This is a genomic window from Balneatrix alpica DSM 16621, from assembly GCF_000619885.1.
Taxonomy (GTDB): domain Bacteria; phylum Pseudomonadota; class Gammaproteobacteria; order Pseudomonadales; family Balneatricaceae; genus Balneatrix; species Balneatrix alpica.
In genome coordinates, this window is sequence record NZ_JHUZ01000011.1 from 288,358 (window position 1) to 345,505 (window position 57,148).

Consider the following 57,148-nt stretch of genomic DNA (forward strand, 5'->3'; position numbering starts at 1 on the left):
TTTGAAATATCTTTAGATGCAAAGTATTCTGCTCCATTTCTAGGATCACCTTCTTCACGAAAAGCATTTTCACATGAATTGGCAAATGCTTCCGCTTCTACAAAAACAGAAAACACTCCGATTAAAAACAAAATCCTCACCCGATCTTTACCTAATAAAAACACAGAGCTCTCCTCATGAAAACGAAGAAGACAATTCAAATACTTATAAAACAATCACATGACATATAAGCACATATCTATTTCTTTATTTTTAGCAAAGGCACAGATATTGCGTTAACATTTCCTCGCCACCATAAACACCGCTGCCCTAGGGTCATTTTCTGGCTGCCATTGGTACTGCAACACAAAGCCTGCCTGTTCAATACTCTTTAGCAATTCTGCCTGTCCAAAAAAACGCACCAATGGCAAGAGTCCCAGTGCCTGTCCCAGTGGGGCGATATAGCGGAACCAATTAAGCCAGTCGGCCAGGCAGGGAGTACTGGTAATCAGGTAACCACCCGACGTGAGCGTATCGTAGGCCTTAGCCAACACAGCCTCCTTGTCCTCCAACAAATGCAACAGGCTATGGGCCATCACCACCTCAAAGGAGGCGGGGGGCAGAATTAAATCCTCAACTGCCGCACAACGAAACTCAATATTCTGCACCTGCGCCTGAGCCGCCTTTTGCTGCGCAATAGCCAGCATCTTGGAGGAGACATCAGTCGCCAGAATGGATGCCACTCTGGGAGCATGCAGCAATGCGGTTGAACCCGTGCCACAGCCCAACTCCAGTACCCGCATCGATGGCTGCAGATAACTTGCAGTAATCTGCACCTTATGCTGATAGGCCGCCTCATTGGCGATAGGTTGGAGGGCATACTTTGCCGCTGTACGATTCCAAAATTTGGCTTTATCCGTCATATCTCCTCCTGTTTTACTGCAGCCTATCACTACATTTTTTTAGGAAAAACAGCCTAAAATGCATACAAAGCATGCATTAGTGCATAGGTTAAAAGCAGGGATCAGATGACTAACTGGACAGCCTTGAACTTTGACTGGAATCAGGCACGGGCTTTTTTGGCCACCGCTGAGCAGGGTTCCTACACCGCCGCCGCCAAAGCACTGGGGGTGTCTCAACCCACCTTGGGGCGTCAGGTAGCGGCGCTGGAACAATCCCTGGGGATATTACTGTTTGAAAAAGCCGGACGCGGGTTAACTCTGACTGCCAATGGCCAAGCCCTGCTCTGCCATGTACGTGCCATGGCAGAAGCCGCTAATGCTTTCTCCCTCGGTGCCGCCGGGCGCAGTGATACCCTGGAAGGGCGGGTCTGTATCAGCGCCACTATCATGGTCGCCACCTATGTGTTACCACCACTCTTACGCCAACTCAGACAGGAAGCACCGGGCATCAGCCTAGAAGTGCTCGCCACCGATGCCACCAGTGATTTACGCAAACGTGAGGCAGATATCGCCATTCGCCATTTTCAACCCCAGCAGGGCGAGCTGATTGCTAAGGCCCTGCCCAACGCCTATGCCCATCTTTACGCTCACCCCGACTACCTGGCCCGCCTTGCTCCCCTGCAGCAACCCAGTGACTTGGCCCAGGCTGAACTGATTGGATTTAGTGATAACACACCACTCATTGAGGCACTGAATCAACATGGCTACCCGGTTCACAGCAACCACTTCACCCTGTTTACCGATAACCATCTGGTGCACTGGCAACTGGTAAAAGAAGCCGCAGCCGTTGGCATCATGCCCAACTTTGTCGGTGACACTGAGCCCAGCGTGCAACGGCTATTTCCACAAACTGCAGGGTTTGAGTTTCCCAACTATCTGGTGGTTCATCCTGAGTTACGTACTACCCGGCGGGTGCGCCTGGTTTTCGATTTTCTTGATGCCAAGCTCAGTGCCTTTTACCGGCAGTGGCAAGTTTAACCCTCCCCACCGGTTTGTACTTGCCACTGTTTCCAATAGGCACCGCGCAGACTCAACAACTGCTGATGGCTGCCCTGCTCAATCACCCGCCCCTTATCCAACACCAAAATCTGCTCCGCATGGACGATGGTGGAAAGCCGATGGGCAATCATCAGCAAGGTGCGATCATGGGCAATGTGTCGTAGCGAACGTTGAATGGCCGCCTCGGTTTCGTTATCCACCGCACTGGTGGCTTCATCCAGAATCAAGACCGGCGGATTCTTCAACAGCGCCCGGGCAAAAGACAAACGCTGACGTTGGCCGCCAGATAGCTTGATCCCACGCTCTCCCACCTGGGTATCGAGCCCCTGCGGCAGACGCTCAATAAACTCCCAGGCTTCGGCCTGCTGCGCTGCCTGGATGATCTCTGCCTCACTGGCATCCGCCCGACCATAGGCAATATTGGCGCGAATACTGCCTTCAAACAGAAACACCTCCTGGCTGACCAGACCAATTTGCTCGCGCAAAGTACGCAGCGGCAACTGCTGAATCGGCACGTCATCCAGGCTGATCTCGCCCTGCTGCGGATTATAAAAACGCAATAGTAGTTTGATCAGGGTCGACTTGCCCGAACCGGTGGCACCCACCAAAGCCGTGGTCGTGCCTGCGGCGACCCTCAGACTGACCTCTTCTACTCCCACTCCCGATTGCGGATATTGGAAGCTCACACCCTGAAAGCGCAGTTCACCCCGTACCGGTTGTGGCAAGCTGCGCTGACCATGGTCTTCCACCTCAATCGGGGCTTCGATCAAATTGAGAATACGACGGGTACTGGCCATCGCCCGCTCGTACAGATCCACGGTTTCCGCTAAACGCACCAGCGGCCACAGCAAACGCTGGGTCAAAAACACCAGCACACCATAGGCTCCGACATTTAATTCGCCCTCCAGGGTCATCAAGCCGCCCAGCACAAAGGTGACCAAAAAGCCGGACAGAATCGCCATCCGTGTCACCGGGATGAAGGCCGAGCTCACCGCAATCGCCTGACGGTTGGCCTCTACATAGGCCTCACTGTGCTGTTTGATCAGCTCAGCCTCCCGCGCCTCCGCAGTAAAGGACTTGATGGTGGCCATACCACCGATGTTATTGGCCAAGCGGCTGGCCAACTGCCCTACCCGCTCCCGCACCTCGGCATAGAGTGGATTGGCCCGGCGCATAAAGAAGAATGCGCACCAGATAATTAGAGGAATAGGCAGGAAGGCGAAGGTGGCGATCAACGGCGAGATGGCAAAAAATACCGCCCCCACCGCAATCACCGACACCACAATATGAATCATCGCGGTGGCGCCACCATCGAGGAAGCGCTCCAACTGGTTCACGTCATCATTCAGAATCGCAATCAACTGACCCGAGCTCTGCCGCTCGAAGAACGCCATATCCTGCTGCTGCATATGACCATAGGCATCCTGACGCAGGTCAGACTGCAAACGCTGACTCAGGTTGCGCCAAGCCAGCATATAGAGGTACTGGAACAGCGACTCACCAAACCAGATACCCAAGGTGAGACCACCCAGCACATAAATTTGCTGCTCCGGGGTGACAAAACCAAAGCGGGCGACAAAGCTCTGCTCCTGATTCACCACCACATCGATGGCAATGCCGATCAAGATTTCAGGGGCAATATCGAACAGCTGATTCATCACCGTGCAAAAGCTGGCCCAGGCAATGCGGCCACGGTAACCCTTGGCATATACCAAGAGTCGCAACAGGGTTTGCCAACTGGTGGTGGAGGGAGATGAGGTCATGTGGGCTCCTTGCATTCACATCATGGTCCCTGACAAAGGAGGGCCCTTCAGCATACCCCCCTGCCTTTACCTTGGCGATGAGTGTCCGGTACTGCCTACTCAGCAAGACACGAAGTGAACTCCATAACAGGCTGATGCCTATACAAAAATTCCAGCGGTTTTGCGTTTCAAACTCTGCCTCAAGTACCAGCCCCCAGGTATAGTGACCCCTTCTTCAGGAGGATCAGCATGAACACGACCATCGGCGTCGGCGGCTCCGATGCTGCCAGCGAACTCGCTAAACTCAAGCCCATGACTGACGGCATCAGCCCCATCACCCTGGCTGAATTTCAAGCACGCATTAACAAAGCCAGCCAATTGCTGCAAAGCCAGCAGCTGGATGCGCTCTACCTGCATGCCGGCACCAATCTGTATTACTTCACTGGCACCCGCTGGTATCCGAGTGAACGGATGGTGGGGGCACTCTTACTTGCCAATGGTGAGCTGCACTACATCGCCCCTGCCTTTGAGGAGGGCACCCTGCACGACTACATGCAGGTCACAGGACAACTACATTGCTGGCAGGAGCATGAAAGCCCTTATCAGCTACTGGTGCAGGTCTTGCGCCAACAGGGTTTGACCCAGGGACGAATTGGCCTGGATGAAGCCACTCCGTTCTTCATTTTTGATGGCCTGCGTGAGCAGGGTGGCGATTTCCAGTGGCTAAGTGGTAAAGCCGTCACCGCCGGTTGCCGCATGCACAAATCCGCCGCAGAAATTGCCTTAATGCAACGGGCCAAGGATATGACCCTGGAAGTGCATAAAGCCGCTGCACGTATTCTGCGCCCCGGCATCAGCACCCTGGAGGTAGAGGAGTTTATCCACGCTGCCCATAAAAAAGTGGGGGCGCCCAAGGGCTCTTACTTCTGCATCGTGCTCTTTGGTGTCGCCACCTCTTTCCCCCATGGGGTGAAGAATCCCCAGTATCTGCAAGAGGGTGACATGGTATTGATTGATACCGGTTGCCAGCTCTATGGCTATAACTCGGACATCACCCGCAGCTATGTCTACGGCACCCCCAGCGACTACCAGCGCCATGTATGGGATAGCGAAAAACGCGCCCAGGCCGCCGCCTTTGCCGCGGCACAGTTAGGACGCCCCTGTGCGGAGGTGGATATTGCTGCCCGAGTGCAGCTTGCCGCGGATGGCTTTGCCAGCAACTATCAACTGCCTGGCCTGCCCCATCGCACCGGCCATGGTATCGGCCTGGATATCCATGAGTGGCCTTATCTGGTGCAAAGTGATCAGACCCCGCTGGCCGTCGGTATGTGCTTTAGCAACGAACCAATGATCTGCGTACCAGATCAGTTTGGTATTCGTCTGGAAGATCATTTCTATATGACTGAGCAAGGGCCGCGCTGGTTTACCCAGCCCTCTCACTCTATTGATGATCCCTTTGGATATCAGGGGTAAAAACAGACACTAGGCTCAGGGATGAGCGTCTATACTGGGTTTTTCTTCACCTCGCAGGATGCAACCATGACTCAACTCGAACGCCACGCCCACCCCGCCCAGTGTTACCTCGCCCTGGGGGCCCGCCTGCGGATTCAGGATATTCCGCACTTTGGCGAACAGAAGGTTCCCGTACTTTTCGCCGAACTGGAGCGCTTACAGCTCACCCCCCTTGCCCCCCTGACGTTTATTTATCAGTGCGGCAGTGATGACAGCCAAGATATGCAGCTCTGGCTGGCATTGGCGGTGGCTCAGGCCACAGGGGAACCCCAGCAGGGGTGCTGCTTTATTGATTTTCCCGCCTATGAGTATGTCAGCCTGGAGCACCCCGGCTCGATGCTGGAGATTCGCGCAAGCTGGCAAAAGCTGGTGAGTCAGGCCCGGCAACAGGGCTTGGCGTTAACCCCCTACTCGCGGGAGATTTATCACCACTGGGTAGACTTCGATAGCCCCGACAATCGTACCGAACTGCAATTACAGCTCGGCTGAAGGAACAATCCGATAGACACAACGCTGGCCCCCACCGAGCAGGTGCTGAGTACGCTCTACCTGAGCAGGGGCCAGTAGTTGTTGAAAGAGTGTCAGTTCACTGCGGCAAAAACCCTGGCATTGGCGGGCCGCTGAACAGATCGGGCAATGGTGCTCAAACAATAACCAACTGCCATCACTCTGTGGCTGCAGATCCGCCATATAGCCTTCCCGGCAACGTAATTCCATTAACACCTGCAGTTTATCCGCCAGGCTGGTGTGCTCCTGCATTTTCGTCTGATACAGCGCCAGACTATCAGCCTCACGTTTACTGATCAGTTGCTCCAAGCCTGTCGCGCCGAAGAGCTGCTGCACGGAGTCCAGCATCACCACCATTAGCTCGGCATGAGCATCGGGAAAGCGGCTCCAGGCTTTTTCACTCAGTTGCCATAAGCGATTGGGACGACCCCGGCCACGGGCCTCGGAGTATGATTCCAGCCAACCATCCTGCTCCAGCTGTTGCAGATGCTGACGTGCCCCCATCGCCGTCATCTGCAGGCGCTCGGCTAACTCCGCTGCGCTCTGTGGGCCCTGGGTCTTGAGAAGAAACAGAATTTTATCGGTACTGGTCTGGGTTTCCATGGCAAGCATTATCGACCTCCCCACAAATAAATCAACTTTTTACTTTATTTATTCAAAAGGCAGGATTATGCTCAGCAAATAAATAAACAAATTACTTTATTTAAAGGAGTCATCATGGCTAGGGACCGCACTCTTTTTCTCCTTACCTTTACGGTAACCCTTGGGGTGGCGGGCTTTAGCCTACCCTCTCCAATCCTCGCCCCTATGCTGCTTGATCCTACCAGCCAGCTGTTACCCGCCAGCAGCAGTGAATGGGCCAGACAGGTGTGGTTAGGAGTGGTGATGGCGTTGTACCCGTTGTTCCAACTACTCGGTGCTCCCTGGTTGGGTCGTCTGTCCGATCGCCATGGCCGCAAGCCCGTGATGTTGTTGAGCCTGCTCGGCGTGGCCGCAGGCTTTGCCCTAATGGGGATAGGCATTGCCCAAGAGTCACTGATATTGATTTTGTTAAGCCGGGTGATGGAAGGCTGGTTTAACGGCAATATTGCCATCGCCCAAGCGATGGTGGCGGATCAAACCCAAACGGGCGGCAAGGCCCGTGCCTTTGCCTTACTCACCGCGGGGATGAATCTAGGTTGGATCATTGGCCCCTTGCTCGGCGGCTATGGGGCAGAGCTTAGCGGCAGCTATGCCACCCCAGCCTGGCTGGCACTGGGTTTAACCCTGTTTAACTTCAGTTTGTTGCTGTGGGGATTGCCAGCTCAGTCCGCAGCCAGCCAGCAACCGCTAGAACAGCGCAACAGTGAGTCGCTATGGCGCTCAAACCTCGCTCTACTGTTACTGCCCCGTTTACTGCCTTACTTTGTCCTGACCCTGTTGTGCTATCTGGCGGTACAGCTGTATTTCACCTACTTCAATCTATGGCTGGTACAGGAGCTTAACTTTAGCCCGGTTGATCTGGCCTATGCCGCCGTCTGGGTCAGTTTACCGATGATGCTGGGTTCCTGGATCAGCCACCGCCTGGCACAACACTTTCGTAACTCCAGCCTGGGTATCGCAGGGCATCTGCTGATGATGGTCGGCATGGCCACCTTTATCCTGCCGGATACCCAGCTCGGCCTGTTCTGGACCTTTATTCCAGCGGGAATCGGCATGACGTTGGGAGAGCTGGCCACTTCAGTGGTGCTGTCCAACCGAGCTCCGGCAGACCGTCAAGGACAGGTGATGGGGCTATATCGCAGTGTCAGCCTGGGCAGTGAATTACTGGTGGTGGCGCTTGGCAGCCTGTTATTACTCTGGGGAGGGGCCTGGGTGTTTATCGCTGCGGCAGTCTTTGCCCTGGCTGGTGCCTTGGGCTTTGCCTACCTGCGTTTGCGACGCCAGTCTCAAGCGCTGGTGATTGAGACTGGCGAGGCTGCACTCTAGGCTCAGCTAGGGTTAAACCGACTTCTGCTGCACCGGTGTCAGCGGATCCGCCTCAAGCAGTGCCTCCTGCAGATGTTCTTCATCCAAGGAGGCCAAACGCCGGGCCTGCAGCACATTGTGGCGACCGACTGCCACCACCGCCAACAAGATCACCGCACTACCAATCAGGGTCGACAGCTGTGGCACCTCAGCAAACAACCACCAGCCCACGGCAAAAGCCAACGGCAGGCTGAGGTAACTCAGATTGGCGATGGTCGCCATGCTGCCGCAGCGCAGCGCCATCAACCACAACAGGTTATAGGCACAACCCGCCAGGGTTAATAACCAGATCAGCCCCCACTGCTCGTTACTCAGCGGTTGCCAGCTATGCCAGGCCATCGGCGCAGTGGCAGCTGCAGTGAGCACACTCAACCAGAAAATCAGCCCCAGAGTCGATTCCTGTTGGCCGTACCCTTTAGTAATCACCTGACTGGCAGCAAAGCCGATTGCCCCCATGACCGATAGCAAGGTAAACCAGTTCACCCCTTTGGCCATATCGGCAAAGGGGTTGGCCACCAGCAAAACCCCGCTAAACCCCACCAGCGCCGCCAGCCAATTGGCCATACCAACCCGTTCCCGGAGCAACAGAGCTGCCATGGGCAAGACGAACAGAGGTTCGGTAAAAAACAAACTAATCGTCAGTCCCAGTGGCTGATGGGCCAGGGCATAAAACAACAAAAAGGAACCAAACACAGTGAGTAGAGCCCGAATCAAATGCACACCTGGCTTATGCCAGCGCACCGCCTCCCAGCCTTGATACAGCACAAAAGGCATTAGCAGCACCCCATTAAAGGCCCAACGCAAAAACAGCAGCTGCCAGGTTGGTACCTCTCCGCCCACCAGCTTGATCAACACATCCATGAGTGTGCCAGTCACAATGGCAACACAGATCAACAGTACCGCGCGGGACTCCCCCACACTCCTGAGCTTGATAGAGGTCATAACTCACCCGAAAAACTGGGTGCCAGGATGGGCAAAACGGTGATTTAGCCGCCGTTGGGATGCAAAAACCGTGATACCTACATACACTTAGGCACTAACTATGAGAAAAAGTCGAACGACCAGGCAACATTGGCTAGAAAGTAAACACTCTCTAGCTAGTCAGCCGGGTCTGGACTTAGCATAGTGAGGCCCCCTATGTGGGGTAACTGAAATCTTCTCCCTAAGTCATGAGATAATTTCGCCACCCAAGAGATCACACGATGAGATCGAACGCCCTGCCCTCTCTCAAGGCCCTACAAGTGCTGGAAGCCGTAGCCCGACTGGGAAGTTTCTCCAAGGCGGCCGAAGAGCTCTGCGTCAGCCAGGGTGCCATTAGTAAACAAATCAAGGCACTGGAAGCTCACTTTCAAACCGGCTTACTGCACCGCGGCAAGCAGGTTCACCTGACCCAGGCCGGCGAGCGTCTGTATCAGCAGCTATCCGAAGCCTTTACCCTGATCAATCAGGCCTGCGGCAATATTCGCCCGCTAGACAAGATTTCGATCAAGGTTCCCATGACCTTTGCCGACCGTTGGTTTATTCCACACCTGCGCGAGTGTGAACAGCAAACCGGGCTGAAATTAAAGGTCGCCTCCGCCTTTTCCTACCATGTCGATTTCCGCCACGATGAGTACGACCTGGCCATTGGCTTTAGTGAACAACCAGGCCCCTGGAGCCTCTATCAGGAAACCCTGATCTGTGTCAAAAGCCCCGATTATCCTGGCCCCGCCGCTAATCAAAGCCTGAGCGCCTGGTTGGCAGAAGCTCAGTTAATTGAGCCCTCCCATGTCTACGAAGACTGGCAGCGTTATCTCAAAGCCGCCGGATTAGACCCACAGCTGTACCAGCGTGCCTCCATTCTCACCACTGAATCCATGCAGTCTGCAATTTATGCCGCCTGTGCAGGTCAGGGCATTACCCTGGTGGACAAACTGTTGGTGCAGGATGAGCTAAGCAATGGTCGCCTGGTGTTAGCCCATGATTTGCAGTTGCGCTGGGGGGGTAACTACGAGTTTCAGTTTGCTCCGCACATGAAGGGCTCGCGGGAACTGCAGGTGCTGTTTGACTGGTGCAAAGAGCGACTGGCCAAGGATCTGGCCCGGATCTGAGCTCACTCTTCCAATAAACGCTGACGTAACTCCAGGAATTCCTGACGGAATGGCGGTAACTCCAAACTCGGTTGCAGTGCCGCCGCCGTCAGTAACTGCATACGTTCAACTTCGCGGTAACTCATCCAGTACATGCCATCCGCCGGGGCGGCCTGCAGGGTAAACCAATAGAACTCCTCACTACCCAGCATGGCCTGAATGTAGTCCGCATTCAGCCGGTGCTCCTCTGACTCACGCGGGTAATCACGCCCGTCCTTACTACCGTCAGACCAGGAGTGCACCCCCAGACGCGCGCCCTTTTCCAGGGTTCGGCGGTTGCCGGCTAAAAATAAATCCACCGCCCCTGAGGCAATCACACTGGTATTAAGCAAATGCGTGTCTAGGCCACGCCGACGAATTTCCCGGCCCAGCTTAAAGGTCGTCTCATCATCCAACGAACCCGGGTTAGCGGTGAGTACCAAGGTTTTCACCTGGGGGTGCCGCTCCAAAACCTCCACTACCTGTTGATAGGATTGGGAGTTAAACTCGCCTAGCAGGTATAGACGTTCCCCCACCACTTCCGCGCGGGTCAGATTAAATTGATTCATCAGTGTCACCGCTGCCCCAGTACAGCCTACCAGCAACAACATAATGGCCGCCCACAGCAGTAAAAAACGCCAGGCTACTTGCCAGGTTCGGGGGTTAATCAGGTGTGAAGGGATGGCAGTCATGGGTCTCTCCTGTTGATAGGAGCATTCAACCCTAATCCGCCGACAGACATTAGCCGGGAAATGTATGGAATTGTCGGTATGTTGCTATGAGTTGAGATCCGCCGCCAAAGCCGCCAAGATGCAGCCTTATTGATTCAATAAGGATAGGCGTATGACCACCTCCGCCAGTGGCTTTGACTTAACCCCTCTGAGTGATGAAGAACGTCAGGCCCGTGCCGCCAGCCTCAGCGCCGAAGAGCGCCATGTGATCCTTAACCAGGGCACCGAGCGCCCTTTCTGTGGCCAATTTTATGATCACCAGCAAAGCGGCACCTATCACTGCCGACTCTGCACCCTGCCATTGTTCCAGGCGGCGGCCAAGTTTGACTCCGGCAGCGGTTGGCCAAGCTTTTTCCAGCCCATCGATCCGGATCATATCCGCTATCTGGAAGATCGCAGTCACGGCATGCTGCGTACCGAAATACGCTGTCGCCGCTGCGATGGCCATCTCGGCCATGTGTTTGCGGATGGCCCGCCCCCCAGCGGTCAGCGCTACTGTCTGAACTCCCTGTCCCTCAGTTTTATTCCCGATGAGACAACCTGGTAATGCCCTAGCGCGTTAACATCCAGGCATGGGCCGGATCGTTATGAAACTGCCACTGGCGACTCGGCCCCGCCATCACATTCAGATAGTAAAGATCATAGCCATGGGGAGCTCCCACCGGATGGTAGCCCCTGGGCACCAGCACCACCTGACCATCCTCAACACTGAGGGTTTCATCCAGACTGCGGTCATCGGTATAGACCCGCTGGAAAGCAAAGCCCTGCGCGGGGTTTAAGCGATGGTAGTAAGTCTCCTCCAAATACGACTCTGCCGGCAGGTTATCCGTGTCATGCTTATGCGGCGGATAACTCGACCAATGGCCGGCGGGGGTATAGACCTCGGTGATCAATAGAGATTCGGCGGGGTGCTCCCCCATCAGAATATTATGGATATGGCGCAGATTGCTGCCTTGCCCCCGCACCATAACCGGCACCTGCGCAGGGGTGATCAGCCGCAGCGGCATACCTTGCTGTGCCGGCGCCTTACAAACCGCCAACTCCAATGCCGTACTGGCTTGCAGGCGGACGGGGGTGCCAGGGGGCAAATAAAGTGCATAAGGGGGGGTCTGCTCAAAAAGACTCATGCGCTGCCCCAGTTCCCCCAGCGCTTGTCCCCCAGCCTCCACCTCAGCCTTGCCACTGAGCCACACCAGGCACACTTCCTCATGCTCATACTGGCAATCGAGCTGTTGCCCGGCAGCCAGGTGGTAAACCTCAAAGCCAACATAACGCCAGCCGGCACTGGCGGGGGTGATATTGAGCACCCGGCCACGCTCATCGGCTGGCTGGGGTTTGACAAGTAACTTGGACATCTCCTTCTCCCGCCTGTCTCTTTACAAGGGAATAAATATTCCACAATGAAAACAAAATAGAACAAATAAATCAAACCCTCTCTAGCACTACCATGTCCGTTTTTCACAGACAGCCAAGCTATCCCCTTGCCATAATAGCCCCATCGTTTAAACCACTGGTGCTAAGTATGACCCCCCTTGACCCTCAAGCCTGTTACCGCGCCCTACAAAGCCGCGATGCCCGCTTTGATGGCCATTTCTATGTTGGGGTGCACAGCACCGGCATTTACTGCCGGCCAATTTGTCCGGCCCGTACCCCCCAAGCCCAGGGCTGCAGTTTTTTCCACCACGCGGCGGCGGCCGAAGCGGCGGGTTTTCGTCCCTGTTTACGCTGTCGTCCTGAGTTGGCTCCGGGTTTGGCGCAGGTGGATAGCCGCAGCGAGCTGGCCCAGGCAGCACTGCGCCTCATGGAGCGACACCTGGCGGAGCTGCCAGACCTACACTGGCTAGCCGCACGTTTGGGGGTCAGTGATCGCCATTTACGCCGTCTGTTTCAAAGCTGCTGGGGAATGTCCGCCAATGCCATGCTGCAGCACCGCCGCCTGTGGTTAGCCAAGCAATTGCTCACCGATACCGATCTGGATCAGGCCGATATCGCCGTCGCGGTGGGTTTGGGCAGTAGCCGTCGCCTCTATGATTTATTCCAGCGTCACTACCGCCTGTCACCCTCACAGTTGCGCCGCCAACGTAGCCCTCAGCGCAGTGCCCTCTGCTTGCCACTGGGGGTACGCCCTCCCTATGACTTTGCCGCCTTAATCCACTTTTTCAGTAAGCGCAGCGTCAACGGCATTGAGCAGGTCAGCCAACAGTCAGGCGAGCAGTGCTATCGCCGCACCCTGCGCCTCTATCAGCAACAGCAGGCAATCGATGGCTGGCTGGAAGTACGTTTCCAACCCCAGTCCCAACGTCTGCTGCTGCAATTGGCGCCCCAGTGTGCGCCGGTATTGGCCGATGTGCTCACCCGCGTCCGTCATCTGTTTGATGTCGATGCTGACCCGGCCCCCGTACAGCACTGCCTGGGTGAACTGGCCAGGGCACGCCCGGGGCTGCGGGTGCCCGGTTGTTTCGACAGTTTTGAGAGTTGTTGCTACGCCATTCTCGGCCAACAAGTCAGTGTCCAGGCCGCTCGTACCCTGATGGCTCGCCTGAGCCAGGCCTTTGGGGAGCCCTGTGCCAGCCCCTGGCCCGAGTTAAATCGCCACTTCCCCCGCCCAGAGCGCCTGGCCCAATTGAGCGTGGCGGAACTGGCCAGCCAGGGCATGCCAGGCAAACGAGCCGCTACCCTGCTTGCCCTGGCGCGAAATTGGCAGCAGCTGAATCTCTACCCTGGCGCGCCGGTGGAGCCAGCCCTGCAAAGCCTGCAAGCCTTGCCCGGGATTGGCCCCTGGACAGCCCATTACATTGCCCTGCGGGTACTGGGTTGGCCCGATGCCTTCCCCCATAGTGATCACGGTTTAAAACTGGCCCTACAAGCCAGCCCCACCGAGATTTTGCGCCAGGCAGAAGCCTGGCGTCCCTGGCGTGGTTATGCCCTGATGCACCTCTGGCAACAATTGGAGCCTAACGAATGATTGTTTATCGCTGGTTCGCTACCCCCCTTGGTGGCATGCTCGCCCTCGCTAATCCCCAGGGTTTGCAAGGGTTGTATTTTGAAGGGCAGCAATACTTTCCGGCTCTCGATAACCACTGGCAAGAGCAACCACTGCCTCTTTTCCAAGAGCTTGAGCAGCAACTACAGGCTTATTTCGCCGGTCAGCTGCGTCAGTTTGACTTACCCCTGGCCCCCCAGGGCACCGCCTTCCAGCAACAGGTCTGGCAAGCCATCGCCACCATTCCCTACGGCCATAGCCGTCGTTATGGTGAGTTGGCCCATGCCCTCAATAAGCCCACCGCCAGCCGTGCCGTGGGGGCCGCTACCGGACGCAACCCCCTCAGTTTGATCGTTCCCTGTCACCGGGTATTGGGCAGCCAGGGCAAACTCACCGGTTATGCCGGGGGACTGGAGCGCAAACGCGCCCTGTTGCAACTGGAAGGCTTGTTATGAGCAAGCCGAGCGACTCACGCATGACGCCCTTGCTAAATCTGGAGCTTCTGACCCTGGCCGCACTGTGGGGCGCCTCCTTTCTGTTTATGCGTCAAGCCGTGCCAGAGTTTGGCCCCTTCGCCCTGATCTTTTTACGGGTTGCCATCGCCGGTGTCGCCTTGCTGCCCCTATTACTGTGGCGCCGGCAGGGACGCAGGATGGTGCAGCATTGGCGGCCATTATTAGTGGTAGGTGTCTTTAATTCCGCCCTGCCCTTTACCCTGATCAGTTACGCCTTGCTGAGTCTCGCGGCAGGAATGGGGGCCATCCTCAACGCCAGCGCGCCGCTCTGGAGCCTGCTGCTGGCTCTGTTGCTGCTGGGTCAACCCGCCAGCCGCAGCAGTGTGCTAGGACTGGTAGCAGGGCTGGCAGGGGTGATCATGCTGGTATGGCATAAGGTACAGATGGGGGAAGTGCCTTGGCTGGCCTTGCTCGCCGCCTTAGCCGCCACCCTCAGTTATGCGTTGGCCGCACTCTACTCCAAGGCCAAACTGGCGGGGGTGGCAGCCCTGGTGACTGCCACCGGCAGCCAGCTGTTGGCCGCGTTACTGCTGTTCCCCCTGGCCGTCGCCTTCTGGCCCGAACAACAGCCCTCCTGGCCCGCTTGGCAAGCCGTTATTCTGCTTGCACTAGGCTGCACAGCACTGGCCTACCTGCTCTATTTCCATCTGATTGAAGCCGCCGGGGCGCAAAAAGCGATCAGTGTCACCCTGCTGATCCCACTGTTCGGCATGTTGTGGGGCGCCTGGATTCTGGATGAAGCAATCAGTCTAAGCATGCTGATCGGCGCAGGCTTAGTGTTGCTCGGCACCGCGCTGGCCAACGGCTTATTACGCCTGCCGCGTTAAAACAGGGATGCAAAGTCAGGAAGGCTCTGCTATAGCTATGCCCCTGCCAAAAAGGACGACAGGAAGCATCATGCCCCACATCAGTGCCCTCTATTACTATCCGATTAAATCCTCTGCCCCCGTGCTGACGGATGCACTCGCAATCGGCGAAGAGGGCCCGGTGGGGGATCGCCGCTATCTGCTCATCGACCTCAAGGGGCAGATGCTCACCGCCCGTACCCATCCGCAACTGCAACGGCTCAAGGCCCGCTATCTGGCCCCCCTGGCAGAGGCCAATCAACAGGCGGACATGGATTTAAGCTACCCCGGCCTTCCGCCGCTGGAAGTGCGTCAGGCCCACTTCAGCCTGCAACCGCAGCCTGCTCAAGTCTGGTCTGATCAATTTAACGCCCTGCGCACCCACCCGGACTACGATGCCTGGCTCAGCCAGGTGGTGGGTCAGCCGGTGCAATTGCTGTGGCTTGGGCCACGCTCCGACCGGTTGCGGGTCAAGCTTGGCAAACGGGTCAGCTTTGCCGATGGTTACCCGCTGCTGCTAATCAGCCAGGCCTCACTGGATGACCTGAATCTGCGCGCCAATGCACGCATGCAGATGAGCCAGTTCCGCCCCAATCTGGTGGTGGAGGGCACCCTGGCGTTTGGTGAGGATGGCTGGCGCAAGATTCGCATCGGCCAGGTGGAATTCCTGGTCGCCAAACCCTGCTCCCGCTGCATTATGACGACCGTCAGCGCCGAGGATCAGCGTTTTCATCCCCAGCAGGAGCCACTGCATACCCTCAAGCAATACCGCCAGGAAGCCAGTAGCGGTGAGCTGATGTTTGGGCAAAATCTGATTGCCCTGAACGAGGGTGAAATCCGTCTGGGGGATACAGTCGAGGTGATCGAAACCCAGGCTCCGGCAGCCTATGTCGATAATGCCCCACGCCGCCGCGTTTTACGCTGCGTGGAACGCCAAGCAATCGCCCGCGACTTTGTCACCTTCTGGTTAGAAGCCGAAGATGGCGCCCCCTTAGCGGACTACCGCCCAGGCCAGCACCTGCCACTGGCATTCGATACCACCAAGGGCCGCTTGCTGCGTTATTACACCCTTAGCTCCAGCCCCAGCCGCCCTGGTCGTTATGCCATCAGCGTCAAACGCATTACCGATGGCGAGGCATCCAATGCCCTGCATGATCAGTTACAACCAGGACAAACCCTGCTCGCCCATGCCCCTAATGGACACTTTTACTGGCAGGGCAAACAGCCCGCACTGCTGCTCAGTGCCGGCTCCGGGGTGACGCCGATGCTGAGCATCCTGCGCTATCTGGCTGATCAGGGTGAAATTAACGACCTACTATTCTTCCATCAGGCCCGCAGCCAGGCAGACCTGCCCGCCTGGGATGAACTCAGTACTCTGGCGGCTGAGCATCCTGGCCTGCAGCTCACCGCACTGCTCAGTCAACCTGAGGGCGATTGGCAGGGCCTGAGCGGACGCCTCAGCCGTGAACACCTGCAAAATCTCCCGCAGTTGCCACAGCGGGATGTTTACCTCTGCGGCCCTCAGGGCTTTATGCAACACGCCGAACAAATGCTGTTGGAACTGGGGCTCAGCAAGACGCAAATCTATAAAGAAAGCTTCAGCGCGCCCTTGCCCAGTACCGAGCAACAGGCTCCCTGTGAGGTACGTATTGAAGTGGAAGGTTGGGGCGACTTTGTCGGCGATAACCAGAGTACCCTGCTGGAGCAAGCCGAACTGGCGGGATTTGATTTACCCTGGTCATGCCGCGCCGGTGTCTGTGGCAGCTGTAAGCAGCGCCTGCTCAGTGGCAAGGTGGCCATGCCCGACGCTCCCGGTGGCCTCAGTGAAGTGGAACAGGAGCATGGCTATATTCTTACCTGCTGTGCCATTCCCCTGACGGATGTGGTCATCAGTGAAGACTAGCTTGGGCGATGCCTAGTCACCTCCTGAGTTCGCTCTCATCGCTGCCAGTTGCATGCGCAGTTTCATCGGTCGGATAGGCTTATGCAGGAGTTGGTAGCCCAATAAGGCGCACTGCTGCTTCAGTTCGCTGCTGTGATTGGCGGTCAAAATCAGAATCGGCAGTGCAGGCCAGCGCTGCCGTATCCGCGCCGCCAGGGTGATGCCATCTAACCCAGCCTCGTTATCACGGCTATCCAGGTGGTAGTCGAGAATCGCCAAGCTGGGCCGCTGCTGTTGGTTATCCCGTTGCCAGGCCAAACCACTGGCATAACTCTGCAACTGGCAGCCCCAACTGCCAAGCAGAGCCTCCATCCCCTGCACAATACTGGCATCGTTATCCACCAGTAGAATGTCACAGCCTTGCAAATCCACCCCCGGTAACATCGCGGGTGCAGGGACACTTTGAGGTGGATCGGTAAAGGGTAACCACAGGCTAAAACAACTGCCTTTCCCCAGACGGGAGCGAACCTGCAGAGGGTGGCCCAGTAAACGGGCGCTACGTTCGACGATGGCCAAACCCAGCCCCAGCCCCTTATCACCCTGCTCAGCGCGGGGTAAGTGCCCTGGCTCATGCACCCGACTGAACTCCTTAAAGATCTGCGGCAATTTGCCCTCGGCAATGCCAATGCCAGTATCCCAGACCTGTAACCAGCAACCTGCCTGCCCCTGCCAGTGGGCCGGGCGACAGGCCAACAGTACCTGGCCACCCACCGGGGTATAGCGCAGGGCGTTGGTTAGCAGGTTACGTAATATCCGACTGAGTAACTGCGGGTCGGTCTGCACCCAGGCCGGGCGCAAGCGTACCCGCCAGCGGATCGCCTGTTGCTGACTCAGGGCAGCAAACTCCTGGCTTAATGCCGCTAACCATGGCTGTAACTGCAAGGGGCCTGGCTGAGCCACCAGGACTCCGGCCTCCAGCTTGGCCATGTCCACCAGGGTCAGCAGCAGCGCCTCCACATCCTCCAGCGCCCGTTGTCCAGCCTGGACTTGCTTCAGTGCTGCTTCAGGTAGCGGCTGCTCCAACAGGCTGGCATTAAACAGACGGGCAGCATTGAGGGGTTGCAACAGGTCATGGCTGACCGCCGCCAGAAAACGACTTTTCGATTGATTGGCGAGATCAGCCTGGGACTTAGCTTCACGCAGTTGCTGATTCAGGGCTGAGAGTTCAGCGGTGCGCTCCCGCACCCGCTCCGCCAGCATCGCCGCATGTTCGAAGGCGGCATAGGCACTGGAATCATGACTGGCCTCCACCCGCTCCATCAGGGCCTGATTGATTTTCTTCAGGCGCTGATTATCGCGTCTTAGCTGGGCCAACTCGGCTAAATGTTCGGCCTCAGCCGTCATGGCCACCCCCGGCCTGACCGATCACCACCCCGGTCAGAGTATGGTTGAGATGCACCCCTTCAATGTGCTCACCATAGGTACTAAAGCCGACCGCCTGATGGGCCTGTAACAGGACCTCCGCTTCGGTCTTGCGACCATTGGCCTCCAGCTCCAGTCGACGAAAAATACAGTCAAAAGCCAATAACAGTTGCGGTGCCCCCAGGCGTTGATCCAGCTCGGCCAACAGATTGTGCAGGCATTCCAACATGTCGGCGTAATGATTACGGCGCAGCACAATGCCACGCTCCACTGCACAGTAAAAGGTCAGGCTGCCATCGGCATTGGCCTGCTGAATCGCCCGCACAAATCCCTCCTCGCCAATGCGCACGCTCAGGGTGTTACAGGCAAACAGGGTAGGACAGAGCTCAGCGGGGCTCACCCCTAACATGCGCGCATAGACCTCTGCGGCGGGCTCGGCATCCAGCTCCAGCACTCGCCGATGGGCGCTGTCTGCCTCCGTCACCACCAGCATTTCATCGCTTTCCTGCACGTGACGCTGGCTGAAAATCGCAAAGGGCAAGCTGGTATTCACCAGTGCCACCACCGCCGCGTCGGTATAGGCCCGGCCCCGGTAAATCACCTGAGTATGGGTAAAGTGCAGATCATCACCGGCGGAGCCTCCAAGCACCGGGGTAGCACCAAAGGCCGTATTTAACCGGCTGACCAACAGCTCGCCATGCTCACAGAGGCCATCCAACCAGGCCAAGGCAAAGCTATGCCCCACCACCGGTGCCTTGGCGCGACTCTGCACTTGCTCAATCAGGCTGGCCGCCAGATGTTCGGCCCGTTGCCAGTCAAATTGCGGCATATCCTCCACCAGCGCAGTACTGATGGTGAAATGGCTGCGGGCAAAGGCCACCCCGGTCACTGAGCCTTCCCGATAGCCTTGGGGGGTCAACTCACCGGCGGTGGTGCAAGCCAGAATATCGGTCTCGGGCAATGCCTGTTGCAACAACTCAACCAGCTGTACCAAGTCATAGTCCGGTGAGGCAAACAGCCACAGCCAACCTGGCGCCTGTTCCGCTGCAGCAGGTAAGGCACTGAGTAACTGCCTGGCACACTCGCCCAGCTCCCGCGCCTCACTCATCAACCGCCATAACCCAGGCTGGCGCGGTGCATCCGGCAAGCCCGGCTGCAGCAGCTTGATCTGCCCCCCTACCACCGTTTCAACTCCGCAAAGTTAAAAGCCCGCGCAGCCAGGGCGGCCTGCACTCGGTTAGTCAGATTGAGCTTGTGCAAAATAGCTGAAACATGGGCCTTGACCGTCGCTTCGGCAATCTCCAATTCGTAGGCGATCTGCTTATTGGCATAGCCCTCCGCCATCAGCTGCAGCACCTGCAATTGTTTACGGGTCAGGGATTGCAGCAGCTTTGGGTCCAGGCAGACCTGCGCCGCTGGGGAAGCAGGCGGCGCCTCGGCCCGCATCAGACTGGCGGGGAGGTACACCTGCCCCTCCAGCACCTGGGCCAGAGCTTCCTGGATTTGCCCCCGTGGGCTGGATTTAGGGATATAACCCACCGCCCCCAGCGACAACGCCTGCAGGGCCAGTTGGCGCTCTTCCTCAGCGGTCATCATCACCACGGGCAACAGCGGCCATTGCTCACGCAGACGCATCAAGCCCTGAAAGCCATCCATCCCTTCCATATTCAAATCCAGCAGCAGGAGGTCATAGTCCGCATCGACTTCAAGCAGCGCTTGCGTGGCCGCCACGGAAGCAGTCTCTGCCACCTCCGCCTCGGGCCAGCGGCTACGAATCACCTGGACGATGGCCTCACGAAAGATGGGATGATCATCCGCCGTGATAATTCGGTACATAGCTGCTCCTGGTTATTGTTATCAGTGGATGAGTCTTGCACCCAGCGCTTGTGTCTCGTTTGCAGGGCTCCAGAGTACGCAATCTGTGGGAGTTGTCCCAGCCTGCGGCGGAAAAACTAATACTAAAGGCGGAAAAAACAGCCGCCAAAGTTTCATAGGCCAAAACCGCCGCTTGGGCAAAGATCAAAGCGTCACAAGCACACTGCCTCATAACAACAAGTCAGAGGACCTACCATGATCTACGCCCAACCCGGCAGCGAAGGCGCTGTAGTTAACTTCAAACCCCGTTATGGCAACTTTATTGGTGGCGAGTGGGTCGCCCCAGTGAAGGGTCAATACTTCGTTAATATCACTCCTGTGAACGGTTCACCCATCTGTGAAGTGCCCCGCTCCACCGCTGAAGACGTGGAACTGGCACTGGATGCCGCTCACCGCGCCAAAGATGCCTGGGGCCGTAGCTCCGTCACCGAACGCTCCAACATTCTGCTGAAAATCGCCGACCGCATCGAGCAGAACCTGGAAAAACTGGCGGTCTCCGAGACCTGGGACAACGGTAAAGCCGTGCGTGAAACCCTGGCGGCAGACGTCCCCCTCTGCGTCGATCACTTCCGTTACTTTGCCGGCTGTATCCGCGCCCAGGAAGGCAGTGCCGCCGATATCGACGCCACCACCGCCAGCTACCATTTCCATGAGCCGCTGGGAGTAGTGGGACAGATTATCCCCTGGAACTTCCCCCTGCTGATGGCCGCCTGGAAACTGGCTCCTGCCCTGGCTGCAGGCAACTGCGTGGTGCTCAAACCCGCTGAGCAGACCCCCGTTTCCATCCTGTTATTTGCTGAACTGATTCAGGATCTGCTACCTCCCGGAGTACTGAACATCGTTAACGGTTACGGTGAAGAGGCCGGTAAAGCGCTGGCCACCAGCTCCCGCATTGCCAAGATTGCCTTCACCGGCTCCACCGCGGTGGGTAACCTGGTGCTCAAGTACGCGGCGGACAACCTGATCCCCTCCACTGTCGAGCTGGGCGGCAAGTCCCCCAATATCTACTTTGAAGACATCATGCGCGGCGAAGAGTCCTACATCAGCAAGTGCGTGGAAGGGGCCGTGCTAGCCTTCTTCAACCAGGGCGAGGTTTGCACCTGCCCCAGCCGGATGCTGGTCCAGGAAAGCATCTACTCTGACTTCGTCGGTCTGGTGGTAGAGCGTGCCAAGAAGATCAAGCAGGGCAACCCGCTGGATACCGACACCCAGGTTGGCGCCCAGGCGTCGCTGGAGCAGTACGAGCGTATCTCTGGCTACCTGGAGCTGGGCCGTAAGGAAGGCTGTGAATTCCTGCTCGGTGGCAATGTTGCCACTATCGACCAGCTGCAGAACGGCTTCTACATTCAGCCGACCCTGTGGAAAGGCAACAACAGCATGCGCGTCTTCCAGGAAGAAATCTTCGGCCCCGTTGTCGGCATCACCACCTTTAAGGATGAAGCCGAAGCCCTGGCTATTGCTAACGACACCGAATACGGCCTGGGTGCCGGGGTGTGGACCCGTGACATCAACCGTGCCTACCGTATGGGCCGTGGCATCCAGGCTGGCCGGGTGTGGACCAACTGCTACCATGCCTACCCTGCTCACGCCGCCTTCGGGGGTTACAAAAAGTCCGGTATCGGCCGCGAAACCCACAAGATGATGCTCGATCACTACCAACAGACCAAAAACCTGCTGGTCAGCTACGACATCAATCCGCTGGGCTTCTTCTAAGCCATATCGACTTGGCTCATGCATCCCCTACCCGCTGTGCGGGTGGGGGCAGTCTTATTCTCGCGATCTTGTATGGATCTATTCCCCTCCCCTGGAGGGGTGCCTGGAGGGGTGCCCGCAGGGCGGGGTGGTTAGGTTGGCATTCATACAACCACCCCGTCAGGCTACGCCTGCCACCCCTCCAAAGGAGGGGAATTTGGACTGAGGTTGCGTCCCGCCACCAAAGGTGTACCCAATATAGCGGAGCCAATCTCTTTCTCTGAGGGGGATCCGAAGCGGGATCAACTCCCCTTATCTGAAGGCGTGCCTGAAGTAGAATCCATTCCCCTCCTCTGGAGGGGTGCCCGCAGGGCGGGGTGGTTAGGTTAGCATTCAAACAACCACCCCGTCAGGCTGCGCCTGCCACCCCTCCAAAGGAGGGGAATTTGGACTGAGGTTGCGTCCCGCCATCAGAGGTGTACCCAATATAGCGGAGCCATTCTCCTACCATTGCTGATGAGCTCGATATAGCGGAGCCAATCTCTTTCTCTGAGGGGTATCCGAAGCGGGATCAACTCCCCTTATCTGAAGGAGTGCCCGATGCAGGATCCATTCCCCTCCTCTGGAGGGGTGCCCGCAGGGCGGGGTGGTCCTTCAAGAAAGCCACCACCCCCTCCATACTCTGCAGAACATCTTTCGCCAACAACCGAATCACAGTAAGCCCTAAACTTTGTAAATAGCGATCTCGCCCAGCATCTTCAGCCTGTTTGGCATCGTGCGAACTGCCATCTACCTCAATCACAACCGCCTTTTCCGCACAGTAAAAATCGACAATGTAATTGCCAATAATTTTCTGCCGATCAAAGTCTAAACCGTTTAGCTGTTTGCCTTTTAATTCAAGCCAAAGTAATGCCTCGTGCAATACACCCGCTTTGCGCAAGGCTTTCGCTTTATCACGTAGCGCAGGGTTATAGGGGAGTGACTTGTAGGTTTGTGTTTTTCGCATAAAGACCACCCCGTCAGGCTGCGCCTGCCACCCCTCCCAAGGAGGGGAATTTGGATTGAAGTTACGCATCCGCCATCGAAGATATACCCAATATGGCAGAGCTCTTCCCTTTCTCTGATGAGGTATTTTAGTTAAGACTGCAGCCTGCCACCCGAGACATCCTCGATATAGTGGAGCAGCTCTCCTCCATTACTGATGCGTTCGATGTAACAGAGCCATTCCCCTCCCCTGGAGGGGTGCCCGCAGGGCGGGGTGGTTAGGTGGGCATTCATACAACCACCCCGTCAGGCTCCGCCTGCCACCCCTCCTAAGGAGGGGAATTTGGATTGACGTTGTGCATCCACCATCGGAAACTCCCCTCGATATGGCGGAACCATTCCCCTCCTCTGGAGGGGTGCCCGCAGGGCGGGGTGGTCAGGTTAGCATTCAAACAACCACCCCATCAGGCTACGCCGCCCCCCTCCCAAGGAGGGGAATTTGGACTGACGTTGCACCACCCCATCAAGCATTCCCAACATGCTAACTGGCAAACCTACTCTGACCTGCGACAAATCGCCACAGCCGAACTTTCTCACTTTGAGTACAATGGGCGCTCCTGTCAGCACGAGGTCGCCATGCCCAGCCTGAGCCTGTCCGCCAGCCTTCACGCCAGTCTGCGTCAGCTAGCCTATATGCGCCTGCTGTTTTTTGTCGGGCAAATGGCCGCCCTGGGTTTTGCCCAGTTCAAACTCTATGTGGATTTACCCTGGGTCACACTGTCAGGCTGCCTGCTACTGTTAGCGGCCCTGACGGGTTTTACTCTGATGCGGCTGATGCACCCCTATCCGGTGCAACAGTACGAGCTGCTGCTCCATCTGCTGGCGGACTATTTGCTGGTATCCCTGGTGTTCTACCAAAGCGGAGGGGCCAGTAATCCCTTTGTCTCTTATTACCTGGTGCCGCTAGCTTACAGTGCTGCCTTGCTGTCCTGGCATTACACCCTGATCGTTGCCCTAGCAGGTGCGCTGGCCTATACCCTGCTGCTGATGTTTCCGGCACCTTTTCAGGTACATCTGGACGCACCGGAGGGTGCCCTCAATGTACACATCTGGGGGATGTGGTTTAACTTCCTCCTCAATGCCGTCTTTATCCTGGTCTTTATCAGTCGCATGGCGGAGACCCTGCGCCAGCAACAGGCTCAGCTGCGCAAAGCCAGTGAGCAGGCCCTGCGGGATGCGCAATTGCTGTCCCTGGCCAGCGAAAGCGCTGGACTGGCCCATGAACTGGGCACTCCATTAGGCAACCTGATGCTGCTCAGTGATGAGTTGAAATACCGCTATCCGGACGACCCTGATCTACAGGAAGACGTGCAACTGATGGAACAACAGTTAGTACTGTGCCGGGAGAATCTGCAGGCTATGGTGAAGCGTAGCCAACTCAGTGAGCCAGTCGCCAACCAGCCCCTCAGCCAGTGGTTGCGCCACTGGGTGCAGCGCTGGCAGTTGTTGCGCCCAGATGCACAGCTGGCTTTTTTACCCGCCAATGGTGACCCGCGCATCAATCTGCCTTCCAGCCTCGGGGTATGCCTGCTTAACCTCCTGAATAACGCCGCCGATGCAGCTCCCGGCCAACCGGTTTACCTCAGTTGGCACTGCCACCATGACTACCTGGAGCTACGCATCGACGATCGTGGGGAGGGGCCGCCCACCACTCCCATCAGCCTCGGTCAGACCAGCAAAGAACAAGGCCTGGGACTGGGGTTGTTCTTGACTCTCACCACCCTGGAACACCTGGGCGGCAGCCTGCAACTGCTGGCCAGCCCCCAAGGTGGAACCCGCTGCGAGCTGCGCCTCCCCCTGGAGTCTTTCCATGAACGAACTTGATTGGCTGATTATTGAAGATGATGAGGTGTTTGCCCGCCTGCTCAAGCGTGGTCTGGAACGTAAGGGCTATAGTGTGGCCTGTGCCGCCAGTGGCGAGCAGGCCCTGGCATTGCTGGCCCAGCAGCCGTGCCGCTACGCCACTCTGGACTTGAATCTGGATGGCGAATCCGGCCTACAACTGTTACCGCTGCTACTACAGCAGCAGGCGGATCTGCACATTCTGGTACTAACCGGTTATGCCAGCCTAGCCACCTGTGTCGATGCGATCAAACTAGGGGCCAAACACTACCTGCCCAAGCCCGCGCAGGTGGAGGATATCCTGCTGGCGCTCAATGCCAGCCCCAATCCACACCAACCCCTGCAAGAGCAGCCGATGTCACCGGCACGGCTGGAGTGGGAGCATATTCAGCAGGTACTCAGCGCCAATGATGGTAATATCTCTGCCACCGCCCGTGCCCTGGGGATGCACCGCCGCACCCTGCAGCGCAAACTACAGAAGCGCCCGGTGCAGCGTTAGCCCACAGACGAGTGCAGGCTTACTGTTCATCAATGTAGCGCTTAGCATCAAAGGTGCGGATCCAGTCCGGGTAATAGACCATCATGCCGGTCATCAAAATGCCGTTGAGCAAACCTTCGGGGAACATGATCAGCGGTAAAAACAGCAGGTATTCATTGAGAATCTTATCCAGGCTATATACCCCCGCCAGGCCCAACACCAGCATCATGCTAAGACCTGACAGGGTGGCGGCCAGGGCAGCATTGGCAAACACTCCGGCAAACAGATAAACAAAGAAGTTAGGCGGAAACAGCCGCTCCACCAGGCGCAGGCCATAGTAGGAGGCCAAGGCTGGCACCACAGCGGCGCAGAGGCCGTTAACGCTAAAGCCATCCCAGGCCTCCAGGCCAATCAACGACATCCCCGTCAAAGCCAGGGTGGCACTGATGATCGCCAGTTCCCAGCCAAACATCAGGGTCAGGGTGGTCACCCCAAGAAAATGCACCGCCATCCCCGGGGAAATCCCGGCCCGCAGTTGCCACATCAGCATAATCACCACCGTGGCCCCCAGATACAGATGCTGTAACCTCGGCTCACGCGCCAGAATACGCCAGGGTGCCCGCCATAGTGCCCAGAGCAACACCAGCCCATAGCCCAGCTGCAACCAGAATAGCCAGGCTCCCGTTAACAAACCCTGGGTAACACTCACCTTGCATGCTCTCCTTCTTGCCCTGCCATACCCGCCATGCTGAAAAGGGGCGATCTCATCTGGCCGAGCATTTTATCACCCCCTCAGCCCGACAGCTTGCTACGGATCAGGCTGCTCCCCATGGCCTCATAAGCTTTTTTTGGCGAACTGCGGAAGTTTGCTAGAATCCGCCCTTTAGACTTGGTGGAACGAGCTGCATGCTGCAGATGCTGACCCGCACAGCCTCCTTGCTTGCCTATGAGAGCACTGCAGGGTTGATGTTGTCCTTAACCCTGCTGCCAGAGGCGCTGATGCTGGCGTTTATCGCTGGCCTGGCCCCCCTCACTGGTCTTTATTCCGCTGGCTGTTTCTTGCTGCTCATTACCCTATTTGGTGGGCGACCGGCCATGGCGGCCTGCACCACCCCGGCGCTGGCGCTGGTGATGGCGGATATTCTGGTCAACTACGGCCTCGACTATGTCTTTGCGGCGGTGCTGGTGATGGGGGCGCTACAGCTACTGGCGGGCTTCTTCCGCTTAGGCAAATTTGTCCGCATGTTGCCCCCTGGCGTCTTACTGGGTTTTGTCCTGGGTTTGGGGGCACTGCTGTTCTGGCAGCAATTGCAATACTTCCGCCAAAGCCCACTCAATAATGTCGCCGCCAGCCAAAACGCCTGGCTCGCAGGTGAGCCGCTGCTGATCATGCTGGGGCTGGTACTGGGTACGCTCTTGTTGTGGCGCCTGCTGCCGCAATTTCTGCCGCGCTGGCTAAGCAATCTGGCCCTGCTTGGCACCCTGATCGGCACCAGCCTGTACTTTCCCTTTGACACCCTGCTGCTGGGCGAGCTTGGCAGCTGGAGTGGCAGCCTACCCAGCTTTAATCTGCCCAAACTCGGCATGGCGCCACTGGATTGGCTGGTGGTACTCGCTTATGGCGCCCTGTTGGCGCTACTGGGCATGAGCGAAGCTCTGCTCACCCTCAGCCTGGCCGATGAGCTGAGCAATACCCGGGGCCGCAGCAATCAGGAATGCCTGGCCCAGGGGGTCGCCAATATTACCAATGCCTGTCTCGGCGGCATGGCCGCCAGCGCTCATTTTGGCCAAACCCTGGTGAACCTCTATCTGGGCGGGCGAACTCGTCTGTCTACCTTGATTGCCGCGGCTACCCTGCTCACCCTGGCCTGGTATGGGGGCACACTGATTGCCCAGGTACCGGTCGGCATCCTGGTGGGGTTGGTACTACTGGCTAACTTATCCGTATTGGAGTGGGCGTTGATTCGGCTGGCCCGTAAGGCCCGCCATCAAGACTTGCTGATTGCCTTGATCATGGCAGGGGTGATTATCAGCACCAACCTGATCTGGGGGGTATTGGCAGGCATTATTCTGGCGGCGCTGAGCTTTGCCTGGGAGCACGCCAAGCAGATGCGCATCATCCCCCTGGATGAGGGTGAGCAGCGTATTTACCTACTGCAGGGTCCCTTGTTTTTTGCCTCGGCAAACAGCTTTTTGCAGCAGTTTGATCCCAGCCGTGACCCACAACAGGTGGTGGTGGATTTCCGCTATAGTCGGGTATACGACCACTCAGGGGTCAAGGCGATTGAGCAACTGGCGGCGCGCTACACCCAGGCCAACAAACGCCTGCAGTTACGTCATTTAAGTAGCGAGTGCCGTGCCCTGCTTAACGCCCAGGCTAACAACCTGGTGCTGGTCGACTCCTTTGCCGATCCCCGCTACCAGGTGGCCAGCGACCTGAGCTAACTCTCTATTCAGCCGGCTAAATCATCCGACTCAACAACACCGCATCCTCCTGCTGCTGCAAGGGTGGCTGCGGCGGATAATAGCCCTTGCGTCGGCCATCCTCGCTAAAGCCTAACTGCTGATAGAGCGCCAGAGCGGGCTGATTGGAAGCCCGCACCTCTAACAGCAAACGGGTGACGCCACGCTGCTGCAACCAGGGGATCGCCGTTTGCAGTAACTGACGGGCCAGGCCCTGGCGCTGAAATGCAGGGTAACTCGATAACGTCAGCAACTCCGCCTCATCCAACACCTGGGAAAAGACCGCATGGGCCGCCAATTGCCCCTGCACCTGCCAACCCAGGCAGTGGTGATGCTGCAAGGAATCCCGCCACTGCCCTTCACTCCAGGGGTGATAAAAGGTAGCCGCCATGCCCGTCATCAAGGTAGGCAAGTGACTGGCAGTTAACGCAATCAACATCAACAGACTCTCTTATGCATGGTAAATAGCGGCGCCAGTAGGCGCCAATACGGGGATCAGTTACGGGAATAAGTTACGGGGATTAATGGCTGGCTGCACTGCGCAGGGCCTGACACAGGGGTTGCAACTGCTGCCAGGCATCACGCTTGAGTGCCGACACCCGCAGCAAAGCTTCCAGACTATAGCTGCAGGCTATCGGAGGTAAGCCTGGCAACTGCTGCAACTGAGCAAAATCCGCCTCACTCACTTCCTGCTGGAGCAAATGCCAACAGGCCTGACTGCCCAGCAGGAGGATGCCTGCAGCCTGCTGTTTGCCCAACAACAAACGCAAAGTACGGGTCGCCATTGTCTGGGATTGATCCACCCCCCGTATTTTCACCTGAGGCCAGCGGAAGTACTGGAAAGGTAGCGCGTCCAAGCCCCGCCCTTGCACCGCCTGGGCAATATTACTCGCCAGACTGAGGGCATCAGGATTGAGCTGGGGCCGCTGCAAGGGCACATCCGCCACCAGCAACAAGCTACCCAAACGCACCCAGGCTAACTGGAAGCGCGGCACCGCCTCGGGATCAGCGTGAGGATGAGACTGCACCTCGGCCTGGGGCGCAGGCCGCGGCGGCGTAACTTCTGCACGGGCAGGAGGCGCCTCGCTCACTTCCGCCAGCGCGGCTAATGCCTCTGATGGCGCAGCAGTGATGGCAGGCACTGCCTGCTCCAATACCTGCATCGCCCGCTGAGGCGCCTGATCACGCAACGGCGGAGCAGGCTGGGCCTCTTTACCCGCCTGCCAGGGCCAGAAGAAATATAAAGAGGGAGCCGCCCCCGGCAAAGGCCGCTGCGGCACCCATACGTCTATCCCCATCGCCTCCAGGCAGGCAAGGCGTAGGCTTTCGTCCTGTAATGCTGTCTCGAATGCCATATCAGACCTGAGGGTGCGCCTTTTCCCGACCCGCCATCATAATATTGAGGGCGTGGATATAGGCCTTGGCCGAGGCGATGACGATATCGGTATCGGCACCGTTACCGTTGACGATGCGTCCACCTTTTTCCAGACGAACCGTTACCTCGCCCTGGGAGTCGGTGCCTGAGGTAATGGCATTAACCGAATACAGCTCCAGGCTGGCGCCAGACTGAGCCACCTGCTCAATCGCCTTAAAGGCGGCATCCACCGGGCCTGAGCCCTCGGCCTGGGTGCTGACCTCCTGACCATTGACCATCAGGCGCAGGGTAGCCAGCGGCACCTCACCGGTTTCGGAGGTCACGCTCATGTAACTCAGGCGGATATGCTCATCAATTTCTTCCGAAGCACGCTGCTCAGATACCAGCGCCTGCAGGTCTTCATCGAAAATCTCATGCTTTTTATCCGCCAGTTCTTTAAAGCGGCGGAACGCCTCGTTTAACTCGGCATCGGTGCTGAAGCTGATCCCCAGCTCCTCCAGACGGGTGCGGAAGGCATTACGACCAGAGTGTTTGCCCAGCACCATACGGTTGGTGTGCCAGCCGACATCCTGGGCGGTCATAATTTCATAGGTTTCGCGATGCTTGAGCACCCCATCCTGGTGGATGCCGGACTCATGGGCAAAGGCATTGGCGCCGACAATGGCCTTGTTGGGCTGCACCGGAAAGCCGGTAATGGTGGAGACCAAACGGGAGGTCGGCACGATGTGCTGGGTCTCAATACCGGTACTGAGGCCTAAGCGATCATGGCGAGTGCGCAGCGCCATCACAAACTCTTCCAGTGCCGCATTGCCGGCACGCTCACCCAAACCATTGATGGTGCACTCCACCTGACGGGCACCATTGGCTACCGCCGCAATAGAGTTAGAAACCGCCAGGCCCAGATCGTTATGGCAGTGGACAGAGATAATCGCCTGATCGGCATTGGGCACCCGCTCCAGCAGGCGGCGAATGGTGTCACCAAACTCTTCCGGCAGGGCATAGCCAACGGTATCGGGGATATTAATGGTACGGGCACCAGCACGAATCGCCTCCTCGACGATACGGCACATGAAATCGAACTCAGTACGGCTGGCATCCTCCAGCGAGAACTCCACATCATCAATCAGATTGCGCGCCCGCTTGACCGCATGGATGGCCTGAGCCACCACCTGATCCGGCTCCATCTTCAGTTTGTACTTCATGTGAATCGGCGAGGTGGCGATAAAGGTGTGAATCCGCCCGGCATTGGCAACCTGTAGCGCCTCACCCGCACGGTCGATATCCGCGTCCAGCGCCCGCGCCAGGGAGCATACCCGGCTTTCTTTGACTGCTTCCGCCACCGCCCTGACCGCTTCAAAGTCACCGACACTGGCCATGGCAAAGCCTGCTTCAATCACGTCAACCCGCATCCGCTCCAGGTGCTTGGCAATCCGTACCTTCTCGTCCCGGGTCATGGAGGCTCCGGGGCTCTGTTCACCATCACGAAGGGTGGTATCAAAAATAATGACGCGATCGTTGGCGCTCATGCTCTGTACTCCAGCTAACCACTGTTGAAGTGGTGTTCCATTTCATTATTGTGCCCTGGGGCGGGCATAGCAGGCAGGCTGTGCAAACGCCTGAGCCGCCCCTGAGGAATGGCCGCAACCCCAGACCGACAGGGTCATGTGGATAAAGGGGGAAGACGGCAGGCAAGGGATAGAAAGCTTTTCTATTCACAGGTGGGGAAACGATACTCCCGGCACCTTCCCTTGGCAACCCAAAGCCCATGCCCCCTGGCCAGCCAAAGCCCCCGTCAAGCGTGCTGGACTAGCCCTTATCCTGCGGCCCATCCACCAATAAAGGCTGGTCTGCCTCAAGCAGGTGATAGGGGAGGCTACGACTACGCAGTGGGTTACGGCTGCAATGGGCTGCTTCCGCCGCATCCACCAGACGCCAGAGCAGATGCTCATCGCGCCCCTTAGGGATACCCAAACGGGTGGTTTGAATCACCGTCCCCGGCTGATAGTCCACCGCTTCTATCCGTAACCGCTCGGGCTCCGGACAACGCTGATCCCAGTCCACCACCTTGATCCCCAACGCACGGCAGAACAGGGTCTGGCCGCTACAAAGGCGTTGTGGCTGACGCGGCAAGCCCTGGGCAGATGGGTTCAACTGCTGCATCAGGGCCAGGCTGTCAGCGCCCGATAATTCATCCGTCCAGGGCACTCCTGACTTGATTAACACCCCTGCCCCTTCACCGCGGGCACTGATATTGAGGGAGTCCTTGCCACGGGCGTAATACAGATACAGAGTCCCTGGTGGCATAAAGAGCGCCCGGCGCTTGGCGGTATAGCCCAAGGAAGCATGGCTGCCCTTCTCACGCCGGTCATAGGCTTCGGTCTCGATAATCCGCGCCGCCAGCCACTGCCCCTGCACGCGATGACGAATCACCTTGCCCAATAGCGCCCGGGCCAATTGCAGGGGTGGTTGATCGAAGAATGACTGGGGTAAGATGCCGGACATAGGCGTTTACTCAGCTCCAGGAAAAGGATGCGAACAATGGCAGGATTTGACCACACTCCCGACCGGCGCGGAACCTCCAGCCAAAAGTGGGATAAGTATGAGCAGCAGGATGTGATCCCCATGTGGGTGGCCGATACCGACTTTCCTGCCCCTCCGGCGGTGATTCAGGCCCTGCAGGGGCGGGTCAATCATGGTGTTTTTGGTTACACCCTGGCGCCTCGCTCCCTCAGTGAAGCCATCGTGGAGCGCATGGCTCGCCTGTATGACTGGCAAATTCAGCCTGAGTGGATTGTCTACCTGCCCGGGTTAGTCTGTGGCCTGAACCTGGCTTGCCGCTCCTTTGGTGACAGTGGTAGCCCGGTATGCAGCCCCCTGCCGGTGTATCCGAAGTTCACCACCGCGCCACGCCAGAGTGATCGTCAGTTACTCAGCGTGCCCATGCAGTTGCAGGAAGGCCGCTGGCTGCTGGACTTAGCAGCCTTGGAACAGCAACTGGCCCAGCATGCGCCAGCCCTGTTGCTGCTGTGTAATCCACACAACCCCGGTGGCACCGTTTATCGTCGCGAGGAGCTGCAGGCCCTGGCGGCACTGTGCCAACGCTATAACACCCTGATCTGCAGCGATGAAGTGCACTGTGATCTACTCCTGGAGCCGGGCCTGTGCCATACCCCGATTGCCAGTCTGAGTGAAGATGCCAACCAACGCACCCTGACCCTGATGGCACCGAGCAAGGCCTTTAATGTCGCCGGTCTGGCCTGTTCCTTTGCCATTGTCGCCAACCCCGAATGGCGCCAGCGCCTGAAACGGGTGATGCGCGGTATCGTGCCGGACGTCAACCTGCTCGGTTATACCGCCGCCGAAGCCGCCTATCGCCATGGTGATGACTGGCTTAGCGCTCAAAATGACTACCTGAGGGGCAACCGTGATCTGCTCATGGAGCGGATTAACGCCATCCCCGGCCTGCGTCTGCACCCTATTGAAGCCACCTATCTGGCCTGGATCGATTGCAGTGCTTTAGCGCTTGATAACCCCCAGCAGTTTTTTGAGCGTCATGGCGTCGGCATGTCCCCTGGCAAAGACTTTGGTAACGGCAATTTTGTCCGTCTTAACTTTGGCTGCAGCCGCGCCCTGCTGGAGCAAGCGATTAATCGCATGGAACAGGCGGTTGCCAGCTTGGCTTGAGTCTAATTCTGCGGGGCGGCCCTTGCGTCGCCCCGTTATACAAACGAAGGAAACGTTTTTCCTGCTGCCATGCACCCGCTCGTCCCATCACCGACCTTTTCGTGCCGGATATATAGAGTCAGTTCAGCGTAGCGGATAATTCACTTCGCCCTGCTCAAAAACTAGGCTATGATTCGCCGCCTTTGATTGCCAAGCCCTGCTCCAGGCCCGCCTTTTTGCTTTTGAGCTTTCGCCATGCCCACACCTCTGACCGCCAGCACCAGCACCAACGCGCTCTATACTGACCTGTCCGCCTACTACGATCTCATGTGCCTGGATATCGACTACGCCAGCCAGAGTCAGTGCGTTGCCCGCCTGCATCAGCTTTTTGGCAATCAGGGTCGCCTGCACCTGGACTTAGCCTGTGGCAGTGGCCCCCATATTCGCCATTTTCTTGATCAGGGCTTCAGCAGTCGCGGCCTCGACCTTAACCAGCCGATGCTGGATCTGGCCCGCAAGCGTTGCCCCGAAGCACAGTTTGACTGCCAGGATATGTGCAGTTTCAGCCTTGATCAGGGCCAGGATCTGATCACCTGCTTCCTCTATTCACTGCACTACAGTGGCGAAACCACCAAGCTGCAGGCCTGTATCCAACAGGTGCATCAGGCCCTCAATAGCGGTGGGCTGTTTTGTTTTAACAGCGTTGATAAAGGCCAGATTGATAACCACTCCTTCGCTCGCCACAGTGTGCAACAGCCTGATAGCGAGCTGACCTTCACCTCCGGCTGGTATTACCGCGGCGAAGGGGATCGGCAAAGCCTGCGCCTCAGCATCCATAAGCAAAGCGGTGAAGAGCAGCACCACTGGCAGGATGAACACCCGATGGTGGCCACCAGCTTCACGGAAATGACCACCCTGCTCAGCCCTTACTTTGATGTTCAGCTGTTTGAGCACGACTATCAGCGCCTACTGCCCTGGCAGGGACAAACTGGCAATGCCATCTTCGTCTGTATTAAGCGCGATGCAGTGCTAAGCCCCAACGCCAGCCTGCCTTGCTAACCCACCGCCTGCACCTTTTCCTGCTCAGGCTCTAGCCCTGCCCGCAGCAGCGTAGGGGGACGATAACAGGGATCATCCTGCCAACGTTGCCAGACGCTGGGATCAATGCTGACATTAACCGCCAGCATGCCTTCATTATCCCTATCCCAACGGCGGTAAAAACGCCCCTCGTCAACCGGCTGACGGAGTTTACGCCAGGCACGGTAGATCCCTTTGAGGAACTCAGCATAGGAATCATTGGTTGTGCTCAGGTAGGCATCCGCTGCGGGGCGCAGCAGATCCAGTTTGAGCCCTGCTTGACGGGCCTTTTGCTGCATCCAGGCAAAAGGGATCAACGCCAGTGGATCTTCCCCATAGCCTCCGCCAACATTGGCATGAGCACCAATAAACCAGCGCTGCTCCACCTCCAGCTGACTGGCCTTCTTGATGCCATCTGGGTGAGTCCAGAGAGCAGCAGCATAAGCCGCTCGGTGTTCATCCAATGCCAGCGCCTGATAAGCCCGATCAACAATGGAGGACAGCTCGGTATCATGCCAGGCATAAACCCCTTTTTCGTTTAAAAAGGTACCGGGCACCCCCAGCATTCCCACCGTGTCCCATACCCCAATAAAATGCACCCGCACCTCACGGCTATAGGTGCGGCGAAATGCCTGACAGCGTTCGCCATTAGGACGAGCCTGCTTATCCCGATACAGTGCCTGGGCAGCTTTTAGCAACCCTGGGGTAGTGATATGCAATAGCCCACACTTACGCAGCATCCCTACCAAGCTACGGGCGGTATAGGCTCCGCGGCTAAAACCAAACAGGTAAATTTCATCCCCTTCACTGTAACGCCGGGCCAGCCATTCATAGCCCTGCAATAGGTTTTTGCCTAACCCTGTGCCAAACACCCCTCCCTGCAACTTATCAAAACGGTTAGTACCCACCCCTGGGTCATAGAAAAATCGCTGTTCGATAGGGCCATCGTAGTCATGCAGACTACGGGAAAGACGATAAACATTGGTTTGGTCCTGGGGATCATTCCAGGTGCCATCAAAGCAGAGGATCAAGCGTTGTTGTGCCATGGTTGGCTCCTCCCTCTTGATCATAAGCGCATGCCAGACAACCTCCCTTGGCTCCGTTGCTGTACAAAAAACAAGCAGCACCAGCAAGCCTAGTTTATCCTGCCCGATTCACCAGCGGGATAACACTCACCGCCTGCTTTGGCTATAATCTGCGCCTTCTTAAACCGGACTGCCCCAGGCCATGAGCTTACCCACCCCTGTTACTGACTACGCTGCTCTGTTTTTGCAGGATATCCCCCTGCTAGATGTGCGCGCCCCGGTGGAATTCGCCGAAGGTGCCTTCCCACTGGCCACCAATCTGCCCCTGCTGGATGACCACCAGCGCCAGGTGATCGGCACCGAATACAAGCAACAGGGACAGGATGCCGCCGTTGCCCTGGGCTATCAGCTCGCCACGCCAGAGGTCAAGCAAGCCCGCCAACAGGCCTGGCTAGACTATGGCCGCCAACACCCTGATACGGTGCTGTACTGCTTCCGTGGGGGGATGCGTTCCCATATCAGCCAGGAGTGGATGGCCGAGGCCGGACTACGTATCCCGCTCGTCAAAGGGGGCTACAAAGCCCTGCGGCGCTTTTTGCTCGACACCCTGGAACAACGTAGCCAACAGCAGCCGCTCTGGTGCCTGTCTGGCCGTACCGGCACCGGCAAAACCGATGTACTGCTCAGCCTGCCACATCAGCTTGATCTGGAGGGTCTGGCCCACCACCGCGGCTCGACCTTTGGTTACACCGTCAAGCCGCAGCCCAGCCAGATCAGTTTCGAAAACGCCCTGGCCATTGGCTTGCTCAAGCATGCACATCATGCCCCCCAGCATACCCTGGTGGTCGAAGATGAAAGCCGCCTGATTGGTCGCATTGCCTTGCCACCCTGCTGGCAGGAAGCTCAGCAGCGCGCGCCCTTGCTGGTTTTGGAAGCCTCGGTAGAGGAACGTCAGGAACGGGTCGTGCGTGACTATATCCTGCGCCAGTATCAGGACTACCAGGAGGTGTATGGCGGTGAAGCCCCCCAGCGTTTCCGTGATTATGTGCTGGGCAACCTTGACCGCATTCGGCGCCGTCTGGGGGGTGCCCGCCACCAGGCCCTGCGGACAGAATGGAGCGAGGCCCTGGATGCCTTCCTCAGCCATGGCGACTACCAGGGCTTTTTACCCGGCATCCGTGAACTGCTGGTGAACTATTACGACCCCATGTACGACTACCAACTCAGCCAGCGGCAGGAACAAATCGCCTGCCGTGGTGAGGCCGAGCAGATACGTGCCTGGGTTGCCAAGCATCAACCCCACTAACCTCATCCGGCTAAGGAGCCTGTTATGCAAAGTATTCGAAAACGTTGGACGGCGGTGAGCCGTTTGCTGACCGTCGTCGCCCTCACTGCTGTGACTGGTTTGAGCCAGGCAGCGCCCTTCGTGTTTACCGCCATTCCCGATCAGGATGAACGCCGCCTGACCGAGCGTTTTGGCCGCATTGCCGACTACCTGAGCCAAGAGCTGGGGGTCGAGGTGCAGTATATTCCCGTCAAGAGTTACCCCGCTGCCGTCAGTGCCTTTCGTAACAACCAAGTGCAACTGGCCTGGTTTGGCGGCCTGACCGGCGTACAGGCGCGCAACCTGGTGCCCGGCAGTGAAGCCATTGCCCAGGGCGCAGAAGACACCGCCTTCAAAAGCTACCTGATTGCCCATAGCAGCACCGGCCTGGAAGCCAGCACCGAGCTGAGCGACGCCCTGAAAGGTAAGACCTTTACCTTTGGCTCCAAGGGCTCCACCTCTGGCCGTTTAATGCCCGAATTTTACCTGCGCCAGCACTTTAACCAGGCGCCAGAAGACCTATTCGCCAAAGTCGGTTTTTCCGGTGATCACTCACGTACCATCGCTCTGGTGCAGTCCGGTGCCTTTGACCTGGGCGTCGTCAACTACAGTGTGTGGGAAGAAGAACTGAAAGCCGGCCAGGTTGATCCCAGCAAAGTCAAAGTGATCTGGGAAACCCCCACCTATCCCGATTACCAGTGGAGTATCCGCGCTGACGTAGACGCTAACTACGGCGAAGGTTTCAAAGAAAAAGTGCGTCAGGCCCTGCTCAACATGCAGGACCCGAAACTGCTGGAAGCCTTCCCCCGTTCCGCTTTCGTCCCTGCCAGCAATGCCGACTATGCGCCGATCGAACAAACTGCGATCAGCATCGGCATTATGGATGAGGTCAAGTAACAGGTGAGCAACCTGTACAGCACCCCCCTGGCCCGCGGCGCCCTGCGTTTGCACAGCCAGGGTCTCGGTTATGCAGAGCGCCAGGTATTGGGCGCCCTGCAGCTGGAGATTCAACCCGGTGAGCGGGTGGCCCTGCTCGGCCGCTCCGGCGCCGGTAAAACCACCCTGCTGCGGCAGTTGCGCCTGCAACATGCCGAGCAGGTGGCCTGGTGCCCGCAACAACCGGGGCTGGTGCCGATGCTGTCGGTGTTCCATAACATCTACATGGGTCGCCTCGACCAGCACAGCAGCCTCTATAACCTGCTTAATCTGCTCCGCCCCCAGGCCAAGCCCCTGGCGGCAATTAACGAGCTCAGCCACGAACTGGGACTGGCGGACTATCTGCATCATTCCTGTGATCGCCTTTCCGGCGGCCAGCAAAGCCGGGTCAACCTTGGCCGCGCCCTCTATCAGCAACGACCGATCTTTGTGGGTGATGAACCCGTCAGTGCAGTGGATGAGCTCCAGGCCGATGCCCTGCTCAGCCTGCTATGTCGGCGTCACCAGACCCTGGTGGTGGCCCTGCACGATGTGGAAATGGCGCTGCGTCACTGCACTCGCATTCTTGGCCTGCGCGATGGCCAGATTGAATTAGATGCCCCCGCCCACCAGCTCAGTATCACCGAGCTGTTGCGCCTCTATGTGGACTAAAGGGCGTGTCTGTCATTCGCGTTAACAGCACCGCCTCATCCTCCGCCCACGCCATGCGTCATACCAGTTTGGGCATTCTGCTCCTGGCCCTGCTCTGTTTACCCTGGGCAGACTTTAGCATCAGCACCCGTGACCCTTGGCTAGAGCTCGGCGCCCTGGCCCAAGGCCTGCTTAACCCTATCTGGCCCGATAGCCTGAGCCTGGCCCACGCCCTGGCCAATACCCTTGCCTTTGCCCTGCAAGGGGTAGCGCTGGGTGCCCTCGGCGGCTTAGTCCTGGCGCTAGGCTATCAGCGCCCCTGGGTACGTCGCCTGGCGGCCTTTATCCGCGCCATCCATGAGCTGTTTTGGGCCCTGCTGTTTATCCAGGTCTGGGGGCTCTCCCCCCTGGCAGGGGTGCTGGCCATTGCCATTCCCTATGCCGGCACCTTTGCCAAAATCTATGGCGAACTCTTTGAGGAGGTCGACCCGGCTCCGGCCCAGGCCTTACCCAGCGGCAGTGGACGCCTCTCCGTCCTGCTGTATACCCTGCTGCCCCAGGCGCTCAAACCGATGCTGATCTACACCAGCTACCGACTGGAGTGCGGTATTCGCTCCTCTGCGGTGCTGGGTTTTATTGGTTTGCCGACCCTGGGTTTTTATCTGGAATCCCTGCTACGTCAGGGCCACTACGGTGAGGCCGCCACCTACCTCTATGTGCTGATTGTCCTGATTGCCACCATGCGCTGGTGGCTACAGGCGAAGTTAGTCCCCGCTTACTTACTTGCGGCGGTGATTTGGCTCCCCCCTGTCGCCCCCTTGGATTGGCCTCTGTTGCTGCGTTTTGTCAGTGAAGATATCGTCCCCAGCCCCCTGCGCCAGGGGGACTGGAGCGGCCTGTGGCCCTGGCTGAATGAGCTCACCCACAGCGATATTCTGCCCGGCCTCGGCAACACCCTGGTATTGGCCCTGCTCGCCTTGGTGGTGACAGCGTTGTTCACCCTGGCACTGTTTCCCGCTATTTCCCCGCTGTTTGGCAACCGTGGCAGTCGTGCAGGCGGCCATCTGCTGCTCGTCACCCTGCGCTCCTTGCCGGAATACCTGCTGGCCTTTGTCGGCATGTTGCTGTGGGGGCCGAGTATGCTGCCTGCCATGTTGGCGCTGGCCCTGCATAATGGTGCCATCATCGCGCACCTGCTTGGGCGCTACAGCAGCACCCTGCTGCTACGTGAGGATGCCAGCACCGGCCTCAACCGCTATGCCTTTGAAGTGCTGCCACGCATCTACCGGCCCTTTTTGGCCTTTACCCTCTACCGTTTCGAGATTTTGATGCGGGAGACCGCCATGCTCGGCATTCTCGGCATTCCTACCCTGGGCTTTTTTATTGACTCCGCCTTCAGCGAGTTCCGTTTTGATCGCGCCCTGGCACTTTTACTGGTCAGCGCCGGTCTTAACATGACGGTCGATGCCCTGGCCCGCCATTTACGCCAGCGCCTGCATCTCTCCAGTCAACCGGAAAGCCTCTAACCCGCCGCCGCGATCAGCGCCAAGGAGTCCTTATGCAAACCCGTGCCAATCACCCTTTCCAGCCTCCCCAGCAGGATCTGGTACTGATTGGCGGTGGCCATAGCCATGCCCTGGTATTGCTGGACTGGGCCATGCGGCCAGTACCGGGGGTACGCCTGACTCTGATCTCCGAACAAAGTTACAGCCCTTACTCCGGCATGCTGCCGGGGCTGGTCGCCGGACACTATCAGGTTGATGACATTCACTACGATCTGCGCAACCTCTGCCGCCATGCCGGGGCACGCTTTATTCAGGCCCGGGTTAACGGGCTTGACCCCGAGCAACAACAGATCAAGCTGGAAGGCCGCCCAGCACTGGAGTATGACCTGCTCTCCATCAATGCCGGTGCGGTACCCGACTGGCAGGTAGCCGGCGCCCGCCAATACAGCATTCCGGTTAAGCCCATCTCCGGCTTTTGGCAACGCTGGCAGGCAGCCCGCGCCACTCTGCTGGAGGCTGATCAGCCCCAACATATTGTGCTGGTGGGCGGCGGTGCCGGCAGTGTCGAACTGGCGCTGTGTATGCGCACCGCGCTACAGCAAGCCAGGGTGCAACATCCTATCAGCCTGATTAGCCGTGGCCCCGAACCCGTAGCGGACTACCCCAAGCGGATGAAGGCCGCCCTGGCGACACGTTTGCAACAGCAGCAGATTAGCGTCATCAGCCAATTTAACGTGGCAGACGTCTCCGCCAAGCAACTGCATAGCCAACAAGGTCACAACCTAGACTATGACTACCTGTTCTGGTGTACCCAGGCCCGTGCTGCCCCCTGGCCAGGCGAATCCGGCCTGGCGGTCAATGAGCAAGGTTTTATCCGCGTTCATCCCACTCTCAGCAGCCTCAGCTACCCCAATATCTTTGCCGCTGGTGACATTGCCTGGATCGACCAGCATCCCCTACCCCGCGCCGGAGTCTACGCCGTGCGCCAAGGCAAAATACTGGCGGCCAATCTCAAGGCCAAACTGGCTGGCCAACCCCTACTCCCCTATCGCCCTCAACGCCACTTTTTAAGCCTGCTGGCCTGTGGCAACCAGGATGCGGTGGGGGCCAAAGGCCGCCTGAGCCTGGCGGGCCCCTGGGTATGGCGTTTGAAAGACCATATCGATCGCCGCTTTATGCGTATGCTGCAGCAACTGCCAGTGCTGCCACCACCACGCAGCCAGGACGATATCAGCCTGGAACCGCCAGCCATGCGTTGCGGTGGCTGTGCCGGCAAGGTGGGAGCCAGCGTGTTGCAACAGGCACTGAACCGCATACAACAACCAGAACACTGTCAGCTTAACGCCCTCCCTGGGCGGGACGATGCCGCCGTCATTAGCTGGCCCGCTAGTCCAACCAAGCTGGTGCAAAGCCTGGATGTACTCAAACCCCTGGTGGATGACCCCTACCTGTTTGCCCGCCTGACCACCTTGCATGCGCTATCCGACCTCTACGCCATGCATGCCAAACCTCATAGCGCGCAACTGCTGGTGCAATTACAACATGCCAGTGAAACCCTGCAGGTGAGAGACATGCAGCAACTGCTAGCGGGGGTGGAAGAAGAACTGCAACGGGCTGGGGCGGAACTCCTGGGGGGCCATACCCTGGAGGGAGAGCAGATGCAACTGGGCCTGTGCGTGAATGGCCAGGCTCAAGCCCAACAACTGATTAGCAAACAGGGCTTGCAGGCCGGTGATCTGCTGGTGCTGAGCAAACCCCTTGGCAGTGGCGCCCTCTTTGCTGCGGCCATGCGCGGTGCCGCACGGGGCGACTGGATCAGTCAGGCACTGGACACCCTGCTGCAATCCAATGCCCAGGCCGCCGAGCTCTTTGCCCAATATCAAGCCCATGCCCTGACCGACATCACCGGCTTTGGCCTGCTGGGTCACCTGCAGGAAATGCTCGGCCACCAAGGGGCAGAGCTCTGGTTGGCGCAACTGCCGAGCCTCCCTGGCGCGCTGGAAGTGCTGCAACAGGGCTACCACAGCACCCTCAGCCCCGCCAACCGCCGTCTGCGCCACCTGCTGCAACCCGCCCCTGAGCTGGATACCAGCCAACCCCGTTACGCCCTACTGTTTGATCCACAAACCTGCGGTGGCCTGCTGGCCGCCATCGCTCCGCAACACTGGCCCGACTTACAACAGGCCAGTAGCCAGGCTGGACAGCCACTGTGGCTGATCGGCAAAGTCACCGAGCAACATGGCATCCACATAACGGATCAGGCAGGATAAGCAAAACGACAAGACCAAAGCTGTCATCCAGCCTCTCACCCCAAGGAACAGCCAATGACCACCCTACTGATCTGGATAAGCTTGTTGTTTCTACTGCTAATAGGGATTGGTCTGATATATGGATTAGGCTCGTTCATTCTGAACATCATGCGTTGCCTGACTATTTCATCTGATGAGAAATAGCTCTGCTTCGTAGCGATATCCACTGAGCGAAGTGACATAAAGGTGGGAAAGATAGCCTTTATATAGTCGTTATCCTTCCCAGCATCTATCCCTCAGCCTCGCAGGTGATACAGCAATATACCCGCCGCAATGGCGACATTCAGGGATTCGCTTTTGCCATAAAGGGGGATGTACAGATTGGCATCGGTTTGTGCCAGCAGCTCCGGGTTGATACCAGCGCCTTCGTTGCCCATTACCAGCGCAAAACGTGGCTGGCTACTGAACTCGGTATAGGGTTTGGCCTGCTGCAGGGCACTGCCGTAACAGGGAATCCCAGCGGCCCGTAAAGCGGGTAACCAATCTTGCCAGCAGCCCTGCCAGAGCGGCAGATGAAAGTGGCTGCCCTGGGCCGCACGCAGAACTTTGGGGTTATAGGGATCGACACAGCCTTTACTGAGCAGCACGCCATCCAATCCGGCGGCATCGGCGGTGCGGATCAGGGTGCCAAGGTTGCCTGGGTCCTGGACACCATCAAGCAGAAGTAAGCGCTGTAACGCTGTCCATTCAAGCGCCGCTTGAGCCTGCCGGCAAAGTGCCAGCACTCCTTGCGGGGTTTCGGTATCACAGAGCTGCTGAAACAGCGAGGGGGGCAAATAGACTGGCTCACATGACTGCCAGGGTGCTTGCTGGGGCACAGCGGCGCCCTCCTGCACAATCAGTTTTTCCACCCATCCTGCCTGCAATGCCTCTTCACAGAGGTGCCAGCCTTCCACCAAAAACTGACCACTCTGCTCCCGTTCTTTACGGTTAAGCAGCTTCTTCCAATGTTTGAAGTGAGTATTGTGTGCGGACTGGATCAGGTTCAAAACGGGCCTCCTGTAACTGGGCGGCAGTATAAGCCATTTCAGTTTGCACTACCTATGACAGAGGCTTGTTGAACCGTACAAAAAAGCCCCTCAGCGGAGGGGCAACAGGGACACCCTGGGGATGGGCGTGCAGCCCCAGTGTTAGTGCTTAAGCCAACTTTGACTCAAGACAGATCCTGATCAGGATTGGCGATCGGTATGGGGTCAGCGGGATCACTGGCGCTGGTCAGACCGATCATTTCATCATAAGCACTGTGCAGGAGCAGTTGGCTGGCACCAATACCGAGCCCACGCAAAGGCTTCTTGGCCGCCAATTGAGAGTGGTATAACAACGGCCTTCCCGCATCGTCCACGAGCCGATGCCAACTGGCCCCATGCCAGAGTGCTACGCTGTATTGGCTACAGCCATGACTTTCAAGTTGTAGCCGACTGAAGGGAGCCAGGCTCGGGAGTTGCCGCAAAGTCAAACTAGCCATGATTGGGCTCCTGTAAATTGGTTTAACAGGTGATACGCGCACGCCTGGCTGACAGATCACAAAAAAATGCCCCGCACACATGAAGAGGCGGGGCATGTTAGACCTTTACAGGTAAGGCTGGGGTCAGCTGCTAAAATGCAGCTTGCCGTCGACCAAGTCGACTTTGATCAGGCTGGCAGGGGCAAAGTGCCCGGCGAGGATTTCCTGCGCCAAAGGATTTTCCAGATGACGCTGGATGGAGCGTTTCAGCGGCCGCGCCCCGTATACCGGATCAAAGCCCACGGCCACCAGATGTTCAATCGCCGCATCACTTAACTCAAGCCCCAGCTCCCGCTCTTGCAGGCGCTGACGCAGCCGGGCCAGTTGAATGTCGGCAATGCCCCGCAACTGGGCCTGGCCCAGGCTATGGAACACCACCACCTCATCAATGCGGTTAATCAACTCTGGGCGGAAGTGTTCGCCCACCACGGTCATCACCTTCTCTTTCATCTCCTCATAGAGGCTGTCAGAGGAGGAGTAAGCCTGGATCACATCCGAACCCAGGTTGGAGGTCATCACGATGACGGTATTACGGAAATCCACCGTGCGCCCCTGACCATCGGTCAGGCGGCCATCTTCCAGCACCTGCAGCAGGATGTTAAAGACATCGGGATGGGCTTTTTCCACCTCGTCCAGCAATACTACCGAGTAGGGCTTACGCCGCACTGCCTCAGTCAGGTAGCCGCCTTCTTCGTAGCCAACATAGCCAGGAGGGGCACCAATCAAGCGGGCCACCGAGTGTTTTTCCATAAACTCGGACATATCAATCCGCACCAGCGCCTCTTCGGTATCAAACAGGAAGCGCGCCAGTGCCTTACAAAGCTCAGTCTTACCCACCCCGGTTGGCCCCAGGAACAGGAAGGAACCATTGGGGCGATTGGGGTCCGCCAGCCCGGCGCGGGAGCGACGCACTGCGTTGGCTACGGCCTGTACCGCCTCTTGCTGACCGATGACGTTTTCATGCAGGGCGGCTTCCATCCGCAGTAGCTTATCGCGCTCACCTTCAAGCATTTTTGCGACCGGAATCCCCGTCCATTTGGATACCACCTCGGCCACTTCTTCTTCGCTGACCTTGTTACGCAGCAGCTGCATATCGAGCATTTCTGCCTGGGAGGCCATATCCAGTTGCTTTTCCAGATTGGGAATCACGCCGTACTGCAGCTCCGACATGCGGGTTAAATCCCCCACTCGACGGGCTTTTTCCATATCCAGGCGAGCCTGATCTAGTTCCTCTTTGATTTTCTGGCTACCCTGCAGGGCGGCTTTTTCGGTCTTCCAGACTTCCTCCAGGTCAGCAAACTCGCGCTCGACCTTGTCGATCACCTGCTGCAAATCCTCCAGCCGTTGCTTAGAAGCTTTGTCGCTTTCCTTCTTCAGCGCTTCACGCTCCATCTTGAGCTGAATCAGTTTGCGTTCCAGCCGATCCATCTCTTCCGGCTTGGAGTCCATCTCCATCCGAATACGGCTGGCAGCCTCATCGATCAGGTCGATGGCCTTATCGGGCAGCTGACGGTCGGTGATATAGCGCTGCGACAGTTTGGCCGCCGCAATAATGGCGGAATCGGTGATTTGCACATTGTGGTGCAGCTCATAGCGCTCTTTCAGTCCACGGAGAATGGCAATAGTGTCCTCTACGCTGGGCTCATCCACCAACACTTTCTGGAAGCGCCGCTCCAGCGCCGCATCCTTTTCAATGTACTGACGGTATTCATCCAGGGTGGTGGCACCAACACAGTGCAACTCACCACGGGCCAGGGCCGGTTTGAGCATGTTACCGGCGTCCATCGCTCCTTCGCTCTTACCGGCCCCCACCATGGTGTGCAGCTCATCGATAAAGAGAATGACCCGGCCTTCTTCCTTGGCCAGCTCATTGAGGACGGACTTGAGCCGCTCTTCAAACTCACCGCGGAATTTGGCTCCGGCAATCAAGGCGCCCATATCCAGCGACAGCACCTTTTTGTCTTTTAGCCCTTCAGGCACCTCACCATTGATGATGCGCTGGGCCAGCCCCTCCACAATGGCGGTTTTACCTACCCCCGGCTCACCAATCAGCACCGGATTGTTCTTGGTGCGGCGCTGCAAAACCTGAATGGTACGGCGGATTTCATCATCGCGGCCGATCACCGGGTCGAGTTTGCCGGCGCTGGCGCGAGCGGTGAGGTCAATAGTGTACTTCTGCAGAGCCTGGCGGTTTTCTTCGGCATTGGGGTCAGAGACATTTTCACCACCGCGCACCCGCTTTACCGCGGTTTCCAACTGGCTTTTGCCAATGCCCTGCTTACGTAGAATCTCCCCCAGGGGGCTTTTATCATCCATCGCCACCAGCACCATCAACTCACTGGAGATGTATTGATCTCCCTGCTGATGGGCAATTTTATCGACCAGGGTGAGGTAACGGGCAAAGCGCTCTGAGGGTTTCACGTCACCATCAAAGTTACTGACTTTGGGCAACTCCTCTAACGCCTGATTCAGCTCGCGCTGCAAACGATTTAGGTCAAAACCAGCTTGGGCCAACAGGGGGCGGGCACTGCCACCACGCTGTTCCAACAGGCAGATAAATAGGTGCAGAGGCTCCACCAGATTGTGATCATGGCGAGCGGCAAGGGACCAGGACTCCTGCAGAGCTTCCTGGGCTTTACTGGTAAAACGGTCAGTACGCATAGCGCCTCCAAAGTGGTGGGCCGCTAGTTAAGCGGCGGCCTGGCAGGCTAGGCAGCTAGCCATTCCAGGCCTAATCGTGTTTGCCTACACAATTGGGGCGCGCCTGAGTAACTTCAAGGCAAGGCAATGACAGGAAGAGATGGACTTTATTGACATCAATCAAGGGTCAACCAAATCAAGGTCGCCATTCGCCCGGTCGTTTTGTCACGACGATAGGAAAAAAAGCGCTGCTCTTCGCTAAAGGTACAGTAGTTGCCACCGTAGATATGTTGCACACCCTGTAATGCCAGACGCTGGCGGGCGAGCAAATAAAGGTCGGCCCAGTATTTACCCGGCTGCAGCCCTGGCTGAAACGCGACCTCAGCCTCACCGGAGCACTGGACAAAATTGTCTTTTACCTCCTGCCCAACCTCAAATGCCTGAGGCCCGATTGCCGGGCCTAACCAGACTAGCACCTGCTCAGCCGGCACCTGCATGGCTGCCAGGGTTTGCTCCAGCACCCCATTAGCCAAACCTCGCCAACCGGCATGGGCGGCTGCTACCACACTACCGGCCTGATCACAGAACAGCACCGGCAAGCAGTCTGCCGTCATAATCACACAGGGTTGTCCCGGCTGCCGACTAAAGCTGGCATCGGCCTGTGGCTGAGGCTCCGCCCCTGCCATCACCACCTGGTTACCATGCACTTGCTGCAACCATGCTGGCGCGCGGGGGGTACTGATCACTTTGCGCAACTCTGCCCGATTGGCAGCCACCGCCTGGGGGTCATCGCCCACATGGTCACCGAGGTTAAAGCTGTCAAAGGGGGCATGGCTGACCCCGCCACGGCGGGTGGTGGAAAGGGCTTTCACCCGCGCGGAGGCGGGCCAATCTGGATAGATAAAAGACACGCTGGGCTCCTAGCTGTCATGGCTGCCCCATTTAATGCCAAGCGTCTGATTAGCTCAAGGATTAGCTCAAGTTAGTCCTCTTGCTGCTGATGCTAACCGCCCACAGGTGACAGGAAGCTAACGGGGTTGCCATTGCCAGCGCCCATCCTTTGTCCGGCAAGCAACGCCTTCCTGCACTGCCTGAACCGGTGTTAGTACATGCTGTTGCACGGCTCGGCAGTAGCGCCCATCCTCTAATTGCCAGGTGGCGAGGATAGCTATTTGGCCTTGATATTCCCCACTCTGCCAGTCCAGTACTTGTCCGGAAAGTAACTCACTCAAAGCCTGATACGTTGCTTGACGCTGCACCTGCTGAGCCGAGTCCGACATCCGCTGAGGGGCAGGCCAAGCGGTGCAACCCGTGACTCCCAGCACCAAAGCGAACAGCATGCCTTTAACGTAACAGTCCGGCATCCAGTACCTCCTGTTCTTGTTCAACATTGAGCAGGCGCCCTTCTGCAGGTAATTGCGCTGCTAAACGAGAGCGACTCTGTTCATCCAGCCGAAATCCCGGCTGACTGTCATCCACGCTACCATCACCACGCCGTTTCACCCCTGACGGAGCACTGATACTGCCCTGCAATCCAGGTTGGCTGTCATCAATGCTGCCATCCCCTCGGCGCTTTAAACCATCGGGACCAATATCATCGTCATCAGGACTGTCAGCATGATGATCATCATCGTCACTGTCGGTATTGCTGGAGCCGCGATTGCTGCCACTGCGATCATCGTCATCACTGTCCGCACTGCTGGAACCGCGATTGCTGCCACTGCGATCATCGTCTGAGCCACTACGGCCTGAACGGTCACGGTCGTCATCACCCCCTCTCCCTGAGCTGCCGGAGCCTGAATGACCAGAGTCAGAGCCACTCTCATCTCCGCCCTTTGCCCACGCCTGTCCCGTTGCCTCTAACCAAAGTGGCGCACTCCACCCCAGACTCAATAACATGACGCTCAGTAACGCTATACGTAGATACTGCTTCATGGGCTGGCCTCCACTTTGGTGTTATCAGACTAAACGTCTCTAACCCAGTTTTATATGCAACCGATCCACTAAACAACAAAAAGCCCAGCACAACGGCTGGGCTTTTTGGTAGAAGTAACCATCAGACTTAATAGTCTTGATAGTCCCCATTTTGCTTAAGGGCTGTCAGTAATTGTTGAAAATCCGACGGCAACTCCACTTCCCACTCCATCCACTCACCGGTTTCCGGATGGGATAGCTCCAAGCGCTTAGCATGCAGTGCCTGGCGCTGGAATTGGCGCAGCGCTTCCTGCAGGTCTTCACCACAACCCTTAGGCAAGCGGAAACGGCCAGCATAGAGCGGGTCCCCCACCAAGGGGTAATTAATGTGCGCCATGTGGACGCGAATTTGATGGGTACGGCCTGTCTCTAACTTACAGCGGATATGGGTATGGGCACGGTATTTATGCAGCACACGGTAGTGGGTAACTGCCTCTTTACCACTGCCTTCAGCGACCACCGCCATCTTCTGGCGATGACGGCTATGGCGGCCAATGGGCTCATCCACCGTTCCACCGCCGGTCATTACCCCTTGCACCACCGCCTCGTATTCGCGCCCCATGCTACGCTCTTGCAACTGAGCAACCAGGTCGGTTTGCGCCTGCAGGGTTTTCGCCACCACCATCAGGCCGGTGGTGTCTTTATCCAGACGATGCACAATCCCTGCACGGGGAACCACCGCCAGTTCAGGGGCATGGTGCAATAGGGCATTAAGCAGGGTGCCATCCGCATGGCCAGCCGCCGGATGCACCACCAGGCCTGCAGGTTTGTTTAACACCAGAATATGTTCATCTTCATAGACGATGGGCAGTTCAATCGCTTGGGGTTGCCAGCGCTCCTGCGCCTCCAACTCTGCCACTAGCGTCAGCAGTTCCCCCCCCAGCAGTTTTTCCCGGGGCTTGCACTGGCGCCCATCTACCTGCAAGGCTCCTTCTTTAATCCAGGCTTGCAAGCGGGAGCGGGAAAAGTCGCTGAAAAGCTCAGCAGCGACCTGATCCAGGCGCTGGCCACCCATTGTCATGGGTACCTGCACCTGTTGTTCAATACGTTCGTTCATGCGGATTCAACTGGCCAACCAAAAAGGCCGCCAGTATAGCATCTTCTCTCGCTAAGCTCCCCCTTCACGCATGACCGGCGCTGACTCGCTGTAGGCCACTTTGACTAAGGAGATCATGGCTCTTGGACGCAATGCGCACACAATCACGACCTTCATCCTTGGCTTGATAAAGCGCCTCATCAGCTTGGCGCAACAGCTCGCTTTGATCCGCTCCAAACCGTTCAGCCACGCCAATACTGGTGGTAAAACTAACCTGTTCACCAGTGGGAATCGTCACCACCGTTTGACGACAACCCTGACAGATACGCTCTGCCACTCCGGCTGCCTGGCTGGCATCCATACCAGGCAGCACCAGCAAAAACTCCTCACCACCAATACGTCCTGCCAAATCCTGGCGACGCCGACAATGGCGACGCAATATTTTGGCAAAGCTCTTTAACACCAAATCACCGGCAGCATGACCGTGGTGATCGTTAAAGCTCTTAAATTTATCCAGGTCCATCATCAATACGGCCAAGGGCTGTTGTTTAGCCTGAGCTTGCTGGATATCCAGCTCTAGTTGTTCCAATACCTGACGACGGTTGGCCAAACCAGTTAAGGGGTCACGGGCTGCCTGACGGTATAAGCCAAGCAGCATATTGAGCTGGTTCAAGGAAGCCCATCCGGCAATTGCACCCAGCACGCCCAACAGCCAGAGGTCATTCAGTTCGACGATCGTTCCCAGTGTTCCGGTGAGGGATTGGGTCAAGAGCTCAATGGCTACCACTAACACCACCAACACACTTACTTCCAGTAGGGTTAGCGGGAAAATCGCCAGCATGCTGATAATCATAAAGGGGAAGAAATGGTAGCCCGCCACTTCCTGCCCCACCTCCAGCGCCAACAACACGCCATTGCTGTAACTCTGAAATGCCGACAGCAACAAAATCAGTAACAACAAACGTAACCAGGCCATTCGCATCCGGTAAGGCTGGACACTCCAGCTTGCCAGCATTAAACACGCCAAACTGGTGGTGATACGGCCAATGGCGATGGGCAATTGGGCACTGTCCGGCAGTAGCAATTGATCAACCCATATCCAGGCGGGTTCCAACACCACCAACATTCCGGCTAACCAACGGATACGACGGAATAAGTAGAAACTGCGGGTCTGATTAAAGTAGCGACTATGCTGACCGGCCCAGAGTACATCCATGATCATTTGGATCATTGCGGGATACACCTCGGAAAATAAGCAAACGCCCACTTTACTGAAGATGGTCTGCTTACTTCTTGACCTACAACAGCTCCTTTTCAGGTTTCCCCTCTTCACCCTAGCTTTTTTCACCACACCTGGGCCTGCTGCTGTACTCGCGGCCAAATCCCGCTAGAATACCCACCCAATTCTCTCTTTTAGCGGCAATGGTAACCCGATGCGATATAGCAAATACCTGCTAGCCCCTGTGTTGGCCTTCGCACTGGCTGGATGCTCCCTGTGGGATTCCAAGGAGCCCGACTATCCTGAACAGGTGCTTTACGAAAAGGCAACAACCGCCTTGGACAACTCACTGTGGGATGAGTCTGCCAAGTGGTATGAAAAACTGGAGGCGCGCTATCCCTTTGGCCGCTACTCCGAACAGGCTCAGCTAGAGCTGATGTATGCCTATTACAAACAAGGCAAGGTAGCCGCGACCCAGGCCGCTGCCGATCGTTTTATTCGTCTCTTCCCTAACAGTGACTATGTCGACTATGCCTATTACCTGCGTGGTTTGACCGCCTTTGAAGAAGATCAGAGCATTATCGACCGCTTCCTGCCCACGGATGAGAGCCGTCGTGATGCCGGCGCCGCCAAGGCTTCCTACGATGACTTCGCCACCCTGGTGCGTCTCTACCCGGATAGCCCCTATGCCGCCGATGCCCGCAATCGCATGGTGTATCTACGCAACCGCCTGGCGAAGTATGAAATCCACGTCGCTCGTTTTTATATGAAGCGTGGCGCCTTCCTGGCTGCCGCAAACCGTGGTCGCTATGTTGTGGAAAACTTCCAGGAAAGCACCTCGGTGCCTGATGGTCTGGCGATGATGATTGCCGCCTATACGGCACTGGGCTCCACTGACTTGGCAAATTCTGCCCAACAAGTGTTGGATCTCAACTACCCCGGCTACGAGAAAGATGTGCTGGATGACAGCACTGTCTTTGATCGTTACACCCTGGGAGTCTTCCAAAAGGGTGATGCACGTCCGGATTTACCTAGCCGAGTTAAAGCCGGTACCAGCCTGCCTGCGCAGGAGTCCGACGCCAGCCAGTCCAGTGGGGCTAAACCTTGGTACCACCGCGCTACCTTTGGCATTTTTGAGTAATTTACCCAAAGCTAGCCATAAAAAAGCCCCGCAATGGGGCTTTTTTATATCTGCTATCTCTCTGCTCGACTCGCCAGGCTAGAGGACTGCTGGTGACACCACTGTCAGAAGAGATTAATAATCCGGCTCAGAGCCTTCTTCTTCCTCGCCCATATCCTCACTGCCACCATCCAGATCGGCGTACTCATCATCGGGCATCATCATATCGAAGCCAGGCTCATCCAGCTCAGGCTCGTCTTCATCCTTTTTCTTTGGCGCCACACTGGTATAAACCGGCACAAAGGTTTTGAGGCCAGAGCGTTTTTCGCTAGAGCCACTTTTCCCCTGTTGTTTCAGTTTTTCCATCTGTTCTTTCAAGGAACCAAACTTACTCATGTTTCCCCCTTACCTATCCCCAGCTCGCTCACTCTACCCACATCAGTAGCAGGCTCCCTGACTCTCTTAAGGGGATAATCTCGCCCCTAAGTATGTGAAGCTCCGGCCAGATTGCCAGTGCGCGGCGCTATTGTGTGCATTCTTGCTTAAGAGACAAGTGCTACGGCAAAAAAATCCGCAAAATTGGCATCTTTTGCTGCAATTTTTGCAATCTATAGGGCACCTGTCGCCATCGCGGCTCATTGGCTGCCTAGTTGGGTTAAGGGAAAGGAAATTCAAGATCTACAGGAGATAAAAAAGCCACGCCAGCAACTGCAATCAATCACTGGCGGCTTGGGAGATAAAACTGACTTTATTTGGCAGCTTGCTCAGCACTGCCAGACTGACTGCTTGGCTCCGCCTGTGTGGGCTGAGCCTCTTGGCTATTTTGCTCTTTTTCCTGTTGCGGCTCTTGGCCACCACAGCATCCACAACATCCGCCCATGATTAGCACTCCTGAATATGTGACATCACTGCGACCTTGGGTCGCCGAGTCAGCATAGGGGAGTGCGCACTTGGCTACCTTGATATAAGTCAAACCCCGGCAAGCCGGGGTTTGATGTAGTGATTAGCCGATCCAGACACGGGCGTTGCGGAACATCCGCATCCAGCTCGCATCCTCTTGCCAATCATCTGGACGCCAAGAGTGCTGCACCGCGCGGAAGACCCGCTCTGGGTGCGGCATCATGATGGTGACCCGACCCGCCGCAGCGGTCACCCCGGTAATTCCCATGGGTGAGCCATTGGGGTTGGCAGGATAGCGCTCTGTGACTTCGCCATAGTTATTCAGATAGCGCAGCGCGACCTGACCACTGCCATTGAGAGCTTGCAGTTGCGCTGCGTCACGGAACTCCGCCCGACCTTCACCATGGGCCACAGCAATCGGCATGCGCGAGCCCTGCATCCCCTGCAGGAAGATGGAGTCAGACTGCTGCACTTCCACCATTGCTACCCGCGCCTCAAACTGCTCAGAGCGGTTACGCACAAAGTGTGGCCACAATTCAGCACCAGGAATCAGCTCATGCAGGTTGGATAGCATCTGGCAGCCGTTACACACCCCCAAAGCAAAGCTGTCATCGCGGTTAAAGAAAGCGGCAAACTGCTCCCGTGCACGACTGTTAAACAGGATGGACTTCGCCCAGCCTTCACCGGCCCCCAGCACATCCCCATAGGAGAAGCCGCCACAGGCCACCAGCCCTTTAAAGTCCTCCAGCTTGACTCGACCACTTAGGATGTCACTCATATGTACATCCTGAGCAGCAAAGCCAGCACGATCAAAGGCTGCCGCCATTTCCACATGGCCGTTAACCCCCTGCTCACGCAGGATAGCCACGCTGGGACGCACCCCTGTGGCAATAAAGGGTGCCGCGATGTTGTCATTGACGTCATAGCTCAAAGCAACGTGCAAGCCAGGATCATTCACATCCAGCAGGGCATCAAATTCTTCCTGGGCACACTCGGCGTTATCACGCAGTGCCTGAATACGGTAGCTGGTTTCAGCCCAAAGACGCTGGTAATCACTGCGACTATCCACCAGGACTTCTTCACCCTCGAAGGTGAAGCGAATCATGTCATCGTCACTGAGTCCCCCAACCAACTGACTGGCGTCTGCCAAACCATGGGCTGACAGCTGGCGCAGCACTTCCGTGACATCCGCTTGACGCACCTGTAACAGGGCACCCAACTCTTCACTGAAGAGCACGCTCAACAGTTGTTCAGGACTTTGGGCCAGCCCAGACAGTTCAATCTCCACACCGGTATGACCAGCAAAAGCCATTTCCGCTGCAGTCGCAAATAAACCGCCATCACTGCGGTCGTGATACGCCAGCAACAGACCTTGCTGATTCAGGCTCTGAATCGCATCGAAGAAGCCTTTCAGTTCAGCGGCATCATTCACATCGGGACAGCTATCGCCCAACTGATCAAACACCTGTGCCAGTGCCGAGCCACCCAGGCGGTTTTTACCCTGGCCCAGATCCACCAGAATCAAGGCTGTCTCGCCCTGATCCGTGCGCAATTGCGGGGTCAGAGTACGGCGAACATCAGTCACCGGCGCCACCCCGGTGACAATCAAGGACAACGGTGCAGTCACACTCTTTTGCTCGTCGCCATCCTGCCAGACGGTGCGCATCGACATTGAGTCCTTACCCACTGGGATACAGATTCCCAGCTCAGGGCAAAGCTCCATCCCTACGGCCTTAACGGTGTCATAGAGGTTTTCATCTTCTGCGCTATAACCTGCTGCGCACATCCAGTTAGCGGAGAGTTTAATGTCACCTAATTTGTCGATCCGCGCCGCCGCCAGGTTCGTGATCGCCTCACCCACCGCCATCCGTCCTGAAGCAGGCGCATCGATCAGGGCTAGCGGAGTACGCTCACCCATTGCCATGGCTTCACCACAGTAAACATCATAGGCGGTCGCAGTCACCGCACAGTCCGCTACCGGCACCTGCCAAGGACCAACCATCTGATCACGGTTGACCAAACCCGTCACCGTACGGTCACCAATGGTAATCAAGAAGCTCTTGCTGGCTACCGCAGGCAGCTGTAACACCCGCTTAGCGGCTTCGCTTAACTCCACCCCCTGCAGCTGCAGGGCAGCGCGAGCAAAGGGTTGACGCTTCACACTGCGATGCATGCGGGGTGGCTTACCAAAGAGCACATTCATCGGCAGATCAACGGGGTTATTGTCGAACAGCTGATCCCCCAAACGCAGATGCTGCTCATCGGTAGCTTCACCCACGATGGCATAGGGGCAACGTTCACGCTGGCAGATAGCTTCAAACTCCGCCAGATTTTCCGGCGATACCGCCATCACGTAGCGCTCCTGCGCTTCGTTACACCAGATTTCCAGCGGGCTCATGCCAGGCTCAGCATTGTTGATATTGCGTAGCTCAAAATTACCGCCACGGCCGCCGTCTTTGACCAGCTCGGGGAAGGCATTGGAGAGGCCGCCTGCCCCCACGTCATGGATAAAGGCAATCGGGTTCGCCTCACCACGCTGCCAGCACTGATCGATCACTTCCTGACAGCGGCGCTCCATTTCGGCGTTATCACGCTGCACGGAGGCAAAATCGAGATCTTCGGCACTGGAGCCGGAAGCCATTGAAGAGGCAGCACCGCCCCCTAGACCAATCAGCATTGCCGGGCCACCCAGGCAGATCAGTTTGGCACCGACCACAATCTCGCCCTTCTCGACATGCTGTTCACGGATATTACCCAAACCACCGGCCAGCATGATCGGCTTGTGATAGCCGCGCACTTCCTGTCCGGCGGCAGTCACCACTTCTTCTTCGTAGGTACGGAAATAACCGGTCAGGTTAGGCCGCCCAAACTCGTTGTTAAAGGCCGCGCCACCAAGGGGAGCTTCCACCATGATATCCAGCGCAGAGACGATGCGCTCCGGCTTACCATAGTGAGATTCCCAAGGTTGAACGAAACCCGGAATCTTCAAATCCGATACGCTAAAGCCAGTCAGACCAGCCTTCGGCTTAGAGCCCCGTCCGGTTGCCCCCTCGTCCCGGATTTCACCACCTGAACCGGTGGAAGCCCCTGAATAAGGCGCAATAGCAGTGGGATGGTTATGGGTCTCGACTTTCAGCAGGATATGTACCGGCTCTTGATGCTGGCCGTACACCTTGGTCTGGGGATTAGGGAAGAAACGTGGAGCCTCATGACCAACAATCACCGCAGCGTTGTCTTTATAGGCTGATAACACCCCTTCACTGTGCAACTGATGGGTATTACGAATCATGGCAAAGAGGGATTTTTCCTGAGCTTCGCCATCGATATCCCAGCTTGCATTAAAAATTTTGTGACGGCAGTGCTCAGAGTTAGCCTGAGCAAACATCATCAATTCCACATCCGTGGGATTACGCTGCAGTTCAATAAAGGCATTAAGCAGATAGTCGATTTCATCCTCTGCCAATGCCAAACCCAGCGTACGGTTGGCTTGCTCCAGCGCAGCGCGACCACCAGCAAGCACATCAACACGCCCCAGGGGCTTGGGTTCATGGCGGTTAAAGAGCACCGCTAATTGCGCCACCTCGGTAAACACTGTCTGCACCATGCGGTCATGCAACTTGGCCTGCAGCTGCTTGAGCTGTTGCTCACTGAAGGGGCCACCCTCCAGGTAATACACCTGGGCACGTTCAATGCGCTTGACCTGACTCAGGCCACAATTCCAGGCAATATCGGTTGCCTTGCTCGACCAGGGCGAGATGGTGCCAGGGCGCGGAGCTACTGCCAGCAACACACCAGCAGGTGCCTTGACGTCGTTTTGGGGGCCGTATTCCAGCAGACGAGCGAGAATGCCCTGCTCCGCTTCGGTTAATTCGGTCTGCACATCCACCAGATGCAGGTACTCAGCATAGACGTCCGTGACAGCAGCCACCTCTGCCTGTAAAGTGGCGAGCAGTTTGCTGCGACGGAAGGGTGAAAGTGCGGGTGCTCCACGCAGGGTCAGCATGACGCATCAAGCCTCTTGTTCGGGGATTCTTGGGAGAGAATCGATATGCAAATTGAGCGCGTTATGATACTCGAAAGCCCCTGGCGGATACAGAAAAAGGCAAGGTTCTAATCAATGTGGATGCGCGGCAGTCATCCCTTTCTATTCTGGCTTTATCTCAGCCTGATTATTTTGATCCCGCTGATTGGCTCCCAACAGCAGGTTAGCCAACTCACGCGTATTGATGAGCGGGGGGTGCTGAAGGTCGCTACCCGCAACATCCCCACCGCCTATTTTGAAGATGCCGATGGCCCCGCCGGCTTTGAGTACGAGCTGCTCAAAACCTTTGCTGACCAGCGCAATCTGCGTCTGGAACTCAAGGTCGTGCAAAACCGTAATGATTTGTTTGAACTCCTGCGTCAGCGCGATGTAGATATGGCTGCCGCCTCCTTATTTTTACGCCCCGAGCGCCAGCAAAGCTTCCCCACCTCTGAACCCTATGCCTTTGCCGTCTCTCAGGTAGTCTATCTGGGGGACGACAAAACCACCCCGCAATCCGTTGCGGAGCTGATCGGCAAACGCATCCTGGTGCAATCCGGTAGTGCCCACGCTCAACGCCTGCAAGAGCTGCAACAAGAGTGGCCCGAGCTCGATTGGATGGAAACCGAGGATATGGACGTCGCCGATATGCTCGAGATGTTACGGGAGCAAGAAGCAGACGTCCTTATTACCGACCACATGACTCTGGCCATCTATGCCCCGCTATTTCCCGACATCCAGGTTGCCTTTAGCCTGGATGCGCCTAAACCCCTGGTGTGGTACCTCGCTCCCACTATGGATGACAGTCTACGCCTGGCAATTGACCAATTTTTGGTTCATCCCGAGACCCAGGTGCTAATCGAAAAATTACGGGAAAAATACTTTGAGCACACCCGGCGCTATGACTTTACCGGCATTAAAGCCTTTCGCGCCCACATCCAAAGCAGGCTGCCAGACTATCGGAACCTGTTCGAACGTTACGCCAACCAATATCAGCTCGACTGGCAGCTACTGGCCGCGATCGGTTATCAGGAGTCCAAGTGGGACCCTAAAGCAGTGTCTCCCACCGGGGTAAAAGGCTTAATGATGCTCACCCTGCCCACTGCCAAAGCCATGGGAGTCAGTGACCGTCAGGATGTTGAACAGAGTATTGCCGGTGGCAGTCGCTACATGCGCTATCTGATTGATTTACTGCCCGCCCGCATTCAGGAGCCGGATCGTACCTGGCTCGCCCTAGCGGCCTATAACGTCGGCATAGGTCATCTGGAGGATGCCCGCATCCTGACTCAACGTGCGGGTTAC

Annotated in this window: 51 protein-coding genes (2 of these 51 running past the window's edge); 23 read left to right on the top strand and 28 right to left on the bottom strand. The window is 57.1% G+C overall.

Annotation, left to right across the window (positions count from 1 at the left end; translation table 11 throughout):
- Together Q334_RS20410 and Q334_RS0105370 are read right to left on the bottom strand one after the other, a co-directional pair.
- Positions 1–164: the 5' portion of a hypothetical protein gene (locus Q334_RS20410; RefSeq protein ID WP_155888958.1), read on the bottom strand. Its footprint begins 28 nt before the window's first position; 164 of the gene's 192 nt are visible here — the first part of the coding sequence; it begins with the start codon at positions 162–164; the stop codon falls past the left edge of the window.
- Positions 165–275: 111 nt separating this feature from the next.
- On the bottom strand, positions 276–902 hold the full coding sequence (locus tag Q334_RS0105370; protein WP_027312313.1) for a class I SAM-dependent methyltransferase: 627 nt from the start codon (positions 900–902) through the stop codon (positions 276–278).
- A gap of 105 nt (positions 903–1,007) precedes the next feature.
- Between Q334_RS0105370 and Q334_RS0105375 the strand changes: the two genes are divergently transcribed.
- Complete coding sequence (locus Q334_RS0105375; protein WP_027312314.1) at positions 1,008–1,919, top strand: LysR family transcriptional regulator; 912 nt, start codon at positions 1,008–1,010, stop codon at positions 1,917–1,919.
- Here Q334_RS0105375 and Q334_RS0105380 read toward each other — a convergent pair.
- Positions 1,916–3,703 carry an ABC transporter ATP-binding protein gene (locus tag Q334_RS0105380; RefSeq protein ID WP_027312315.1) on the bottom strand — a complete coding sequence of 596 codons (1,788 nt, stop codon included), beginning with the start codon at positions 3,701–3,703 and terminating at the stop codon, positions 1,916–1,918. The two genes, Q334_RS0105375 and Q334_RS0105380, sit on opposite strands and share 4 nt — an antisense overlap.
- 228 nt (positions 3,704–3,931) lie before the next feature.
- Here Q334_RS0105380 and Q334_RS0105385 point away from each other — a divergent pair, with 228 nt between their 5' ends.
- On the top strand, positions 3,932–5,155 hold the full coding sequence (locus Q334_RS0105385; protein ID WP_027312316.1) for a M24 family metallopeptidase: 1,224 nt from the start codon (positions 3,932–3,934) through the stop codon (positions 5,153–5,155).
- Positions 5,156–5,221: 66 nt separating this feature from the next.
- The gene (locus Q334_RS0105390) at positions 5,222–5,683 is read left to right on the top strand and encodes a GyrI-like domain-containing protein (protein ID WP_027312317.1); all 462 of its coding nucleotides are present in this window, start codon (positions 5,222–5,224) and stop codon (positions 5,681–5,683) included.
- Here the strand turns inward: Q334_RS0105390 and Q334_RS0105395 are convergent.
- Positions 5,669–6,313: a helix-turn-helix transcriptional regulator gene (locus Q334_RS0105395; protein WP_245593660.1), complete on the bottom strand. Its 645-nt coding sequence runs from the start codon at positions 6,311–6,313 to the stop codon at positions 5,669–5,671. The genes Q334_RS0105390 and Q334_RS0105395 overlap by 15 nt on opposite strands.
- A 105-nt stretch (positions 6,314–6,418) precedes the next feature.
- On the opposite strand from Q334_RS0105395, the gene Q334_RS0105400 reads away from it, so the two are divergent.
- A complete protein-coding gene (locus Q334_RS0105400) occupies positions 6,419–7,669 on the top strand; it encodes an MFS transporter (protein WP_027312319.1) in 1,251 nt (416 codons plus the stop codon).
- Between the two features lie 12 nt (positions 7,670–7,681).
- Here the strand turns inward: Q334_RS0105400 and Q334_RS0105405 are convergent, their stop codons facing one another.
- Positions 7,682–8,650, bottom strand: coding sequence for a DMT family transporter (locus Q334_RS0105405; RefSeq protein ID WP_081414346.1), 969 nt, complete (start codon positions 8,648–8,650; stop codon positions 7,682–7,684).
- Positions 8,651–8,910: 260 nt separating this feature from the next.
- Between Q334_RS0105405 and Q334_RS0105410 the strand changes: the two genes are divergently transcribed.
- A complete protein-coding gene (locus Q334_RS0105410) occupies positions 8,911–9,798 on the top strand; it encodes a LysR family transcriptional regulator (RefSeq protein WP_027312321.1) in 888 nt (295 codons plus the stop codon).
- 2 nt (positions 9,799–9,800) lie between these two features.
- On the opposite strand, the gene Q334_RS18095 is transcribed toward Q334_RS0105410, so the two are convergent.
- Positions 9,801–10,508 (bottom strand): COG3904 family protein, encoded by a 708-nt coding sequence (locus Q334_RS18095; RefSeq protein WP_051527537.1) that lies wholly within the window; start codon positions 10,506–10,508, stop codon positions 9,801–9,803.
- 151 nt (positions 10,509–10,659) lie between these two features.
- On the opposite strand from Q334_RS18095, the gene msrB reads away from it, so the two are divergent.
- Positions 10,660–11,094, top strand: coding sequence for a peptide-methionine (R)-S-oxide reductase MsrB (msrB, locus tag Q334_RS0105420; protein WP_027312322.1), 435 nt, complete (start codon positions 10,660–10,662; stop codon positions 11,092–11,094).
- A 4-nt stretch (positions 11,095–11,098) separates the two neighbouring features.
- On the opposite strand, the gene iolB is transcribed toward msrB, so the two are convergent.
- The gene (gene iolB, locus Q334_RS0105425; RefSeq protein ID WP_027312323.1) at positions 11,099–11,902 is read right to left on the bottom strand and encodes a 5-deoxy-glucuronate isomerase; all 804 of its coding nucleotides are present in this window, start codon (positions 11,900–11,902) and stop codon (positions 11,099–11,101) included.
- A 167-nt stretch (positions 11,903–12,069) separates the two neighbouring features.
- Between iolB and Q334_RS0105430 the strand changes: the two genes are divergently transcribed.
- The 4 genes from Q334_RS0105430 to Q334_RS0105445 all read left to right on the top strand — a co-directional run bounded on the left by Q334_RS0105430 (position 12,070) and on the right by Q334_RS0105445 (position 16,793).
- Entirely contained in the window at positions 12,070–13,512 is a 1,443-nt protein-coding gene (locus Q334_RS0105430; RefSeq protein WP_027312324.1) for a DNA-3-methyladenine glycosylase 2 family protein, read from the top strand.
- A complete protein-coding gene (locus tag Q334_RS0105435; protein ID WP_027312325.1) occupies positions 13,509–13,985 on the top strand; it encodes a methylated-DNA--[protein]-cysteine S-methyltransferase in 477 nt (158 codons plus the stop codon). The genes Q334_RS0105430 and Q334_RS0105435 overlap by 4 nt, the downstream gene beginning before the upstream one ends.
- Positions 13,982–14,872 (top strand): DMT family transporter, encoded by an 891-nt coding sequence (locus tag Q334_RS0105440; protein WP_211249496.1) that lies wholly within the window; start codon positions 13,982–13,984, stop codon positions 14,870–14,872. The genes Q334_RS0105435 and Q334_RS0105440 overlap by 4 nt, the downstream gene beginning before the upstream one ends.
- Before the next feature lie 70 nt (positions 14,873–14,942).
- On the top strand, positions 14,943–16,793 hold the full coding sequence (locus Q334_RS0105445; RefSeq protein ID WP_027312327.1) for a hybrid-cluster NAD(P)-dependent oxidoreductase: 1,851 nt from the start codon (positions 14,943–14,945) through the stop codon (positions 16,791–16,793).
- A gap of 12 nt (positions 16,794–16,805) precedes the next feature.
- Here the strand turns inward: Q334_RS0105445 and Q334_RS0105450 are convergent, their stop codons facing one another.
- Genes Q334_RS0105450 through Q334_RS0105460 form a run of 3 tightly spaced genes read right to left on the bottom strand, consistent with a single transcriptional unit; the run spans position 16,806 to position 20,030 of the window.
- On the bottom strand, positions 16,806–18,176 hold the full coding sequence (locus Q334_RS0105450; protein ID WP_035460841.1) for an ATP-binding response regulator: 1,371 nt from the start codon (positions 18,174–18,176) through the stop codon (positions 16,806–16,808).
- Positions 18,166–19,377, bottom strand: coding sequence for a nitric oxide-sensing protein NosP (gene nosP / locus Q334_RS0105455; protein ID WP_051527538.1), 1,212 nt, complete (start codon positions 19,375–19,377; stop codon positions 18,166–18,168). The genes Q334_RS0105450 and nosP overlap by 11 nt, the downstream gene beginning before the upstream one ends.
- On the bottom strand, positions 19,371–20,030 hold the full coding sequence (locus tag Q334_RS0105460) for a response regulator (protein WP_027312330.1): 660 nt from the start codon (positions 20,028–20,030) through the stop codon (positions 19,371–19,373). The genes nosP and Q334_RS0105460 overlap by 7 nt, the downstream gene beginning before the upstream one ends.
- 234 nt (positions 20,031–20,264) lie before the next feature.
- On the opposite strand from Q334_RS0105460, the gene exaC reads away from it, so the two are divergent.
- Positions 20,265–21,782 (top strand): acetaldehyde dehydrogenase ExaC, encoded by a 1,518-nt coding sequence (exaC, locus tag Q334_RS0105465; RefSeq protein WP_027312331.1) that lies wholly within the window; start codon positions 20,265–20,267, stop codon positions 21,780–21,782.
- A gap of 550 nt (positions 21,783–22,332) precedes the next feature.
- Here the strand turns inward: exaC and Q334_RS0105470 are convergent.
- Complete coding sequence (locus Q334_RS0105470; RefSeq protein WP_027312332.1) at positions 22,333–22,767, bottom strand: endonuclease domain-containing protein; 435 nt, start codon at positions 22,765–22,767, stop codon at positions 22,333–22,335.
- Between the two features lie 488 nt (positions 22,768–23,255).
- Between Q334_RS0105470 and Q334_RS0105475 the strand changes: the two genes are divergently transcribed.
- Complete coding sequence (locus Q334_RS0105475; protein WP_051527539.1) at positions 23,256–24,629, top strand: ATP-binding protein; 1,374 nt, start codon at positions 23,256–23,258, stop codon at positions 24,627–24,629.
- Positions 24,616–25,146, top strand: coding sequence for a response regulator transcription factor (locus tag Q334_RS0105480; RefSeq protein ID WP_027312334.1), 531 nt, complete (start codon positions 24,616–24,618; stop codon positions 25,144–25,146). The genes Q334_RS0105475 and Q334_RS0105480 overlap by 14 nt, the downstream gene beginning before the upstream one ends.
- Positions 25,147–25,165: 19 nt before the next feature.
- Here the strand turns inward: Q334_RS0105480 and Q334_RS0105485 are convergent, their stop codons facing one another.
- Positions 25,166–25,834: an energy-coupling factor ABC transporter permease gene (locus tag Q334_RS0105485; protein ID WP_027312335.1), complete on the bottom strand. Its 669-nt coding sequence runs from the start codon at positions 25,832–25,834 to the stop codon at positions 25,166–25,168.
- Positions 25,835–26,031: 197 nt separating this feature from the next.
- Between Q334_RS0105485 and Q334_RS0105490 the strand changes: the two genes are divergently transcribed.
- Positions 26,032–27,570: a SulP family inorganic anion transporter gene (locus tag Q334_RS0105490; protein ID WP_027312336.1), complete on the top strand. Its 1,539-nt coding sequence runs from the start codon at positions 26,032–26,034 to the stop codon at positions 27,568–27,570.
- A 16-nt stretch (positions 27,571–27,586) separates the two neighbouring features.
- Here the strand turns inward: Q334_RS0105490 and rimI are convergent, their stop codons facing one another.
- The 4 genes from rimI to Q334_RS18105 form a co-directional block, all read right to left on the bottom strand.
- Complete coding sequence (gene rimI, locus Q334_RS18100) at positions 27,587–28,027, bottom strand: ribosomal protein S18-alanine N-acetyltransferase (protein ID WP_035460849.1); 441 nt, start codon at positions 28,025–28,027, stop codon at positions 27,587–27,589.
- An 82-nt stretch (positions 28,028–28,109) separates the two neighbouring features.
- Positions 28,110–28,943, bottom strand: a complete 834-nt coding sequence (locus Q334_RS0105500; RefSeq protein ID WP_027312337.1) for a hypothetical protein — start codon at positions 28,941–28,943, stop codon at positions 28,110–28,112.
- Between the two features lies 1 nt (position 28,944).
- A complete protein-coding gene (locus Q334_RS0105505) occupies positions 28,945–30,489 on the bottom strand; it encodes a 2-isopropylmalate synthase (RefSeq protein WP_027312338.1) in 1,545 nt (514 codons plus the stop codon).
- 280 nt (positions 30,490–30,769) lie between these two features.
- The gene (locus Q334_RS18105) at positions 30,770–31,465 is read right to left on the bottom strand and encodes a DNA-3-methyladenine glycosylase (RefSeq protein WP_081414347.1); all 696 of its coding nucleotides are present in this window, start codon (positions 31,463–31,465) and stop codon (positions 30,770–30,772) included.
- Between the two features lie 36 nt (positions 31,466–31,501).
- On the opposite strand from Q334_RS18105, the gene Q334_RS0105515 reads away from it, so the two are divergent.
- On the top strand, positions 31,502–32,647 hold the full coding sequence (locus Q334_RS0105515; RefSeq protein WP_027312339.1) for a MalY/PatB family protein: 1,146 nt from the start codon (positions 31,502–31,504) through the stop codon (positions 32,645–32,647).
- 234 nt (positions 32,648–32,881) lie between these two features.
- On the top strand, positions 32,882–33,685 hold the full coding sequence (locus tag Q334_RS18110; RefSeq protein WP_051527540.1) for a class I SAM-dependent DNA methyltransferase: 804 nt from the start codon (positions 32,882–32,884) through the stop codon (positions 33,683–33,685).
- Here Q334_RS18110 and Q334_RS0105525 read toward each other — a convergent pair.
- Complete coding sequence (locus Q334_RS0105525) at positions 33,682–34,749, bottom strand: DUF2235 domain-containing protein (protein WP_027312340.1); 1,068 nt, start codon at positions 34,747–34,749, stop codon at positions 33,682–33,684. The two genes, Q334_RS18110 and Q334_RS0105525, sit on opposite strands and share 4 nt — an antisense overlap.
- A 181-nt stretch (positions 34,750–34,930) precedes the next feature.
- Here Q334_RS0105525 and mnmH point away from each other — a divergent pair, with 181 nt between their 5' ends.
- Genes mnmH through selD form a run of 5 tightly spaced genes read left to right on the top strand, consistent with a single transcriptional unit; the run spans position 34,931 to position 41,393 of the window.
- A complete protein-coding gene (gene mnmH / locus Q334_RS0105530) occupies positions 34,931–36,034 on the top strand; it encodes a tRNA 2-selenouridine(34) synthase MnmH (RefSeq protein WP_027312341.1) in 1,104 nt (367 codons plus the stop codon).
- 24 nt (positions 36,035–36,058) lie between these two features.
- Complete coding sequence (locus tag Q334_RS0105535; RefSeq protein ID WP_051527541.1) at positions 36,059–36,949, top strand: putative selenate ABC transporter substrate-binding protein; 891 nt, start codon at positions 36,059–36,061, stop codon at positions 36,947–36,949.
- A 3-nt stretch (positions 36,950–36,952) separates the two neighbouring features.
- On the top strand, positions 36,953–37,639 hold the full coding sequence (locus tag Q334_RS0105540) for an ATP-binding cassette domain-containing protein (protein ID WP_245593661.1): 687 nt from the start codon (positions 36,953–36,955) through the stop codon (positions 37,637–37,639).
- A 5-nt stretch (positions 37,640–37,644) separates the two neighbouring features.
- Positions 37,645–39,144, top strand: a complete 1,500-nt coding sequence (locus Q334_RS0105545; RefSeq protein ID WP_342667440.1) for a PhnE/PtxC family ABC transporter permease — start codon at positions 37,645–37,647, stop codon at positions 39,142–39,144.
- Positions 39,145–39,176: 32 nt separating this feature from the next.
- Positions 39,177–41,393 carry a selenide, water dikinase SelD gene (selD, locus tag Q334_RS0105550; RefSeq protein ID WP_027312345.1) on the top strand — a complete coding sequence of 739 codons (2,217 nt, stop codon included), beginning with the start codon at positions 39,177–39,179 and terminating at the stop codon, positions 41,391–41,393.
- Positions 41,394–41,668: 275 nt separating this feature from the next.
- On the opposite strand, the gene Q334_RS0105560 is transcribed toward selD, so the two are convergent.
- The 8 genes from Q334_RS0105560 to Q334_RS18120 all read right to left on the bottom strand — a co-directional run bounded on the left by Q334_RS0105560 (position 41,669) and on the right by Q334_RS18120 (position 49,817).
- On the bottom strand, positions 41,669–42,421 hold the full coding sequence (locus Q334_RS0105560) for a TrmH family RNA methyltransferase (protein ID WP_051527542.1): 753 nt from the start codon (positions 42,419–42,421) through the stop codon (positions 41,669–41,671).
- Between the two features lie 164 nt (positions 42,422–42,585).
- The gene (locus tag Q334_RS0105565) at positions 42,586–42,897 is read right to left on the bottom strand and encodes a DUF6482 family protein (protein WP_027312347.1); all 312 of its coding nucleotides are present in this window, start codon (positions 42,895–42,897) and stop codon (positions 42,586–42,588) included.
- Positions 42,898–43,020: 123 nt separating this feature from the next.
- Positions 43,021–45,597 (bottom strand): ATP-dependent chaperone ClpB, encoded by a 2,577-nt coding sequence (clpB, locus tag Q334_RS0105570; RefSeq protein WP_027312348.1) that lies wholly within the window; start codon positions 45,595–45,597, stop codon positions 43,021–43,023.
- 155 nt (positions 45,598–45,752) lie between these two features.
- Positions 45,753–46,487 carry a peptidoglycan editing factor PgeF gene (gene pgeF / locus Q334_RS0105575; protein WP_027312349.1) on the bottom strand — a complete coding sequence of 245 codons (735 nt, stop codon included), beginning with the start codon at positions 46,485–46,487 and terminating at the stop codon, positions 45,753–45,755.
- Between the two features lie 117 nt (positions 46,488–46,604).
- The gene (locus Q334_RS0105580; RefSeq protein ID WP_027312350.1) at positions 46,605–46,940 is read right to left on the bottom strand and encodes a hypothetical protein; all 336 of its coding nucleotides are present in this window, start codon (positions 46,938–46,940) and stop codon (positions 46,605–46,607) included.
- Positions 46,921–47,511, bottom strand: coding sequence for a hypothetical protein (locus Q334_RS19860; RefSeq protein WP_051527543.1), 591 nt, complete (start codon positions 47,509–47,511; stop codon positions 46,921–46,923). Before Q334_RS19860 ends, Q334_RS0105580 begins: the two co-directional genes overlap by 20 nt.
- Positions 47,512–47,638: 127 nt before the next feature.
- Entirely contained in the window at positions 47,639–48,607 is a 969-nt protein-coding gene (gene rluD / locus Q334_RS0105590) for a 23S rRNA pseudouridine(1911/1915/1917) synthase RluD (RefSeq protein WP_027312351.1), read from the bottom strand.
- A 64-nt stretch (positions 48,608–48,671) separates the two neighbouring features.
- Complete coding sequence (locus Q334_RS18120) at positions 48,672–49,817, bottom strand: GGDEF domain-containing protein (protein WP_081414348.1); 1,146 nt, start codon at positions 49,815–49,817, stop codon at positions 48,672–48,674.
- Between the two features lie 202 nt (positions 49,818–50,019).
- Between Q334_RS18120 and Q334_RS0105600 the strand changes: the two genes are divergently transcribed.
- Entirely contained in the window at positions 50,020–50,946 is a 927-nt protein-coding gene (locus tag Q334_RS0105600) for an outer membrane protein assembly factor BamD (RefSeq protein ID WP_027312352.1), read from the top strand.
- A 114-nt stretch (positions 50,947–51,060) separates the two neighbouring features.
- Here the strand turns inward: Q334_RS0105600 and Q334_RS0105605 are convergent, their stop codons facing one another.
- The 3 genes from Q334_RS0105605 to purL form a co-directional block, all read right to left on the bottom strand.
- Positions 51,061–51,321 carry a hypothetical protein gene (locus Q334_RS0105605; RefSeq protein ID WP_027312353.1) on the bottom strand — a complete coding sequence of 87 codons (261 nt, stop codon included), beginning with the start codon at positions 51,319–51,321 and terminating at the stop codon, positions 51,061–51,063.
- Between the two features lie 352 nt (positions 51,322–51,673).
- The gene (locus Q334_RS20600) at positions 51,674–51,805 is read right to left on the bottom strand and encodes a hypothetical protein (protein ID WP_281172996.1); all 132 of its coding nucleotides are present in this window, start codon (positions 51,803–51,805) and stop codon (positions 51,674–51,676) included.
- A 123-nt stretch (positions 51,806–51,928) separates the two neighbouring features.
- On the bottom strand, positions 51,929–55,828 hold the full coding sequence (gene purL, locus Q334_RS0105615) for a phosphoribosylformylglycinamidine synthase (protein ID WP_027312354.1): 3,900 nt from the start codon (positions 55,826–55,828) through the stop codon (positions 51,929–51,931).
- A gap of 114 nt (positions 55,829–55,942) precedes the next feature.
- Between purL and mltF the strand changes: the two genes are divergently transcribed.
- A protein-coding gene (gene mltF, locus Q334_RS18125) for a membrane-bound lytic murein transglycosylase MltF (protein ID WP_051527544.1) crosses the window boundary here: on the top strand, positions 55,943–57,148 show its 5' portion. 240 nt of this gene lie beyond the right edge of the window; the window shows 1,206 of its 1,446 coding nt (coding positions 1–1,206); it begins with the start codon at positions 55,943–55,945; its stop codon lies beyond the right edge, outside the window.

What these genes read in the sequence shown, in the direction of transcription:
- Q334_RS0105370 (WP_027312313.1), bottom strand. Translation starts at nt 902, where the DNA reads ATGACGGATAAAGCCAAATTTTGGAATCGTACAGCGGCAAAGTATGCC.
- Q334_RS0105375 (WP_027312314.1), top strand. Translation starts at nt 1,008, where the DNA reads ATGACTAACTGGACAGCCTTGAACTTTGACTGGAATCAGGCACGGGCT.
- Q334_RS0105380 (WP_027312315.1), bottom strand. Translation starts at nt 3,703, where the DNA reads ATGACCTCATCTCCCTCCACCACCAGTTGGCAAACCCTGTTGCGACTC.
- Q334_RS0105385 (WP_027312316.1), top strand. Translation starts at nt 3,932, where the DNA reads ATGAACACGACCATCGGCGTCGGCGGCTCCGATGCTGCCAGCGAACTC.
- Q334_RS0105390 (WP_027312317.1), top strand. Translation starts at nt 5,222, where the DNA reads ATGACTCAACTCGAACGCCACGCCCACCCCGCCCAGTGTTACCTCGCC.
- Q334_RS0105395 (WP_245593660.1), bottom strand. Translation starts at nt 6,313, where the DNA reads ATGCTTGCCATGGAAACCCAGACCAGTACCGATAAAATTCTGTTTCTT.
- Q334_RS0105400 (WP_027312319.1), top strand. Translation starts at nt 6,419, where the DNA reads ATGGCTAGGGACCGCACTCTTTTTCTCCTTACCTTTACGGTAACCCTT.
- Q334_RS0105405 (WP_081414346.1), bottom strand. Translation starts at nt 8,650, where the DNA reads ATGACCTCTATCAAGCTCAGGAGTGTGGGGGAGTCCCGCGCGGTACTG.
- Q334_RS0105410 (WP_027312321.1), top strand. Translation starts at nt 8,911, where the DNA reads ATGAGATCGAACGCCCTGCCCTCTCTCAAGGCCCTACAAGTGCTGGAA.
- Q334_RS18095 (WP_051527537.1), bottom strand. Translation starts at nt 10,508, where the DNA reads ATGACTGCCATCCCTTCACACCTGATTAACCCCCGAACCTGGCAAGTA.
- msrB (WP_027312322.1), top strand. Translation starts at nt 10,660, where the DNA reads ATGACCACCTCCGCCAGTGGCTTTGACTTAACCCCTCTGAGTGATGAA.
- iolB (WP_027312323.1), bottom strand. Translation starts at nt 11,902, where the DNA reads ATGTCCAAGTTACTTGTCAAACCCCAGCCAGCCGATGAGCGTGGCCGG.
- Q334_RS0105430 (WP_027312324.1), top strand. Translation starts at nt 12,070, where the DNA reads ATGACCCCCCTTGACCCTCAAGCCTGTTACCGCGCCCTACAAAGCCGC.
- Q334_RS0105435 (WP_027312325.1), top strand. Translation starts at nt 13,509, where the DNA reads ATGATTGTTTATCGCTGGTTCGCTACCCCCCTTGGTGGCATGCTCGCC.
- Q334_RS0105440 (WP_211249496.1), top strand. Translation starts at nt 13,982, where the DNA reads ATGAGCAAGCCGAGCGACTCACGCATGACGCCCTTGCTAAATCTGGAG.
- Q334_RS0105445 (WP_027312327.1), top strand. Translation starts at nt 14,943, where the DNA reads ATGCCCCACATCAGTGCCCTCTATTACTATCCGATTAAATCCTCTGCC.
- Q334_RS0105450 (WP_035460841.1), bottom strand. Translation starts at nt 18,176, where the DNA reads ATGACGGCTGAGGCCGAACATTTAGCCGAGTTGGCCCAGCTAAGACGC.
- Q334_RS0105460 (WP_027312330.1), bottom strand. Translation starts at nt 20,030, where the DNA reads ATGTACCGAATTATCACGGCGGATGATCATCCCATCTTTCGTGAGGCC.
- exaC (WP_027312331.1), top strand. Translation starts at nt 20,265, where the DNA reads ATGATCTACGCCCAACCCGGCAGCGAAGGCGCTGTAGTTAACTTCAAA.
- Q334_RS0105470 (WP_027312332.1), bottom strand. Translation starts at nt 22,767, where the DNA reads ATGCGAAAAACACAAACCTACAAGTCACTCCCCTATAACCCTGCGCTA.
- Q334_RS0105480 (WP_027312334.1), top strand. Translation starts at nt 24,616, where the DNA reads ATGAACGAACTTGATTGGCTGATTATTGAAGATGATGAGGTGTTTGCC.
- Q334_RS0105490 (WP_027312336.1), top strand. Translation starts at nt 26,032, where the DNA reads ATGCTGCAGATGCTGACCCGCACAGCCTCCTTGCTTGCCTATGAGAGC.
- rimI (WP_035460849.1), bottom strand. Translation starts at nt 28,027, where the DNA reads ATGTTGATTGCGTTAACTGCCAGTCACTTGCCTACCTTGATGACGGGC.
- Q334_RS0105500 (WP_027312337.1), bottom strand. Translation starts at nt 28,943, where the DNA reads ATGGCATTCGAGACAGCATTACAGGACGAAAGCCTACGCCTTGCCTGC.
- Q334_RS0105505 (WP_027312338.1), bottom strand. Translation starts at nt 30,489, where the DNA reads ATGAGCGCCAACGATCGCGTCATTATTTTTGATACCACCCTTCGTGAT.
- Q334_RS18105 (WP_081414347.1), bottom strand. Translation starts at nt 31,465, where the DNA reads ATGTCCGGCATCTTACCCCAGTCATTCTTCGATCAACCACCCCTGCAA.
- Q334_RS0105515 (WP_027312339.1), top strand. Translation starts at nt 31,502, where the DNA reads ATGGCAGGATTTGACCACACTCCCGACCGGCGCGGAACCTCCAGCCAA.
- Q334_RS18110 (WP_051527540.1), top strand. Translation starts at nt 32,882, where the DNA reads ATGCCCACACCTCTGACCGCCAGCACCAGCACCAACGCGCTCTATACT.
- Q334_RS0105525 (WP_027312340.1), bottom strand. Translation starts at nt 34,749, where the DNA reads ATGGCACAACAACGCTTGATCCTCTGCTTTGATGGCACCTGGAATGAT.
- mnmH (WP_027312341.1), top strand. Translation starts at nt 34,931, where the DNA reads ATGAGCTTACCCACCCCTGTTACTGACTACGCTGCTCTGTTTTTGCAG.
- Q334_RS0105535 (WP_051527541.1), top strand. Translation starts at nt 36,059, where the DNA reads ATGCAAAGTATTCGAAAACGTTGGACGGCGGTGAGCCGTTTGCTGACC.
- selD (WP_027312345.1), top strand. Translation starts at nt 39,177, where the DNA reads ATGCAAACCCGTGCCAATCACCCTTTCCAGCCTCCCCAGCAGGATCTG.
- Q334_RS0105565 (WP_027312347.1), bottom strand. Translation starts at nt 42,897, where the DNA reads ATGGCTAGTTTGACTTTGCGGCAACTCCCGAGCCTGGCTCCCTTCAGT.
- clpB (WP_027312348.1), bottom strand. Translation starts at nt 45,597, where the DNA reads ATGCGTACTGACCGTTTTACCAGTAAAGCCCAGGAAGCTCTGCAGGAG.
- Q334_RS0105580 (WP_027312350.1), bottom strand. Translation starts at nt 46,940, where the DNA reads ATGCCGGACTGTTACGTTAAAGGCATGCTGTTCGCTTTGGTGCTGGGA.
- Q334_RS19860 (WP_051527543.1), bottom strand. Translation starts at nt 47,511, where the DNA reads ATGAAGCAGTATCTACGTATAGCGTTACTGAGCGTCATGTTATTGAGT.
- rluD (WP_027312351.1), bottom strand. Translation starts at nt 48,607, where the DNA reads ATGAACGAACGTATTGAACAACAGGTGCAGGTACCCATGACAATGGGT.
- Q334_RS18120 (WP_081414348.1), bottom strand. Translation starts at nt 49,817, where the DNA reads ATGATCCAAATGATCATGGATGTACTCTGGGCCGGTCAGCATAGTCGC.
- Q334_RS0105600 (WP_027312352.1), top strand. Translation starts at nt 50,020, where the DNA reads ATGCGATATAGCAAATACCTGCTAGCCCCTGTGTTGGCCTTCGCACTG.
- Q334_RS0105605 (WP_027312353.1), bottom strand. Translation starts at nt 51,321, where the DNA reads ATGAGTAAGTTTGGTTCCTTGAAAGAACAGATGGAAAAACTGAAACAA.
- Q334_RS20600 (WP_281172996.1), bottom strand. Translation starts at nt 51,805, where the DNA reads ATGGGCGGATGTTGTGGATGCTGTGGTGGCCAAGAGCCGCAACAGGAA.
- purL (WP_027312354.1), bottom strand. Translation starts at nt 55,828, where the DNA reads ATGCTGACCCTGCGTGGAGCACCCGCACTTTCACCCTTCCGTCGCAGC.